Annotated in this window: 50 protein-coding genes and 1 pseudogene (1 of these 51 only partly in view); 31 read left to right on the plus strand and 20 right to left on the minus strand. The window is 73.6% G+C overall.

What is annotated here, in order from left to right:
• Nucleotides 1-566 precede the first annotated feature (566 nt).
• The 5 genes from QMF80_RS28570 (at nt 567) to QMF80_RS28590 (ending at nt 7,418) form a co-directional block, all read left to right on the plus strand.
• Nucleotides 567-1,784, plus strand: a complete 1,218-nt coding sequence (locus tag QMF80_RS28570; RefSeq protein ID WP_283458432.1) for a helix-turn-helix domain-containing protein — start codon at nt 567-569, stop codon at nt 1,782-1,784.
• 96 nt (nt 1,785-1,880) lie between these two features.
• Nucleotides 1,881-2,843, plus strand: coding sequence for an aromatase/cyclase (locus QMF80_RS28575; protein WP_283458434.1), 963 nt, complete (start codon nt 1,881-1,883; stop codon nt 2,841-2,843).
• A 70-nt stretch (nt 2,844-2,913) separates the two neighbouring features.
• Nucleotides 2,914-4,341, plus strand: a complete 1,428-nt coding sequence (locus QMF80_RS28580; RefSeq protein WP_283458436.1) for a hypothetical protein — start codon at nt 2,914-2,916, stop codon at nt 4,339-4,341.
• Nucleotides 4,338-5,243, plus strand: a complete 906-nt coding sequence (locus QMF80_RS28585) for a 4'-phosphopantetheinyl transferase family protein (protein WP_283458437.1) — start codon at nt 4,338-4,340, stop codon at nt 5,241-5,243. Before QMF80_RS28580 ends, QMF80_RS28585 begins: the two co-directional genes overlap by 4 nt.
• A 144-nt stretch (nt 5,244-5,387) precedes the next feature.
• Nucleotides 5,388-7,418, plus strand: coding sequence for a condensation domain-containing protein (locus QMF80_RS28590; protein WP_283458438.1), 2,031 nt, complete (start codon nt 5,388-5,390; stop codon nt 7,416-7,418).
• A gap of 53 nt (nt 7,419-7,471) precedes the next feature.
• On the opposite strand, the gene QMF80_RS28595 is transcribed toward QMF80_RS28590, so the two are convergent.
• From QMF80_RS28595 to QMF80_RS28615, 5 genes are all read right to left on the minus strand, one after another.
• Nucleotides 7,472-9,067 carry a class I adenylate-forming enzyme family protein gene (locus QMF80_RS28595; protein ID WP_283458439.1) on the minus strand — a complete coding sequence of 532 codons (1,596 nt, stop codon included), beginning with the start codon at nt 9,065-9,067 and terminating at the stop codon, nt 7,472-7,474.
• A 258-nt stretch (nt 9,068-9,325) separates the two neighbouring features.
• Nucleotides 9,326-10,147 (minus strand): AfsR/SARP family transcriptional regulator, encoded by an 822-nt coding sequence (locus QMF80_RS28600; RefSeq protein ID WP_283458440.1) that lies wholly within the window; start codon nt 10,145-10,147, stop codon nt 9,326-9,328.
• Nucleotides 10,148-10,459: 312 nt separating this feature from the next.
• Nucleotides 10,460-11,380, minus strand: coding sequence for a 4'-phosphopantetheinyl transferase family protein (locus QMF80_RS28605; RefSeq protein ID WP_283458441.1), 921 nt, complete (start codon nt 11,378-11,380; stop codon nt 10,460-10,462).
• A complete protein-coding gene (locus QMF80_RS28610) occupies nt 11,377-12,936 on the minus strand; it encodes a beta-ketoacyl [acyl carrier protein] synthase domain-containing protein (RefSeq protein WP_283458513.1) in 1,560 nt (519 codons plus the stop codon). The genes QMF80_RS28605 and QMF80_RS28610 overlap by 4 nt, the downstream gene beginning before the upstream one ends.
• 132 nt (nt 12,937-13,068) lie before the next feature.
• Complete coding sequence (locus QMF80_RS28615) at nt 13,069-13,818, minus strand: acyl carrier protein (RefSeq protein ID WP_283458442.1); 750 nt, start codon at nt 13,816-13,818, stop codon at nt 13,069-13,071.
• Nucleotides 13,819-13,999: 181 nt separating this feature from the next.
• On the opposite strand from QMF80_RS28615, the gene QMF80_RS28620 reads away from it, so the two are divergent.
• The gene (locus QMF80_RS28620; protein WP_283458443.1) at nt 14,000-14,128 is read left to right on the plus strand and encodes a hypothetical protein; all 129 of its coding nucleotides are present in this window, start codon (nt 14,000-14,002) and stop codon (nt 14,126-14,128) included.
• Nucleotides 14,129-14,242: 114 nt separating this feature from the next.
• On the opposite strand, the gene QMF80_RS28625 is transcribed toward QMF80_RS28620, so the two are convergent.
• On the minus strand, nt 14,243-14,716 hold the full coding sequence (locus tag QMF80_RS28625; RefSeq protein WP_283458444.1) for a DUF1772 domain-containing protein: 474 nt from the start codon (nt 14,714-14,716) through the stop codon (nt 14,243-14,245).
• A 149-nt stretch (nt 14,717-14,865) separates the two neighbouring features.
• Here QMF80_RS28625 and QMF80_RS28630 point away from each other — a divergent pair, with 149 nt between their 5' ends.
• Nucleotides 14,866-16,095 (plus strand): FAD-dependent monooxygenase, encoded by a 1,230-nt coding sequence (locus QMF80_RS28630; RefSeq protein ID WP_283458445.1) that lies wholly within the window; start codon nt 14,866-14,868, stop codon nt 16,093-16,095.
• A gap of 75 nt (nt 16,096-16,170) precedes the next feature.
• On the opposite strand, the gene QMF80_RS28635 is transcribed toward QMF80_RS28630, so the two are convergent.
• The gene (locus QMF80_RS28635) at nt 16,171-16,728 is read right to left on the minus strand and encodes a TetR/AcrR family transcriptional regulator (protein WP_283458446.1); all 558 of its coding nucleotides are present in this window, start codon (nt 16,726-16,728) and stop codon (nt 16,171-16,173) included.
• A 171-nt stretch (nt 16,729-16,899) separates the two neighbouring features.
• Here QMF80_RS28635 and fabD point away from each other — a divergent pair, with 171 nt between their 5' ends.
• The 21 genes from fabD to QMF80_RS28740 all read left to right on the plus strand — a co-directional run bounded on the left by fabD (nt 16,900) and on the right by QMF80_RS28740 (nt 38,884).
• Nucleotides 16,900-17,871 carry an ACP S-malonyltransferase gene (fabD, locus tag QMF80_RS28640; protein ID WP_283458447.1) on the plus strand — a complete coding sequence of 324 codons (972 nt, stop codon included), beginning with the start codon at nt 16,900-16,902 and terminating at the stop codon, nt 17,869-17,871.
• Between the two features lie 71 nt (nt 17,872-17,942).
• Nucleotides 17,943-18,368 (plus strand): acyl carrier protein, encoded by a 426-nt coding sequence (locus QMF80_RS28645; RefSeq protein WP_283458448.1) that lies wholly within the window; start codon nt 17,943-17,945, stop codon nt 18,366-18,368.
• Nucleotides 18,369-18,511: 143 nt separating this feature from the next.
• Nucleotides 18,512-19,279: an SDR family NAD(P)-dependent oxidoreductase gene (locus QMF80_RS28650; protein WP_283458449.1), complete on the plus strand. Its 768-nt coding sequence runs from the start codon at nt 18,512-18,514 to the stop codon at nt 19,277-19,279.
• Between the two features lie 40 nt (nt 19,280-19,319).
• Nucleotides 19,320-19,772 (plus strand): hotdog family protein, encoded by a 453-nt coding sequence (locus tag QMF80_RS28655; protein WP_283458451.1) that lies wholly within the window; start codon nt 19,320-19,322, stop codon nt 19,770-19,772.
• The gene (locus QMF80_RS28660; RefSeq protein ID WP_283458453.1) at nt 19,769-21,064 is read left to right on the plus strand and encodes a beta-ketoacyl-[acyl-carrier-protein] synthase family protein; all 1,296 of its coding nucleotides are present in this window, start codon (nt 19,769-19,771) and stop codon (nt 21,062-21,064) included. The genes QMF80_RS28655 and QMF80_RS28660 overlap by 4 nt, the downstream gene beginning before the upstream one ends.
• Nucleotides 21,061-21,510, plus strand: coding sequence for a 3-hydroxyacyl-ACP dehydratase FabZ family protein (locus tag QMF80_RS28665; RefSeq protein WP_283458454.1), 450 nt, complete (start codon nt 21,061-21,063; stop codon nt 21,508-21,510). Before QMF80_RS28660 ends, QMF80_RS28665 begins: the two co-directional genes overlap by 4 nt.
• A complete protein-coding gene (locus QMF80_RS28670; RefSeq protein WP_283458457.1) occupies nt 21,507-22,796 on the plus strand; it encodes a beta-ketoacyl-[acyl-carrier-protein] synthase family protein in 1,290 nt (429 codons plus the stop codon). Before QMF80_RS28665 ends, QMF80_RS28670 begins: the two co-directional genes overlap by 4 nt.
• Before the next feature lie 26 nt (nt 22,797-22,822).
• Entirely contained in the window at nt 22,823-25,186 is a 2,364-nt protein-coding gene (locus QMF80_RS28675) for a beta-ketoacyl-[acyl-carrier-protein] synthase family protein (protein WP_283458458.1), read from the plus strand.
• 2 nt (nt 25,187-25,188) lie between these two features.
• On the plus strand, nt 25,189-26,298 hold the full coding sequence (locus tag QMF80_RS28680; RefSeq protein WP_283458459.1) for a 3-oxoacyl-ACP synthase III family protein: 1,110 nt from the start codon (nt 25,189-25,191) through the stop codon (nt 26,296-26,298).
• 21 nt (nt 26,299-26,319) lie between these two features.
• Nucleotides 26,320-27,213, plus strand: coding sequence for an ester cyclase (locus tag QMF80_RS28685; protein WP_283458460.1), 894 nt, complete (start codon nt 26,320-26,322; stop codon nt 27,211-27,213).
• A gap of 122 nt (nt 27,214-27,335) precedes the next feature.
• Nucleotides 27,336-28,328, plus strand: a complete 993-nt coding sequence (locus QMF80_RS28690) for an aldo/keto reductase (protein WP_283458514.1) — start codon at nt 27,336-27,338, stop codon at nt 28,326-28,328.
• A 42-nt stretch (nt 28,329-28,370) separates the two neighbouring features.
• Nucleotides 28,371-29,588, plus strand: a complete 1,218-nt coding sequence (locus QMF80_RS28695; protein WP_283458462.1) for a phytoene desaturase family protein — start codon at nt 28,371-28,373, stop codon at nt 29,586-29,588.
• Nucleotides 29,589-29,603: 15 nt separating this feature from the next.
• Entirely contained in the window at nt 29,604-30,257 is a 654-nt protein-coding gene (locus tag QMF80_RS28700) for a thermostable hemolysin (RefSeq protein WP_283458464.1), read from the plus strand.
• Complete coding sequence (locus QMF80_RS28705; protein WP_283458466.1) at nt 30,247-31,872, plus strand: AMP-binding protein; 1,626 nt, start codon at nt 30,247-30,249, stop codon at nt 31,870-31,872. Before QMF80_RS28700 ends, QMF80_RS28705 begins: the two co-directional genes overlap by 11 nt.
• Nucleotides 31,869-32,780 carry a TauD/TfdA family dioxygenase gene (locus QMF80_RS28710; RefSeq protein ID WP_283458467.1) on the plus strand — a complete coding sequence of 304 codons (912 nt, stop codon included), beginning with the start codon at nt 31,869-31,871 and terminating at the stop codon, nt 32,778-32,780. The genes QMF80_RS28705 and QMF80_RS28710 overlap by 4 nt, the downstream gene beginning before the upstream one ends.
• Nucleotides 32,781-32,839: 59 nt before the next feature.
• Nucleotides 32,840-34,555 carry an MFS transporter gene (locus QMF80_RS28715; protein ID WP_283458469.1) on the plus strand — a complete coding sequence of 572 codons (1,716 nt, stop codon included), beginning with the start codon at nt 32,840-32,842 and terminating at the stop codon, nt 34,553-34,555.
• Nucleotides 34,556-34,627: 72 nt separating this feature from the next.
• Complete coding sequence (locus QMF80_RS28720; RefSeq protein WP_283458471.1) at nt 34,628-35,200, plus strand: cupin domain-containing protein; 573 nt, start codon at nt 34,628-34,630, stop codon at nt 35,198-35,200.
• Between the two features lie 120 nt (nt 35,201-35,320).
• Nucleotides 35,321-35,791, plus strand: coding sequence for an ester cyclase (locus tag QMF80_RS28725; RefSeq protein ID WP_283458472.1), 471 nt, complete (start codon nt 35,321-35,323; stop codon nt 35,789-35,791).
• Between the two features lie 189 nt (nt 35,792-35,980).
• Complete coding sequence (locus QMF80_RS28730; protein WP_283458474.1) at nt 35,981-37,486, plus strand: DHA2 family efflux MFS transporter permease subunit; 1,506 nt, start codon at nt 35,981-35,983, stop codon at nt 37,484-37,486.
• Nucleotides 37,487-37,637: 151 nt separating this feature from the next.
• Nucleotides 37,638-38,240: a dTDP-4-dehydrorhamnose 3,5-epimerase family protein gene (locus QMF80_RS28735; protein WP_283458476.1), complete on the plus strand. Its 603-nt coding sequence runs from the start codon at nt 37,638-37,640 to the stop codon at nt 38,238-38,240.
• The gene (locus tag QMF80_RS28740) at nt 38,237-38,884 is read left to right on the plus strand and encodes an NADPH-dependent F420 reductase (protein WP_283458478.1); all 648 of its coding nucleotides are present in this window, start codon (nt 38,237-38,239) and stop codon (nt 38,882-38,884) included. The genes QMF80_RS28735 and QMF80_RS28740 overlap by 4 nt, the downstream gene beginning before the upstream one ends.
• A gap of 88 nt (nt 38,885-38,972) precedes the next feature.
• On the opposite strand, the gene rfbD is transcribed toward QMF80_RS28740, so the two are convergent.
• The 3 genes from rfbD to QMF80_RS28755 are packed head-to-tail and all read right to left on the minus strand — an operon-like array spanning nt 38,973 to nt 41,913.
• On the minus strand, nt 38,973-39,854 hold the full coding sequence (gene rfbD, locus QMF80_RS28745; protein WP_283458480.1) for a dTDP-4-dehydrorhamnose reductase: 882 nt from the start codon (nt 39,852-39,854) through the stop codon (nt 38,973-38,975).
• Nucleotides 39,851-40,849 carry a dTDP-glucose 4,6-dehydratase gene (gene rfbB / locus QMF80_RS28750; RefSeq protein WP_283458481.1) on the minus strand — a complete coding sequence of 333 codons (999 nt, stop codon included), beginning with the start codon at nt 40,847-40,849 and terminating at the stop codon, nt 39,851-39,853. The genes rfbD and rfbB overlap by 4 nt, the downstream gene beginning before the upstream one ends.
• A complete protein-coding gene (locus QMF80_RS28755; RefSeq protein ID WP_283458483.1) occupies nt 40,846-41,913 on the minus strand; it encodes a glucose-1-phosphate thymidylyltransferase in 1,068 nt (355 codons plus the stop codon). The genes rfbB and QMF80_RS28755 overlap by 4 nt, the downstream gene beginning before the upstream one ends.
• A gap of 167 nt (nt 41,914-42,080) precedes the next feature.
• Between QMF80_RS28755 and QMF80_RS28760 the strand changes: the two genes are divergently transcribed.
• Nucleotides 42,081-42,500, plus strand: coding sequence for an ester cyclase (locus QMF80_RS28760; RefSeq protein ID WP_283458484.1), 420 nt, complete (start codon nt 42,081-42,083; stop codon nt 42,498-42,500).
• Between the two features lie 256 nt (nt 42,501-42,756).
• Here QMF80_RS28760 and QMF80_RS38425 read toward each other — a convergent pair.
• The 6 genes and pseudogenes from QMF80_RS38425 to QMF80_RS28790 all read right to left on the minus strand — a co-directional run.
• Nucleotides 42,757-43,470, minus strand: a pseudogene (locus tag QMF80_RS38425) (Gfo/Idh/MocA family protein); the annotation flags it as partial.
• Nucleotides 43,467-44,867: an NDP-hexose 2,3-dehydratase family protein gene (locus QMF80_RS28770; protein ID WP_283458486.1), complete on the minus strand. Its 1,401-nt coding sequence runs from the start codon at nt 44,865-44,867 to the stop codon at nt 43,467-43,469. The gene QMF80_RS28770 and the pseudogene QMF80_RS38425, both read right to left, overlap by 4 nt.
• Before the next feature lie 142 nt (nt 44,868-45,009).
• On the minus strand, nt 45,010-46,941 hold the full coding sequence (cydC, locus tag QMF80_RS28775) for a thiol reductant ABC exporter subunit CydC (protein WP_283458488.1): 1,932 nt from the start codon (nt 46,939-46,941) through the stop codon (nt 45,010-45,012).
• Entirely contained in the window at nt 46,938-48,704 is a 1,767-nt protein-coding gene (cydD, locus tag QMF80_RS28780; RefSeq protein WP_283458490.1) for a thiol reductant ABC exporter subunit CydD, read from the minus strand. The genes cydC and cydD overlap by 4 nt, the downstream gene beginning before the upstream one ends.
• A gap of 93 nt (nt 48,705-48,797) precedes the next feature.
• Nucleotides 48,798-49,838 (minus strand): cytochrome d ubiquinol oxidase subunit II, encoded by a 1,041-nt coding sequence (locus QMF80_RS28785; RefSeq protein ID WP_283458492.1) that lies wholly within the window; start codon nt 49,836-49,838, stop codon nt 48,798-48,800.
• Entirely contained in the window at nt 49,835-51,691 is a 1,857-nt protein-coding gene (locus QMF80_RS28790) for a cytochrome ubiquinol oxidase subunit I (protein WP_283458494.1), read from the minus strand. The genes QMF80_RS28785 and QMF80_RS28790 overlap by 4 nt, the downstream gene beginning before the upstream one ends.
• Nucleotides 51,692-51,772: 81 nt before the next feature.
• Here QMF80_RS28790 and QMF80_RS28795 point away from each other — a divergent pair, with 81 nt between their 5' ends.
• Entirely contained in the window at nt 51,773-52,945 is a 1,173-nt protein-coding gene (locus QMF80_RS28795) for a glycosyltransferase (protein ID WP_283458495.1), read from the plus strand.
• A gap of 232 nt (nt 52,946-53,177) precedes the next feature.
• Here QMF80_RS28795 and QMF80_RS28800 read toward each other — a convergent pair whose 3' ends face one another.
• On the minus strand, nt 53,178-54,827 hold the full coding sequence (locus tag QMF80_RS28800; RefSeq protein WP_283458496.1) for a condensation domain-containing protein: 1,650 nt from the start codon (nt 54,825-54,827) through the stop codon (nt 53,178-53,180).
• Between the two features lie 184 nt (nt 54,828-55,011).
• On the opposite strand from QMF80_RS28800, the gene QMF80_RS28805 reads away from it, so the two are divergent.
• Nucleotides 55,012-55,617, plus strand: coding sequence for a TetR/AcrR family transcriptional regulator (locus QMF80_RS28805; protein ID WP_283458497.1), 606 nt, complete (start codon nt 55,012-55,014; stop codon nt 55,615-55,617).
• Between the two features lie 36 nt (nt 55,618-55,653).
• Here the strand turns inward: QMF80_RS28805 and QMF80_RS28810 are convergent, their stop codons facing one another.
• From QMF80_RS28810 to QMF80_RS28820, 3 genes are all read right to left on the minus strand, one after another.
• Entirely contained in the window at nt 55,654-56,130 is a 477-nt protein-coding gene (locus tag QMF80_RS28810) for a DUF2871 domain-containing protein (protein ID WP_283458498.1), read from the minus strand.
• Between the two features lie 49 nt (nt 56,131-56,179).
• Nucleotides 56,180-56,620: a hypothetical protein gene (locus QMF80_RS28815; RefSeq protein ID WP_283458499.1), complete on the minus strand. Its 441-nt coding sequence runs from the start codon at nt 56,618-56,620 to the stop codon at nt 56,180-56,182.
• 88 nt (nt 56,621-56,708) lie between these two features.
• On the minus strand, nt 56,709-56,907 hold the final stretch of the coding sequence (locus QMF80_RS28820; RefSeq protein WP_283458500.1) for a non-ribosomal peptide synthetase. It continues 5,432 nt past the right edge of the window; only the last 199 of its 5,631 coding nucleotides appear in the window; the start codon falls outside the window, past its right edge; it ends in the stop codon at nt 56,709-56,711.

Consider the following 56,907-nt stretch of genomic DNA (forward strand, 5'->3'; position numbering starts at 1 on the left):
CTCGGGATGAGCGCCGGGTCGGATGGGGGCGGGGTCTTGGGATGAGGGCGGGGCTGGATGGGGTCGGGCCTCGGGATGAGCGCCGGGTCGGATGGGGGCGGGGTCTTGGGATGAGGGCGGGGCTGGATGGGGTCGGGGTCTTGGGGTTCGGGGGGGTGTTTTGGCCGGTCGGGGGTGGGGTGGGTCAGCGTTTGGGCCAGCCGATGTCCTCGTCCGACTGGACGTCCTGGGGCGGGTCTATGGGGTCGTCGCCGATGTGCGGGAAAGCAGCGGCCGGGCCGGCCGCTTGGCGTGCGCACACCGATGGCCTCATCATCGACCCCCAGGCGTCGGAGACAACAAGATCGGATGGGAAAAGGGCTGGTCCTGGCCGGGTGCGGGGCCGGGTTCTGGAGAGTCTGCCTCGATCCCCTGGAGGACCGCTCGAAGAGCGGACGACGTCCGCGTGAGACCCGCACGAGGAAAATCGCCCAACTCTGGCAAAGGTTTGCCCGCGTGTTGCCAGGCGTCCTACGCTCGGTGCGGTTCCCGGCGACTCTCCCGCCCCGCTCACCCCAGGGATGCTCATGCTGCGACAGCCCGCGTTCGGACACCGCCTCAAGAAGTTACGGATGGCCCGGGGCCTGTCCCAGACGGCGCTCGCCGGGGAGGGCATGTCCACCGGCTACCTCTCCCGCCTCGAGTCCGGCGCCCGCCAGCCCACCGAGCGGGCCGTGACCTACCTCGCCGGACGGCTCGGTCTGGAACCCGCCGACTTCGAGGAACCCGCGACCGGATCCCTGGCCCACGCGCTCACCCTCGCCGCGTCCACCGGTTCCAGCGACGCCATCGAGGAGCTGCGCCAGGCCCTGGCCGCCGAGGGCCACGAGAGTCCCGTACTGCGCTGGCAGGCGCTGTGGCTGCTCGCCCAGGCCGACCGCCTCCAGGGCGATCACGTCAGCGAACGCGACCGCCTGACCGCGCTCGTCGCGCTCGGCGACGAGGTCGGCGTCACCGAGCTGCGGGCGCGCGGCCTGACCCGGCTCGCCCGCTGCCTGCGCTCCCTCGGCGACATCACCCCCGCCCTCGACGCGGCCGTCGAGGCCCACCGCCTCGCGCTCGGCGAGAAACTCGGCGTGGAGGACCGGGCCACCGCGCTGCTGGCGCTCGTATCGGTACAGGCCGAGGCGGGCCGGATAGGCGAGGCCCGGGCGCACGCCGACGAGTTGACCGCGCTGGTGCAGGGACGTACGGACGCCTTGTGGGCGGAAGCCATGTGGACGGCCGCCGCCGTCCGGATGCGCCAGGGCGACCACCCCGGCGCGCAGGCCTGTCTTGAGGAGGCGCTCGAAGGGTTCAGCAGCCAGGAGGACCTGGTCCTGTGGCTGCGGCTGCGCCTCGCCGCCGCCCGGCTGCACCTCCAGCGACTGCCGGCCGACCCCGAGCAGGCCCAGCGCCGGGCCTCCGAGGCCGAGGCCGCGCTCGCCTTCGTCGGGACGCCCGCGCTGCGCCAGGAACTGACCGCGCTCAAGGCCGACCTCGCCTTCGCCACCTCCCGCTACGACGACGCGCGCGCCCTCCTCGGCGAACTGGCCGGTGACGCGCCGAGAATGACGTACCGCGACCAGGTCCGCCTGGAGATGCTGCGCCACCAGCTGCTGATCCTCAGCGGCGACCCGGCCGGGATCCAGGGGCTGCGCACCCTGGCCCAGCAGGCCCAGGAGGACGCCAACATCGACCTCGCCGCCGAGATCTGGCGGATGCTCGCCGACGCCCTGGCCGAGAGCGGCCGGTCGCCCGCCTGACGCCCGGGCGGAGCCGCCCGACGCCCGCGGGCTTGAGCGAAGTTCGAGCGGGGCCGTGCACCCTGGAGGGCACCCGTCGAGGCGAAAGGGGCATTCATGCCGTCGCAGCGTGTGCACGCGAGCGAGCGGACGGCGTGGGTGGCCGCCCCGGCCGGCGTGGTCTACGGGCTGCTCGCCGACGCCGTGCGCTGGCCCCTCCTGCTGCCCTCGCCCGTCCACGTCGAGCGGATGGACTTCGACGGCGTGCGCGAACGCCTGCGCCTGTGGGACGTGAGCGCCGACCGGGTCCGCTCCTTCCACGTGGGGCGCGTCCTGCGCCCGTACGACCGGTCCGTCGACTTCGAGCAGGAGGACACCGCCCGCCTGGGCGCGCCGGTGTCCGGCACCTGGACGGTCGAGCCGAAGGGCGACACGGAGTCGCTGGTGACCCTGACCCAGCGGCGCACCCTGGCGGGCCTGCCCGCCGCCGAGACCGAGCGCAGCCGCCGCGAGTGGCAGGACGAACTGGACGCGCAGCTCGCGCACCTCAAGGCGAGCGCCGAACGCTGGGACCGGATGGACCAGTTGCTGCTGTCCTTCGAGGACAGCGTGCACGTCCAGGGCTCCGCCGAGCTGGTCTACGACTTCCTCTACCGGATCGGTGACTGGAGCGAGTCCGTCCCGCACGTGGAGTGGTCCAGCGTCATCGAGGACGTGCCGGGCGTGCAGGTCGCGGTCGTGGACACCTGCGCCGAACCGGGCGGGGGCACGGTCAGCACCCGGTCGGTACGGCTGTGTTTCCCCTCGGCCGGGCGGATCGTCTACAAGGAGCTGGTGACCCCCGAGCTGATCGCCGCGCACAGCGGCGAATGGTCCCTGGTGCCGGACGAGGACGGGGTGCGGGTGGTCTGCGCGCAGCAGGTGATGCTGAGCGAGGAGGCCGTCGCACGGGTGTTGGGCGAGGGAACGAGCCTGGTCGAGGCCCGCCGGTACGTGCGGGCGTGGCTGGGGCGGGCGAGCGGCGAGGTGCTCGGCCTGGCCAAGTGGCACGCGCAGAGCGCCGTACGCAGGCTGCGGTGACCTACCGATGACGGACACCGCGAGGACTACCAGTACGACGAGGACTACCAGTACGACGGGGAGCGATTCGATGGTGTCCACACGGTCCGCCGGTCCGGTGCGGAAAGACGAACTCACCGTCGCGGAGGCCGGACCGCCCCGGCGGAGCCGGCACTTCGCGCTCGCGCACCCCTACGCCGCCCTCGCGCCCACCGTCGACGTGGCGCTGCGCGCGGTCCGGCTGGAGGCGCTGCTCTCCGACCCGTACGACGCGGCCAATCCGTACGGGTACGCCTGCCACGCGCCGGGAGCGGACCGTACGGGCACCGCGGCGCAGCGCACCTCCGTGGAGGCCGCCGTGCTCGGCGAGTTCGTGCCCGCCGCGCGGGGCGGCCGGTTCACCTCGGCCGACGACCTCGTGCGCGTGCTGCGCCCGCTGTTGCGCCGTGACCTGGCCCTTGGACACGCCCACGGCGCGCGGGCGCTGCTCGCCGCCCAGGAGCGGGCGGAGCCGGTGCCCGACCGGGTGGGGGAGTTCGCCGCGCTGCTCGGCCCGGCCGCGCTGATCGCCGCCGCCGGCACGGTGCTGCGCGGCGCGGTGCGCACGGTCGCCGAGCGGGGCCGCACCGATCCCGGGGTCCGGCAGTGGCGGGGCCCGCTGGCCGCCGCCTTCGCCGATCTGCTCGCCTGCGAGGCCCTGGTGGCGGTGGGCCTGCGGGCGACCGCCCTGCCGCAGGGGGGCGGGCGGGCGGTGCGCGCGGCCGTCGGCTACGCGGTCCCGATAGTGGTGGGCGGCGTACTGGACGAGCTGGACCTGGTCCTGACCGAATGCGGGCGCTCCGCCGACGGGCCCGAGCGGCGGATGCTGGCCAAGCTGGTCGCGGACCTGCCGGGGGCCGGGTGCGGGCCGGCCGACGTGGGGGCGTACCAGAGTGACCTGGTGCGTGAACTGCCCTCGCTGGCCCGTGCGTTCGAGCGGCGCTCGGACACCACGGGGGCCGTGCTGCTGCGGCTCGGCGACGCCATGCCCGCCCGGAGCGTGCCTCCGGCGCCGGAGGGCGACGACACCCTCGTGGGGGTGCTCACCGGCGCGGCCGCGCGGCTCTCCACCGCGGTCGCGGGCGGCGAGGCGGTGACGGCGGCGCTGGCCCGGGCCGCCGGTCGGCTGGTCAGCGAGCAGCGCGCGCTGCACGGGCCGTGCCTGGCCGCCGCGCACGCGGGACGCGCCGATCCGGCCGTACGGGCGCTGGCCGACCGCCAGTCGATGCTGCTGCTCGCGGCCGCCGTGCTGGGGGTCCAGGGCGCCGCCGCCGGGCGGGGCCTGTTCCTCGGCGGTGAACACTGGTCGCTGCTCGTGCTCACCCGGATCGCCGGGCGCCTCGGCATCGGGCCGGGCGGCCCGGGCGGCCCTGGCGGACCCGCCGACATCGAGGCGCGCCAGCGGGTGTGGGCCGAACTGGACGGCCGCGACCGGCTCGGCGTCGACTGCGACCTCTACGCGACCCGGGTGCTGTGGTGAACGCGCGGCAGGCGGGGGCCCTCGGCCCCGGGCCCGCGCCCCTGGCGGTGGCCGGACCCGACGGGCCGTGGGACGAGCTGGACGACCGGCTCGACGACCAGGGCCGGGCGGTGGTGTGGACGACCTGGGGCCAGTGGCTGACGGCCGCACTGCTCGACCCGGGGCTGCGGCCGCTGCTCGGGCCCGACTGGCCGCGCTACCGGCAAGGGCCCACCGCGGCCGGGCGGATGCGGTTCGCCGTGTCGCGGCTGGTCATGAAGTACACCGCGGCGAACGCCCTGAACGTCCCCGTGGACACCCTGGACCTGGGCTACCGGCCCGGCGGGCGGCCGGTGCTGCGCGGGCTCGGCGCCGAGCTGGAGGTGAGCCTCGCGCACACCGACGAGCTGATCGTGGTCGGGGTGAGCCGGACCGGCCCGATCGGGGTGGACGCGGAACCCGCGGGGCGGGAGATCTCCTTCGAGCTGCTGCGGGAGCACGTGTGCACCCCCGCCGAGGACGCGGCGCTGGCCGCGCTCCCGGCGGAGGAGCGCCGGGGCCGGCTGCTGCGGATGTGGACGCTGAAGGAGGCGTACACGAAGGCGCTCGGGCACGGGATGCGGCGGAGTTTCTCGGGCTTCGGGTTCGCGTTCGGGCCGGGCCCGGGCGGGGTCACCACGGCGCAGGGGGCGGCCCGGCTCGTGGCCGCCGACGCGCCGGACGGCGTACCGGCCGACGAGGGGGCCGGTGAGTGGAGCTTCGCCACGCACCTCGTCCAGGACCGCTATCTCGTCAGTGAGGCCCACCGGCGGGTACGGGTGCCGGAGACCGCCGTGATGGACGGCGGTTCGCGGAGCGCTGCAGCCCCACTTGAGGAAAGGGACCCGCGGCCGCTCGGGCTACTACGCTTTCTGGACCGGTAACCTCCGGCCGGGGCCAAGGGAAGGCGTACGCCGTGAAGGCAAGGGAACTCGCCGCAGCGCGGCCCGTACGGGCCGCGCACCATTCGTGCCCGCCGCCGATGCCGCGCCGTGTCCGGGCCTAGGGGGCCCGGGCCGGTTCTTGTCGTGGTGCGCGGGGCGGGGCGGCGGCGCCCGGCCGGGTCCGCGCTCGTACTCGGGCTCCGGGGGCTGCGCGACGACGCGGACGCCGAGCTGTTCGCGACGCGGATCGCCGGGCGCCACCGGCACCTCCGGTTCGCCCTGGAGTGCCACGGGGCGGGACGCCACACCCTGCGGCTGACCGCGGCCGACGCGGAACCGGGCGGCTCCGGCGAGGGCGCCGGGGCGGTGCTGGACGCCGAACTGCTCGCCGACCTGCTCGGCCCGCACCCCGGGGCGGGGGAACCGCTGACCCTCGCCGGATACCAGCGCGACCTGCTGTGGGAGGCGGTCACCCGCCAGGGCGGTCACGACCGGCATATCGAGCAGATCCACTGGAACTGGGCGGGTCCGCTGGAGCGGGCCCGTTTCGGCGCGGCCTGGCAGTCGGTGGCCGAGCGCGAGTCGGTGCTGCGGGCCGCCTTCGACTGGACGGCGCTGGCCCGGCTCGTCCTGCACCCCCGCGCCGACGTCGACATCGCGCACCGCACGCGCGCGCAGACCGGCTGGCCCGAACTCCTCGCGGCGGACCGGCTGCACAGCTTCGCCCTCGACCGGCCGCCGCTGCTGCGGCTCACCCTGCTGGAGGGGCGGCCCGGGGAGCCCGTACGGATCCTGCTGACCTACCACCGGGCCCTGCTCGACGAGCACGGGGTGCACCTGCTGCTGCGCGAGTTCTACCGCGCCTACCTGGCGGGCGGGGCACTGCCCGGCGGGGAGCGCCGCCCCGACCTGCGCGACCACGCCCGCTGGCTGGCCCGGCAGAGCGCCGAGGGGGCGCGGGAGCTGTGGACCCGGACCGGACCGCCGCGCCGCGCCGCGACCGCGGTGGGCCGCCGGGGCGCCGACACCCGCCAGAGCGGCTCGGGGCGGCTGCGCAGGCTGCTGGTCGAGCCCTACAGCTCCGGGCTGCGGTCCTGGGCGGCGGCGCGGGGGGCCGGGGAGAGCAGCGCCCTGCACGTGGCGTGGGCGCTGCTGCTCTACCGGGCGGCGGGGGCCGAGGGGCCGCTGCGGGTGAGCTTCGGGGTGCAGTTGGGCGCGCGGGACATCGCGCTGCCCGGGGCCGCGGGGATCCCCGGGGTGCTCGGGCACCCGTTACCGATGACCGTGCGGGTGGATCCGGCGGCGCCGCTCGCCGAGCTGCTCCAGCAGGTGCGGGACGCGCTGCTGGACCTGGCGGCGTACCCGTGGGTGTCCGGCGACCGGGTCCGGGCGTGGATCGGGCGCGGTGCCGACGAGCGGCTCACCGACAGCGTGGTGTCCTTCGACCACCGGCCGGAACTGCCGCCGGGGGTACGGGCGGAGCTCCTCGCGCAGGGGATCCTGGTCGACGAACCGCGGACGGCGAGCGCCGGGACCGGCCTGCCGATCACGCTGAACGCGCGGCACGAGAGCGGGGGGGCGCTGGCGCTCAGCGCCGTCTACGACCGGGCGAGCCTGGCCGACGAGGACGCGTCGGCGGCGCTCGGGCAGTGCGTGAGCCTGCTGCGGGAGCTGGCCCGGATGCCGGATCCGGGGACGACGGTGGGTCAGGCGCTGGCCCTGCTCGCGCACGCGCGGGCCCCCTCGATGGCCCCGCACCTGCCGCCGGCGCACCAGGTCGGCGTGCGCGTCCTGCGGGTGGGTGGGGCCTCGGCCGACGTGATCTGCCTGGTCGGCGTACCGGGGGTGGCGGCGGGGGCGTACGAGCTGTTCGCGCGGCGGCACCGGGGGCCGGAGACGGTGGTCGCGCTCCGGGTTCCCGGGCCGCCGGGGCCGCCGGACGCGGTGGCGGCGGTGCCGCCGGAGCTGGCCGGGCTGCTCGTTCCCGGGCGGCGGCTGCTGCTGTGCGGCTGCGGCCCGGGCGCGGGCGCGGCGCACGCGCTGGCGCGGGCCCTGGCCCGGGACCCGGGGCGGGACCAGGCGGTGACGCTGGTGATGACGGGCGTCGCGGACCCGGAGTCGACGGCCGCGGCCCTGGCGCAGGCCCTGTCCCCGGTCCCGGCCCCGAGCCTCTAGGCGGGCCGGGCCGGGCCGGGTTGGGGTCGGGGGCCGGGGCCGGGGCGTGGGGGTCAGGCGGTGGATTCGGCTGCCGACAGGGCGTGGAGGCGGGTGCGGACGCGGTGGCGGGCCGGGGTGCCCGCGGGAGTGCGGGGGATGGTGTCCAGGGCTTCGAGGCGGCGGATCCGTTCGCCGGGGGAGAGACGGGCGTTGGCCGCCTCCGCGATGGAGTCCAGGGTGTCGAGCAGGCCGAGCGGGCCGCGCCCGGGGACGCCGGGGCGCAGCACGATCCCGGCCCAGACCAGGGCCCCGCGCGCCGGGTCCGGCCAGTCGGCGACCACGCACTCCGCCACCCTGGGGTCCTCGCCGATGACCCGCTCGATCAGCGAAGGCGCGATCAGGACGTCGTCGCAGGTGAAGACGGACCCGAGCCGGTCGACGACGTACAGGCCGCCGTCCTCGTCGAGGTAGCCCACGTCACCGGTGGACAGCCAGCCGCCCGCTCCGCAGCCCACGGTCAGCTGCGGCCCCCGGATCTCCAGCTCGCCCGTCGACCACACCGCCACCGGCTGCCGCCCGGCGGGCGTGACCACCCGGCACTCGGTACCCGGCAGCGGTACGCCGACCGCGCCCAGGTCGGGCCGGGAGCCGGGCACTTGGTGGTGGGACAGGGTGCACAGTTCGCCCAGGCCGTACCCCTGGAGCACGGGCGCGCCCAGTACGTCGCGCAGCCGCCGCGCGGTGGCGGGCTCCAGCGGGGTGCCGCCGGACAGCACCGCGCGCAGCTGCGGGCCGGGCAGGTCGGGGTGGCCGGGTGCGAAACGCCGGTCGGCGGCCAGGCGGCCGAGCCTGCTCGCGAGCCCGTAGTAGTGACCCGCCCCCACCCGGCCCGCGAGCGCGATCCCGGCCCAGGGCGCCGGATCCTCGCACAGCACCTGCCAGGCGCCCGCGTGGACGGCCGCGTTGAGGTGGGCGGGGTGGTAGAGCGGCAGGTGGTTCACGGTGACCGAACCGGCGCCCAGGTCCTGGGCGATGGAGGTCTGCGCGGCGCTCGCGATGAGGTTGCGGTGGCTGAAACGCACCGCGCGCAGCCCGGTCCCGGTGGATCCGGGCGCGGCGAGGGCGTGCGGGGTGAACTGGATGCAGGCCACGGCGTCCACGTCGACCGGCGGCTCGGCCCGGAACGGGGTGTCCGCCACGCCCGCCAGCGCGGTGGACAGCGCCAGCGCCGAGCCCGGGGTCACCTCGCCGACGGCGTCCGTCACCACGATCACGCGCAGCCGCGGCAGCTGGTCCTCCAGCTTGACGAGGAGTTCGGCCAGCGCGGTGGGCACGAAGGCGATCTCGGCCCCGGCGGTGGTGAGGACCTCGTGCAGCGCGGCCGGCCCGGTCGACGGGTCGATCAGGGCCAGCAGATGGCCGCTGCGGACCGTTCCGTAGTAGACGGCGGGGAAGACGGCGTCCAGGCTCGCGGCCGCCGCGACCACCGCGCCGGGCCCGGACGCGATCCGCTGGACGCAGCGCGCGATCCGGTCGGCCTCCCGGTCGAGCGCGGCGAAGGTGAGCGTGGCCCGGCCGGTGGTGACGGCCGGTGCGTCGCCCCCGCGCGCCGCTGCCCGCCGGGGCAGGTCGTCGAGCGGGTTCTCCAAGTACCTCAGGATGGGCACGTGCGACCTCCTTGCTCCGAAGGCTCCGTGCGCCCCGAGCGTCCCGAAGGACGCTCCATGCGGCGGGCCGGTGATGACCCATCACTGTGCGCGCGGTGGCTGGAACGGAGCTGGAGAGGTCTTCGCGAGGTGCTGGAGGCCGCCCCGGGCGTCGTACGGAGGCACCGGACGGGCCGGTGTCCGTACGCTCCCGGGGTGGGCCGCCGGGCCGCCCGCTTGCCACTGGCCGGATCGGCCGGATCAGGCGGATCAGGCGGATCAGGCGGCGAAGAGGTCGAACGTCGAGGTGTGGCGGGGTCCCGCGAAGACGTCGAGCTGCGGGTCCACGGACAGCATCGCCTGGTGCAGGCGCTGGAGTTGCGGCGAGGGCTCCACGCCCAGGTCCTCGATCAGCCGCATGCGCAGCCTGCGGTACACCTCCAGTGCCGAGGCCTGACGGCCCGAGCGGTAGAGCGCCACCATCACCTGGGAGTGCAGTCCCTCGTGCTGGGGGTGGCGCGCGGTCAGTTCGGTCAGTTCGGCGATGAGCTCGGCGTGCCGTCCGAGGCGCAGGTCGGCGTCGATGCGGCGTTCCACCGTCACCAGCCTGCTCTCCTCCAGGCGCATCACCTCGATGTCGAGGATCGGCCCGACGCGTACGTCGACCAGGGCCGGTCCGCGCCACAGGTCCAGCGCGGCCTTGAAGCGGGCCGCCGAGACCAGGCTGTCGCCCGATTCGAAGGCGCTCTGGCCCTCGCGGACCAGGCGGTCGTAGTCGTGTACGTCGACGGACTCCTCCGGGATCTGCAGGAGGTAGCCGCCGTGCCGGGTGGCCAGTACCTCCTTGGCCCCGCCGGGCGCGTCGGGCCCCATCGCGGTGCCGAGACGTCTGCGTAACTGGAGGATGTACGTCTGCAGGGTGGTCAGCGCGCTCTGCGGCGGCTGGGTCCCCCAGATCTCCTCCATGAGAGTGGGGACCGGCATGACGCGCCCCGGATAGAGCGCGAGCAGCGACAGCACCTGCCGTGGTTTACCCGCGGTCGGAACGATGGATCCCCCGTTGACCTCGGCACTCAACGGACCCAGAACCTGAATCCTCACGGTCTCCTCCGTACTCGTCGAGTTCCTTGTCTTTCCCGTCCGGTAGGCAGAAATCCGCCCCCGCTCCAGGCACGCTAGCGGGGGCCACTGGTTTTTCTCAATTTCCTGTAGCGGTCCTTGAGCGCCTTTCCATGACGCTCAATCATTACGGTGTGATCCAGCCTTCTCGCAGGTCAGGGCGGGCTGGATATCGCTGTGCACACAGATCCGGACACACCGCGGGGGAAAATGATGATGGATATAGATCAACTATCCGGTACGCGAGAGCACCCGCGAATGTTTCCAAATTATCGGTAAAGGATTCGAGGGGTGTCACGCGAGAACGGACGCCGGGATTCCACCGACCGGCTTCGGCAGCGGAAAAGTCTGCGGGTCCGAACGGCTCCAGGGGAAGCCGTGGTTCAGTTGGATCACCGCGTCCTGGCCGGGGTCGGCGGGCACCGCGACGGCGACCAGCACCCCCGGGACCGGCTCCAGCTCGATGAACCACCACGGGCGGGCCGTGTCGTCCTCGGGCGGGACGAAGGCGTGCACCCCGCGCTCGTCGTCCATCGTGAACACGAAGCTGTCGAAGGGCAGTCCGAGACCCAGACCGCGGGCCTTGGAGTACGCCTCCTTGAGCGTCCACACGCGCAGCGCGCGGCGGTCGCGGTCGCGCCCCGGCGGCAGCGCGTCCACCCAGGCGCGCTCCTCGGGCGCGAAGGTGCGCACGATGGTGGTGATGGCCTGGTCGTCGCGGTCGTCCATCCGCTCCACGTCCACGCCGATGCGCTGCTGGCGCACGATGCCGAGCAGGTTGTAGCCGCCCGCGTGGGAGAGGTTGAAGTCCAGCTGGGCGCCGCCGCGCGGCATGGCGTCGGGGGAGGGCCGCAGGAACGGGCGTCCGCGCGCGGAGCGCCAGATGACCAGCTCGGCCTCGGACAGGCCCGCCTCCAGGGAGAGGGCGCGGCGCACCAGGGTGTGGGCGATGAGGTACTGGCTGCGGTCCCGCTCGAAGAGGAACTTCCCGGCGGTCTTGTGCTCGTGGGCGTCGAGCCAGTGCCCGGCCAGCAGGCCCGCGAGGGCCGGGTTCACGTCCTCGTTGGGGCACAGCCACAGGGTGACCGCCTCGGCGGTGGGGCCTTGGGCGGCGGCCGCCTCGACCAGCTGCTGGCGGTTGGTGCCCGTGCCCGTGGCCGGCCCCTTGCCGGTGCCGGTGGGCGTGCTGGTGGCCGTGACCGGGTCCGCGCTCACCCGAGGGCTCCGGGCTCGGAACGGGCGGGGCGCGGCGGGCTGTCGCACCACAGGGGGCGGGGGCGCGGGACGGTCGTCGGCAGTTCTACGACGGGACGCGGGCCGGGGACCGTTGGCGGTGCGGAGGCGGACGCGGACGCGGAGGCCGACGCGGGGGCCGACGCCGGGGCCGGGGCCGACCGGTCGGGGACGAGGACGTCCACCCCGGCCAGCCACAGGCGGGTCAGCTGTTCGAGCCGCCCGCCGCGCCAGAGGGCGTCGATGTAGGCGCGGGTCTCGTCGAGCGCGCCGAGCAGCAGGGGGTCGCGTTCGGCGGCGCGCAGGTCGGCGGTGCGGACGAGGGGGACGGGGGCTCCGGGTGGCGCGGTCGGGCGGGCCGGTGCCGCGAAGGCGGCCAGGGCGCTCGCGAGGGCGGGGACGTCGGAGGCGACGACCGCCAGGCGGCAGCTCATCGCGGCCCGGCCGGCACGGAGTTCGCCCGCCACCGCGTCCAGGTCGCAGGCCGCGCCCCGGGCCGCGCCGGCCGGTGCGGTCAGCCAGCGGGCCAGCCGGGCGGCGGTGGCGCTCAGGTGGGCGGGGGTGGGCGCGGAGAGCAGCACCAGGCGGGGACCGGGCGCCGGTTCGGCGCGGCCGTCGGGCTGGGGGGCACTCCGCGGGGCCTCTTCGAGGAGGACCGTCGCCTGGGGCGCACCCTCGTCGTGTACGCCGACCAGCGCGCGGCGGGGGGTTGGTGCGGCGGGCCAGGCGGTGGGCTGGGCCCGGCCGCCGCCGTCCGGGGCCGCCGGTGCGGGGAGCAGGGTGGCGTGGCGCAGCTGGAGCACGGCCCGGGTCAGCGCGGCCGCGCCGGTCGCGGGGCCCGCCCGGCCGACGGAGGCCGCCACGCTCCGGGCGTCCTCCGCCAGGGCCACGGCCGGGGCGGGGACCCGGGCGGCGGCCAGGGCGTGCTGGGTGAGGCGTTCGCGCAGCGGGGCGTGGGGGCCGCGGCCGGGGTGGCCGACGGCGCTGGAGAGGAGGACGGCGTGCACGTGGTCGCCGTCGGCCCGGGCGGCGGCCAGCGGCTTGAGCAGGACGGCCGCGACGCCCTCGCCGTCGCCGGGGCGGGCGGGGTCGAGGCGGAGTTCGGCGGTGCCGACGAGGGCGGCCGCGCACTCTCCCGCGCGCAGGGCGGCGAGGGCGTGGTGCAGGGCGGTGAGGAAGGAGGAGGGGCCGGTGTCGACGTTCTGGCTGGGGCCGCGCAGGTCCAGCAGCCGGGACAGCCGCCCGGCCGGGTCGCCCTGCGGGCCGCGGCCGCCGGTGAGCACGGCGTAGTCGCGAGAGGTGACGGCGAGGTAGACGCCGACGCTGCGGCCGGTCGCGTCGAGGCGGGCCCCGGCGTGCCCGGCGCTCTCCAGGGCCTGCCAGGCGCTGTGCAGCAGCAGCCGCTCCTGCGGGTCGAGCAGGGCGGCGGTGCGGTCGTCGAGGCCGAAGAGGTCGGGGTCGAAGCCGTCGATGTCGTCGAGGTAGTGGCCGTCGCCGGTCGCCTCCGGCGAGGATGCGCCGCCGACGTGCCCCGGGATCCCCCCGGCGGGGCGGGGATGGCCGTCAGTAAGGCCACCGCGCGGCGGCGCTCCAGGGTGCCGCTCTTGAACCGCGTCAGGATTTCCCGGTCTTCCATCTCCTGGCGTGCCTTTCGTCTCAGGCGGGGGGTGTCAGCGTGCGGCCAGCAGGGCGGCGGCTTCGTCGATGCTGAGTACGTCGTCCCGTACGGCGTCGAGCAGCGCTTCGAGGTCCAGCCCGGGGCCCTGGGTGACGGGACGGACCGGCGCGGCGGGCGGCGGGGTGGGGGCCGGGGCCGCCGCCGGGGCGCCCGTGACGCGGCCGGTGATGTACGCCGCCATCGCCGCGAGGTCGGGGTGCTCGTACAGCAGGGCGGTCTGCTCGGTCAGGTCCCAGGTCTGGTTGATGCCCGCGACGAACTCCGCGGCCAGGATCGAGTCCAGGCCCATACTGGTGAACGGCGTACCGGGGTCGATGTCCTCGGGCGCGCACCGCAGGATGCGCGCGAGCTGGGCCCGCAGGGCCGTGACGAGATCGCCGTGGTCGGCCGCCACCGTGACCGCGGCCGGGTGCCGCACGGGACGCAGCGGGGACCAGCTGGTCATCGGAGCCGCGGCGGAAGCCGCCGGGGCCGGGGCCGACGGAGCGTGCAGGCGGCTCGCGAGGTGCCGGGCCAGCGCCGCCGGAGTCGGGTGCTCGTACAGCGCGTCGGCCGGAAGCCGGATGCCGTAGCGGGCGCCGAGCGCGCCGAGGAACTGGGCGCCGAGCAGGGAGTCGAGCCCCATGAAGGTGAACGGGCGCTCGGCGTCCACCACATGCACCTCGACGCCGGTCATCCCCGCGAGCACCGCGGTGAGTTCGGCGAGTACATCGGCGGCCGGTGTGTGCGGGGCTGTGGTCATGATGGGCGTCTCCCCGTGTCGGATCCCGGTCCCACGGTACTTTTCCGGAATTTCCTGGAGGGGCCCTGGAATTCCGCTGGGGCGGGAGAAATGGGCCTTGACGCGGAGTGGCCGGGCTGGTGAATCTCAAGAAGGTATTCGAGGTATTCGTGACTGGTCCGCGTCTGAAGGAGACACCATCGTGGCGAGCAAGAAGAAGAACGTGACCGGTTCCGAGACGGACGTCCTGCCCGGCGCCGCCGTCGAGAGCACCGAGGGCATGGAGGACATCTCCGACGCGGACGTCCTCGGCAACATCGCACTCCAGTAGGACCCGGTCGGATCCAGCAGGACCAGCAAGGCCAGCAGGACCCCGTAGGACCCAGCAGTGACGGCGAAGGGGCCCCACCCGGCGGTGGGGCCCCTTCGCCGTCGCGCGCGGGCCTCAGGTGGTCGAGAGGACCACGCACATCGCGCCGAGGGCCACCGCCTGGAGCAGCACCCGTACGTTGATGACGCTGTCCCAGGTGCGCTGCAGGCCGCGCGCGTCGGGGGCGACCTTGCACTCCAGGGCCGCGCTGGTGAGGGCCTTGTTCACCGGCACGCTCACCTTGTTGTAGATGGCCAGCCAGATGACCAGGGCCACCGCCGCGACACCGGCGGCGACGGACGGTACGGGCTTGCCGTCGAAGCCCGCCACCGCGGCGGTGCCCACCGTGGAGACCAGGCCGAACACACCGGGGAAGACCATCCGGGCGTCCCCGAAGCGGTGGGTCTGGCCCATGACGCTGGTCAGGGTCGCGTCGTCCACGTGGGCGAGCGCGGGGCGCTGGACGAGTGCGCCGAAGACGTCGGTGCCGTAGACCACCGCGTTGGCCATGGTGGCTATCACGGCCAGCGTTTGCAGGAGGACTTCCATCACAACCACCTTCGTAGCGACGCTAGATGTTCTGCTGAGACTATCAAGTTCGATGCTTGGAATGCTAGCGTTGACAACTCCACTAGTACGCCAGGGAGTTCACGCCCGGTCCCGGACCGGCCCGGGCAGCCACGAGGAGAGCACACAAGATGGCCATAGGACATGCCCGTCGCATACTCATCGCCGGCGGAGGGATCGGCGGCCTCGCCGCGGCCCTCGCCCTCCAGCAGCGCGGCTTCGAACCCCTCGTCCTGGAGCGGGCCGAGGAACTGCGCGACGGCGGAGCCGGTCTGCACATCTGGACCAACGGGGTCCTCGCGCTGGACTACCTCGGCGTCGCCGAGCAGGTCCTGGAGATCGCCCCCGCGCAGGAGACCGCCCACTTCAGTACCTGGCGCGGCGAGGTGCTCGGCGCCTGGCCCGTGGGTGACTTCGTCGGCCGCTACGGCGCGCCCACCATCGCCGTCGAACGGTCCGTCCTGCACGGCATCCTGCGCGACGCCCTGGAGGGTGACGTCGTGCGCACCGGTGCCCACGTGGTCGGCTTCGACCAGGACCGCGAGGGGGTCACCGTCCGCTTCGCCGACGGCACCACCGAGCGCGGCGACCTGCTGATCGGCGCGGACGGGATCCACGGAGCCGTCCGGGACGCCATGTTCGGCCCCGCGCAGAACCGCTACAGCGGCTACATCGCCTGGCGCGGCCGGGCCCAGATGGAGCACGCCGACATCCCCCCGGGCACCTTCAACGCCATGTTCGGCCCGGGCACCCGCTTCACCTACTACGACGTCGCCCCCGGCCTCGTCCACTGGATGAGCGTGGCCAACGGCGCCCCCGGCGGGCGCGACCTGCCCGGTGTGCGGGACATGCTGCTGCGCCGCCACGCGGGCTGGGGCGGGCCGGTCGCCGACATCCTCAAGGCCACTCCGCAGGAGTGGATCCTGCGCGGCGACGTCGAGGGCCGCAAGCCCGAACGTCAGTGGGGCCAGGGCCGGGTCACCCTCCTAGGGGACGCCGCCCACCCCATCACCTTCAACATCGGACAGGGCGCCTGCCAGGCCCTGGAGGACGCCCTCGTGCTGGCCGAGCACCTCGCCGGAGCGGGCAGCGACCCGGTCTCGGCGCTGCGCCGCTACGAGAGCGAGCGGCGCGAACGTACCGCTCCGCTCCAGAACATCGCCTGGCGGATCGGCCAGATGGGCTCCGTCCGCAACCCGCTGCTGATCAAGGCGCGGGAGGCGTTCATGCGCAAGAACTGGAACACCAAGGCCTTCGCCGCCGCCGAGAAGGGCCAGGTCGCCTACGGATCCCGCTGGGCCAAGCAGACCGGCAAGCACCGCCGCCCCGCCCCGGCTCCCGCCCCGGCCGCCGCTGAGTAGTCGGCCAGGCGTACGACGTACGAGGGTGTACGACGTAGCACGCACCCGGGCCCGGGTGGGCGGCCGCGCGCCGCGTCACCCGGGCAGGGCGCCCTCCAGGGGCAGTCGCGTCCACATCGGGTGCCCCGCCGGGAAGCCCATGCAGACCAGTACGTTGACCAGCATCCCGTAGGCCATGAAGGTGGTCGGGCCGCCCGTGTCCGGGCCCAGCGCCCGCTCGACCGTCGCCCACACCGCCAGCCACTCCGCCCGCACCGCCTCCCCGAAAGCGGGGTCGCCCGCCGCCTCGGCGGCCGCCACCGCGACGTACACCTGCATCTGCATCCGCAGCCGCTCCGGCTCCTTGACGATGACCCGGGTGTAGGCGTGCGACATCGCGCGCAGCGCCTCCTCGCCGCTCAGGCCCGCCGCGGCCGAGGCCAACAGGGCGCCGGTGTCGGCGACGCAGCGGGTCGCCACCGCGAGGAAGAGCGCCCGCTTCCCGGGGAACAGCCGGAACAGGTAGGGCTGGGACACCCCCGCCCGCCGGGCGATGCTCTCGGTCGAGGTGCCGTCGTAGCCTCCCCGGGCGAATTCCGGCAGCGCCGCCCGGATAACGCTCGTACGCCGCTCCTGTGCGCTCATCCTCACCATGTCCGCCAGTTTGTGGCGGCGTACTTTTCCCGTCAATGGCGGCTCCCTCGGCGGCAGTCGAGGCAAATTCGAGGAATGCGCCAGAACGCAGTGCCAGATTCACAGAGTCGAAAACCGGTCGCCGACGGCTCGATGACCTATCGGCCACAAGTCAGTGAGGTAGGAACGGGGATGATCGACAACCTATTCACGATGTTTCCCGGACAGGGCTCGCAGCGCGCGGGCATGGCGGGACATCTCCTTCGCGAACACCCCCGCACGGCCGGACGCGTCCTGGCCCGGGCAGAGGAGGCCACGGGGCTTGCGCTGACCGAGCTGTGCACCACGGCACCCGAGGAAGCACTCGCGCCCACCGAGATCGCCCAGCCCGCCATCGTCGCCACCAGCCTCGCCGCGTACGAGGTCCTGCGCGCCGGTACCGGCTTCGTACCGGGCGCGGTCGCCGGGCACAGCCTCGGCGAGTACACGGCGCTGATCGCCGCCGGGGTGCTGGACGCCGACGACGCGCTGCGCCTGGTGCGGATCCGGGGCCAGCTCATGGCCGGTGTCTCGCGGAAGGTCTCCGGAGCGATGACCGCGCTGATGGGGCTCGACCCCGCGCGCATCGAGGAGATCTGCGCGGCCGCCACCACGCTCGGGGTGGTCGAGGTGGCCAACTACAACGAGGCGGGCCAGACGGTGATCTCCGGGCAGAGCGCGGCGGTCGCCGAGGCGGCCCGGCTCGCCCTGGAGGCGGGCGCCGACCGCGCCGTGCAGCTCAAGGTCTCCGCCCCTTTCCACTGTTCCCTGATGAGCGCCATCGAGGACGAGTTCGCCGCCGCGCTGGAACGGGTCACCTTCCACGCGCCCCGGGTGCCCGTCATCAGCTCGGTGACCGCCACCGTCGTACGCGACGGGGCGCACGCCCGTGACCTGCTGCGCCGTCAGCTGGCCGGACCCGTGCGCTGGGTCGGCGTCCTGCGGACGGCGTCCACGCTCGGCGTGGGCGGCTATCTGGAGGCCGGCCCCGGCCGGGTGCTCAGCGGCTTCGCGGGGCGCGTCGCGCCCGACGCGGTGGTCCGCAGCACCAACGACGCGCGCCGCGTCGCCACCCTGATCCGCGACCTGAGTCCGGAGCCCGCCACCGCGGCGGCCGCTGCCTGAACCTCCGGCCCGACCCGCTCCTCCCGACGTCCCTTCCCGCTCTTGACCACCCTCTTGAAAGGCAGCCCACGGTGCCCGAAACCCTTGCCACCACTTCGACCGACTACCTCTCCGCGGTCCAGGCCGCCATCGCCGACGCGCTCGGCATCGACGAGGCCGAGGCCGTGCCCGAGGCGACCCTGCTGGGACAGCTGGGCGCCGAGTCGATCGACCTGCTCGACATCCTCTTCCGCGTGGAGCGCGCCACCAAGGTGAAGATCACCGTGGCCGACATCGCCAACCTGCTCCAGGGCGGCATCCCGGACGAGGAGTTCGGCGACGAGAACGAGGTCGTCAACGACACCGGCCTCACCCACCTGGAGAAGGTCCTGCCCCAGTTCAACCGCAGCCAGCTCAGCGAACCGCTGACGGCCGAGGGCGTACTGGGCCTGTTCACCGTCCAGAACCTGACCGACCTGCTGACCGAGCGCGCCCACGCGGCGGCCGCCGCCGCCTGACCGGTCCGACCGGCCCGGCCGGTCCGACCGGACGACGGATCCCCGCCGGGGGACTCCGGGCCAACGGCGCCCCGGAGTCCCCCGGCGCTCCCTCACCTCCAGACCACCAGGCCGCCCGCCTCGGCAGAAACGGGAAGAGACAGATGAAGCTGAAGGACCGCAAAGCCCTGGTCACCGGTGCCTCGCGCGGCATCGGGCGGGCCATCGCCCTGGCCCTGGCCGAACAGGGGGCGGCCGTCGCGGTCAACTACCGCTCGCGCCGTGAGGACGCCCTGGCGGTGGTCAAGGAGATCGAGGCGGCGGGCGGCCGGGCCGTGGCGATCGGCGCCGACGTCGCCGACCCCGCGGAGGCGGCCCGGCTGGTCGCCGAGGCCACCGGCGAGCTGGGCGGCCTGGACATCCTGGTCAACAACGCGGGCATCAGCGACGACGGGCTGATCTACCAGTCGGCCCCGGACGCCTGGTGGAACGTCATGAAGGTCAACTTCGGCGGCGCCTACCACTGCACGCACGCCGTCAGCGAGCACTTCATGACGACGGGCAACGCCACCATCGTCAACATCTCCTCCGCCATGGGCGAGACCGGCTGGATCGGCCAGTCCAACTACTCCGCCTCCAAGGGCGCGCTGAACTCCTTCACCCGCGCCGCCGCCATCGAGTTCGCCCGCTTCGGCGTGCGGGTCAACGCGGTCCTGGCGGGCTTCACCCCGACCGAACTGGTGGACGAGGTGATGCAGAAGGACGGAGGCAAGTCGATCAAGCGGCAGATCCCGCTCCGCCGCTTCGCCACCGTCGAGGAGGTCGCCGCGGCCGCCGTGTTCCTGGCGGGCCCCGACTCCGGCTACACCACCGGCGAACTGCTCCGCGTCGACGGCGGGTTCGCCGCCCAGCTCGGCATCGGCCGTCCGTGACGGACCGCGAGGACCGAAAGGACCGGAAGAAGAGACGACGATGCGATTCCATCTGATCGACAGGATCGAATCCTGGACTCCCCGCGAGCACATCACCGCTCGCAAGGTCACCTCCGTCGACGAGGACTACTGGCAGGACACCGACGGCGGCCCCGCGCTGCCCTTCGGGCTCGCCCTGGAAGCCCTGTGCCAGTCGGCCACCTGGCTGATCATGCTCAGCACCGACCACACGCTGCGCGCCGCGCTGCTCGCCGTGGGCGACGCCACCGCGACCCGCGCGGTACGGCCCGGTGAGGTGCTCCGCATGGAGGCAAGGATCGAATCGATGACCGACGAGGCCGCGATCCTCGACGGCACGGTCACCGTGGACGGCGAGACCGTCCTGGAAGCGAGCGGCATTCTGTGCGCGCTCATCGACGCCGAGCGGCTCGACGACCCGGCGAACACGGCGCGCATGGCGCGACAGCTACAGGGCGGAGGGCCGGTGGGATGAGCGATACGAACCAGATCAAGCGTGTGGCCATCACGGGAATCGGGGCGGTCACCCCCCTCGGCAACGACGCCGGGACCACCTGGGAAGGCCTGGCCACCGGGCGCAGCGGCGTCGGCGCGCTGACCACCTTCGACGCCACCGGCTTCCCGGTACGCATCGCCGCCGAGGTCAAGGACTTCGACGCGGCCAAGGCGATCCCGGCGCACGTGGGCCGCAAGCACCTCTCGCGGGTCGGCCAGTTCGGCGTCGCCGCCGCCTGGGAGGCGGTCCGCGACGCGGGCATCGACCAGGTCTCCGAAGAGGTGTACCCGGCCGACGAGCGCGGGGTCGCCATGGGCGCCAGCGTCGGCCGACCCGAACTCCAGGCCCTGCTCGACATCGGTCACCTGCGGGCCACCAGTGGGCAGCCGGACGCCTTCATCTGCCAGCCCCCGGCCGTCACCCTGACCGACGACCAGAACGTCCCGCTCGCGGCGATGGCCCGGATGGTCGGCGGCACCGGCCCGATGATGGGCATCAGCACCGCCTGCGCCGGATCCGGGCACGCCATCGGGGAGGCGTACCGCGCCATCCAGGAGGGCGACGCCAAGATGATGGTGGCGGGCGGCTACGACTCGCTGACCACCTGGCTCGACCTGCTCGGCTTCAGCCTGCTGGGCGCGCTCACCGACCGCTACAACGACGACCCGACGCACGCCTCGCGGCCCTTCGCCGCGGACCGCTCCGGCTTCGTCATCGGCGAGGGGGCCGTCGCCGTGATCCTGGAGGACATGGACAGCGCCCGCGAGCGCGGCGCCACCGTCCTCGCCGAGGTCCTCGGCTACGGCTCCAGCCTCAACGCCTGGCGGATCACCGACTCCCCGCCCGACGGCTCCGGAGCCATCCAGGCGATGGAGGGCGCCCTCGCCGAATCGGGCCTGGGCACCGGCGGGATCGACTACGTCGTCGCCCACGGCACCAGCACCCACGGCAACGACCAGTCCGAGACGGTCGCCATCAAGAAGGTGTTCGGCGCCGACGCGCAGAAGATCGTGGTCAGCGCCCCCAAGTCGATGTCCGGCCACCTGACCTCGGCCAGCCTGGGCCTGGGCGTCCTCGCCGCGGTCAACGCGATGCGGCACTCCCTGGTGCCGCCCACCGTGAACCTGGACGAGCCCGACCGCGGCCTCGACCTGGACTACGTACCGCACACCGCGCGCCCGATGCCGGTCAACGCGGCCCTGATCAACGCCTTCGCCTTCGGCGGCAGCAACACCGCCATCGTCATCGGCGCCCCGCGGGAGGACGCGTGAGCACCTCGCTCTCCACCCCCTCGCTCTCCACCCCTTCGCCCGGCGCCGTCGTCCCCGCCGTCCAGGGCTTCGACCGGATCGAGGAACTCGTTCCGGGCGAACGGGGCGTCGGCGTCCGCAACGTCCCCGCCACGCTGCCCGCCTTCGACCACCACTTCCCGCGCCACCCGATCCTGCCGGGCGTCCTGCTCCTGGAATCCATGGCCACCCTGGGCAAGGCGGTGGCCGGGAGCGAACGCGGCTGGCGGCTGGCGGGCGTACGCGGGGTCCGTTTCAAGCACTTCGTCGGACCCGGCGACCAGGTGCGGATCACCGTCGAGGTGATCGGCCGCACCGAGCACAGCACCGATGTCAGGGCCACCGCCGAGGTCGAGGGCCGTGTGGTCGCCGCCGCTCGCGTCCTCACCCTCGTGAGCGCCGAGAAGCCCTGGGAGGGCACAGCATGAGCGACAACAGGCGGCGCGTGATGGTGACCGGCATCGGCCTGATGACCGCGATCGGCCAGGGCGCCGCACAGACCTGGGAGGCCCTGCTGGAGGGCCGCAGCGGCATCGGCCCGCTGCGCGCCTACGACCCGGCCCCGCTGCGCACCGGCATCGGCGCCGAGATCCCCGACTTCCAGCCCACCGAATGGGCCAGCCGCCGCACCCTGCGGATGCTGTGCCGCGGCGACCAGCTCGCCCTGGCCGGTGCCACCCTGGCGCTGCGGGACGCGGGCCTCGACGGCGAGAAGGACCTCGGCCACCGGGCCGGCCTCTTCCTGGGCAGCAACAAGGAAATGCCGCGCATGGACGAACTCATCGCCCAGCTCCAGGCCATCCGTGCCGAGGACGGCACCCCCGACCTCCACAAGCTGGGCCAGGAAGCCTCCTCGGTCGTCGCCCCCCTCTTCTTCGTCGAGGGGCTCCAGCCCGCCGCCGGGTTCCACATCTCCGAGAAGTACGGGATCCGCGGCGCCAACGCCTACTTCGCCGGGACCGCCGACTCCGGCGCCATGGCCGTCGGACGCGCGATGCGCACCGTACGCCGCGGCGAGGCCGACATCGTGGTCGCGGGCGGCTACGACGACGCCACCGGCTGGTGGGCCATGTCCAAGATGGACGGCCTCGGCGTCCTCACCACCCGCCCCGAACTCGGCGACGCGGCCTTCCGGCCCTTCGACCGCGACCGCTCCGGCTCCGTCTTCGGCGAGGGCGCCGCCCTGCTCGTCCTGGAGGAGCGCGAACACGCGCTCGCCCGGGGCGCCCACTGCTACGCCGAGGTCACCGGCTTCGGCGCTGGCAACGACTGCGTACGACCGCCCAGCCCGCAGGCCCGCGCACGCGGCCTGACCCGGGCCATCGGCCGCGCCCTCACCGACGCGGACGGCTACTTCCCCGACGGCAGCTACATCGCCGCGCACGGCTGCGCCACCGTCCAGGGCGACGCCAGCGAGACCATCGCCCTGCACGACGCGCTCGGTACCTCGGCCAAGGCGGCCCAGATCAGCAGCGTCAAGCCGCAGACCGGGCACCTGGTCGGCGGCGCCGGGGCGCTGAACGCGGCCGTGGCCGCACTGGCCCTTGACTCGGGGATCATCCCCGCGACCCGGAACCTGGACAATCCCGCCGCCGAGTGTGACCTGGACTTCGTCCCGCTCACCCCGCGCGACACCCGGCCCGACAGCGCACTCGCCCTCGCCCGCGGCCTGGAAGGCCAGGCGGTGGCGGTGGCGCTGAGGCGGGTCTCATGACACGCACACCCGAAAGGAGCGCGGACATGACGGACGACGTGTACGACCACACCACCCCGCCGGACGGCACGGGCCGGACCCGGACCGTGGTGATCTGCGGCGTCGGCGCTATGACCGCCCAGGGCGACGGCGCCGAGGCCCTCTGGGAGGGCATCCGCACCGGCCACACGGCCATCGGCCCGGTCCGCGGCATGTCGATGGAGGGCTACGACACCGAGCTCGGCGGCGAGGTCTCCACCGACCGCCGCCCCGCCTACGACTACCTGGCCGCCTTCGGCGGTCAGGTCCGTGAACCCGCCGCCGACTTCGCGCTGCTCGCGGCGGAGGAGGCCATGGCACAGGCGGGGCTCTCCGGGCTGCCCGCCGACCGCTGGGGCGTCGCCTTCGGCTCCTGCAACGGCGGCCTGCGCAGCGCCGAACTGCTCGCCCGAAGAGCGGCCGACGGCGCCGCCCCCGAGGACGACGGACGGCACTACCTGCTGGTCCCGCCGCAGGCCATAGCCGAGGCGCTCAGCGGCGCCTTCGGCCTCAAGGGTCCCTCCCTGTCGGTGAACACGGCCTGCGCCTCCGGCGCCCACGCCATCGCGCACGCCACCGAGGCGATCAGCGCGGGCCGCGCCGACGCCATGCTGGTCGGCGGCTCCGACGCCTTCACCGAGACCGCGTTCGCCGGTTTCACCAGCCTGCAGTCCCTGTCCACCAAGCCCGCCGCGCCCTACTCCAGGGACCGTGACGGCCTCTCCCTCGGTGAGGGCGCGGGCATGCTCGTCCTCGCCGAGGAGTCCGTGGCGCGCGCGGCCGGCGCCCCGATCCTCGCCGAGGTGCTGGGCTACGGGCTCTCCGCCGACGGCTACCACGCCACCGCCCCGCACCCCAAGGGCGAGGGCGCGGCCCGCGCGATCCGCGGCGCCCTGGAGTCGGCGGGCATCGCCCCCGAGGACGTCGCCTACATCAACGGGCACGGCACCGGCACCCCGAAGAACGACTCCGCCGAGTCCAACGCGGTCCGCGCCGCCTTCGGCGAGGCCGCCGAGAAGACCGCGCTCAGCAGCTCCAAGTCGATGATCGGGCACCTGCTCGGCGCGGCCGGAGCCGTCGAGGCGATCGTCACCGTCAAGGCGCTGGTCGAGCAGATCGCCCCGCCCACCGCCAACTTCACCGGGGTCGACCCCAAGTGCGGTCTGGACGCGGTGCCCGACGCCGGGCGCTCGCTGGCCATGAACGCCGCGCTGTCCAACAACTTCGCCTTCGCCGGGGCCAACGCCTGCGTCGCCTTCGGCTGGCCGTCCGGCCACCGCTTCACCGTTCCGGCCCCGCCCGCCGCCGAGAAGGTCGTGATCACCGGCTTCGCCGCGATCACCTCGGCCGGTGACGGCGCGGACGCGCTGTGGCAGGCGTGGAGCGCGGGCCGCCCGCTGGGCGTGGACGAGGACGGACTGAGCGTCGCCCGGGCCGAGTTCGACCCGCACGCGCACATCGAACCCCGGGTCGCCCGCCGGATGGACCGGCTCGGCCAGCTCGCCGTGGCCTCCTGCAAGGGAGCCCTGGAGCACGCGGGGCTGACCGCCGACGAGCGCGTCGGGGTGGTCCTGGGCACCGGGCTCGGCCCGATGCGCAGCATCGAGGAGTTCCTGCTCCCGGTGCTGGGCGGCTGCCCCTCCCACGGCAGCCCGGCCGTCTTCCCCAATACGGTCTTCAACGCGGCGGCGGGCCAGGTCGCCATGAACGTCGGCGCCAAGGGCCCGACCTCCACCGTGACCACCGGGCACGCGGCCGGGGCCTCCGCCCTGACCGTGGCCCACGACCTGCTGCTCCAGCACCGCGCCGACGCGGTGCTGTGCCCGGCGGTCGAGGACCTCTCGCCGGGCGTCCTGGACGCCTACCGCCAGTTGCCGCTGTTCGCCGGATCCGGGTACACCCTGGCCGAGGCGGGCATCGCGCTGGTGCTGGAGCGGGAGTCCACCGCCCGGGCCCGCGGCGCGAAGGTGCTGGCCGAGTTCGCCGGACACGGCACCGCCTCGGACGCCCAGGGCATCGGCCGCTGGGACGCCGAGGGCGAGGGTGTGGAGCGGGCGATGCGCGAGGCGCTGGCCCACGCCGGGGTGGAGCCCGGCGAGCTGGCCGGGATCTGGGCCAACGCGGCCGGACTCGACCGGGCCGACCGCCCCGAGAGCCTGGCCACCGCCCGGCTGGCCGAGGCGGCCGAGCTGCCCGTGCACAGCCCCAAGCGGATCCTGGGCGAGCCGGTCGGCGCGGGCGCGCAGCTGGCGGCCCTGCTCGCCGTCACCGGCTGGGACAACGGCCTGGACAGCGGGCCGGTGCTCATCAACAGCTCCTCACTCGGCGGCACCCACATCAGCCTCGTCCTGCGTCCCGCAACGGAGAACTGACCATGGCAGCCAGTACCGACCGCCACGTATCGATCCTCGCCACCGGCGCCCACCTGCCCGGCGAACCCCTCGACAACGACGCCCTGGCCAAGGTCTGCGGACCGCTGCCCGACGACGTCCTGGAGGGCATCCAGGTCGAGCGCAGACACTGGCTGATCGACCCGGCCACCGGCGCCCACACCACCTCCACCTCCGCCATGGCCACCGCGGCCGCCCGCCAGGCCCTGGAGCGGGCGGGCATGGAGGCGTCCGAGGTCGAGCTGATCGTGATGTCCACGGCCAGCCCCGACTACCTGCTGCCGGTCGCGGCGACCTACGTCCAGGAGCAGCTCGGCCTGGAGAGCTGCGCCGTCATCGAGGTCCGCGCGGGCTGCGTGGGCGCCGTACAGGCCCTGGACATCGCCCGCCGCCAGCTCGCCGACGGCACCTACAGGACCGCCCTGGTCATCGGCTCGGAGGCGGTGTCCCCGCTGCTCGCGCCGATCTTCCTCGGCAAGGACCCGTACAAGGTCCGGATGCGCGACCGGCTCACCGTCTACACCTTCGGCGACGGCGCCGGGGCGATGGTGCTGCGGGCCGGTGAGGAGGGCTCCGCGCACGAGGGCAGCCGCCAGGTCTTCGCCACGCGGTCCATGGGCGGGGCGCGCAAGCCCGGCATGCTGATCACCGGCGGCGGGACCGACGCACCCCTGGCCGAACAGCAGCAGCGCAAGCGGCTGATGGACATCAGCCTGGACATCCCCGGCACCGCGAAGTTCGGGCCGCGGGTCTTCGTCGAGGGCATCCACGACATGCTGCGCCGCTCGGGCCTCGCGCTCGCCGACATCAACGCGTGCGTGCTGCCCGAGGGCAACGCCGAGTACTTCGCCAGCGAGTACGGCACCGCCGGGCTCTCCGCGGCGGACCAGGCGACCCTGAGCAAGAACATCGTGGAGAACCTCACCGATGTCGGCGCCACCGGATCCGCCGCGGTGCCGCTCGCCCTGGACGCGGGCTGGACCGACGGCCGGATCCAGCCGGGGGACACCGTCCTGCTGCTCGCGATCGAGGCCAGCCGCTACCTGTACGCCGGGCTCACCCTGACCTGGGACGCCCCGACTCCCGCCAAGTGACGACGTAAGGATGGACGGAACGTGTCGATACAAGAGACGGAGCGCACCGCGGTGAGTACCGGAGTGAGCGTCGGGGAGAGCGTCGAGGAGCGGAACAAGAAGACCATCCGCTCGGTCTTCGACACCTTCGTCAACCGGGGCGACTTCTCCATCGTCGACCGGATCTACAGCCCCGACATGATCGACCACCAGCCGCTGCCGGGCGCCCCGGAGGGTCTGGAGGGGGTCCGCTACACCATCGCCGGTCTGCGCGAGGGCTTCCCGGACCTGCACGTGACCATCGAGGACATGAGCGCCGCCGGGGACCACGTGGTCATCCACAACACCTGGCGCGGCACGCACACCGGCGAGTTCCTGGGCATGGCCCCCACCGGCCAGTTCATCGAGTTCGCGGGCGTGGTGGTGTGGCGGCTGCTGGAGAACGGGCTGATCGCCGAGCGCTGGGGCATCGGCGTGGAGTCCAACATGCTCTCGGTGCTGGGCATGCGGCGCCTGGCCCCGGCCTCGCGCGGGGCCGCCAAGGCGGCGGCCCGGCGGACGGTGAAGCCCGCGACCGTGGTGCTGGAGCTGCCCTCGGAGCGGGCGGCGCGCTGGAAGGACGTACAGGCCGAGCTGTCGGGCGAGCGCCTGCGCGAGTACGAGGCCTCCAGGCGGCGGGCGGGCATCCTCCAGGAGTCCTTCGCGGTGCAGGAACTGGGCGGCCGGGAGGTCGTGGTGCTCCAACTGGAGGCGCGCGATCCGGCCGGGGCCGCGAAGCGGCTGCGGGAGTCCGGGAACGCCTTCGACGTGTGGCTGCGCGGGGCGGCGGGCGAGGTCTTCGGGACCGATCCGTACGCGGCGCTGGCCGAGGGCCGGGCGGCCGACCAGGGGCACGGCTGGTCGTCGGTGACCACCGAACTGGTGGCGGGCGGCTGAGGACACGACGCTTCGTCAGGTCCAGTGTCTAGCTTAGGTATTGACTCTTTCATTGCTAGTTCTATAGGGCTATCAATGCTAGAGTTTCTAGGGACGAAAACAAACCGGGGAAGGCGTGGATGATGCGGCAACGAAAGCTCGGCAGCCAGGGGCTGGCGGTGTCCGAGCAGGGGCTCGGATGCATGGGCATGACCTTCGCCTACGGTCCCGCCGACGGCCAGGAGGCCCTGCGCACGGCCCACCGGGCCCTCGAACTCGGGGTGAACCTCCTCGACACCGCCGACTTCTACGGCCCGCACTCCAACGAGGAGTTCGTCGCCAAGGTCATCGCGGACCGCCGGGACCAGGTCATCGTCTCCTCCAAGGTCGGCAACGAGGTCAGCCCCGACGGGCAGATCACCGGCAAGCTCAACGGCCGCCCCGAGTACATCCGTTCCACCGTCGAGGGCAGCCTGCGCAGGCTCGGCACCGACCGGCTCGACCTCTACTACCTGCACCGGGTCGACCCCGACGTGCCCGTGGAGGAGAGCTTCGGCGCCCTGGCCGACCTGGTCGCCGCCGGAAAGGTCGGCTACCTCGGCATCTCCGAGGCCTCCGCCGCCACCATCCGGCGCGCCCACGCCGTCCACCCGCTGAGCGCCGTACAGACCGAGTACTCGCTGGCCACCCGCGACGTCGAGGCGAACGGGGTCCTCGACACCGTCCGTGAACTCGGCATCGGCTTCGTCGGCTACAGCCCCCTCGGCCGCGGCCTGCTCACCGGGCGCATCCGCAATCTCGACGGGCTCGCCGAGCACGACTTCCGCCGGGTCGCCCCGCGCTTCCAGAAGGAGAACCTCGACGCCAACCTGCACGTCGTCGAGCAGCTGGAAGTCCTCGCCGCCGTCAAGGGCATCACCACCGGCCAGCTCGCGCTCGCCTGGGTGCTCGCCCAGGGCGAGGACGTCGTGGCCATCCCCGGCACCAAGCGGGTCACGTACCTCGAGGAGAACATCGCCGCCTCCGCCGTCGTCCTCGACGCCGACGACCTCGCGGCTCTCGATCAGATCGCCCCCCACGGCAGCCTGGTGGGAGACCGCTATCCCGCAGGCGCCATGGCCACGCTCGACGGCTGAGAAACGGCCCGCGAATCCCAAAGGTGAGTGAGTGCGATAACCATGGCGAACATCACGATCATCGGCGGCGGGCTCGCCGGTCTGACCGCGGCGATATCCGCCGCCGAGCAGGGCGCCCGCGTCACCGTCCACGAGGCGCACGCCCACCTGGGCGGCCGCTCCCGCTCCGCCACCGGGCCCTACGTCACCAATGACGGACCCCACACCTTCTTCGACAACGGCCCCTGCTGGAACTGGCTGCTCCAGCGCGGCCTGGCCGGGAACTACGTCCGCCTGTCCTTCCACGAGTGGACCCGGATGCGGTTCCGCCACCAGGGCAAGCTGCGGATGACCCTGCCCGGCGGCTACATGAAGATGACCTGGATGCACCGGGACATCGAGGTCCCCATCGACCGCTCCTTCCAGGACTGGGCCAGCGAGCGCTTCGAGCAGCAGACCGTCAACGAAGCCCTCGGCTTCCTCGGCCCGATCCTCTTCGACGGGGACCCCGGCCGCCTCTCCGCCGCCTTCGTGTGGGAACGCCTGCTGCGCGTCGGCACCCCCCGCTTCCCGCTCCCCAGCCGGTACTTCATCGGCGGCTGGGGCACCGTCATCGACCGCATGGAACGCCGGGCCAAGGCCCACGGCGTGGTCATCGAGACCAACTCCCGGCTGACCGAACTGCCCACCGACGGCCCGGTCATCGTCGCCACCTCGCTCGCCGCCTCCCGCGGCCTGCTCGGCGACCCCACCCTCGACTGGCCCAGCGGCACCGCCGCCCTCCTCGACATGGCCGTCACCCACTCCAAGAAGGACGGCAACGTCTCCTTCGACATGGACGAGGGCGGCTTCACCTCGCAGTACTCCGACCACGACCCCTCCCTCGCGCCCGAAGGACAGGCCCTCTTCCAAGGCCAGATGCCGCTGCGCCCCGGCGAGTCCAAGGCCGAGGCCCTGGTCCGCCTGGAGAAGCTCTTCGACCTCACCACCCCCGGCTGGCAGGACCGCGTCCAGTGGCGCCGCGAGGGAGTCTCCCGCGGCCGCACCGGCGCCCTCGACCTGCCCGGCCTGAGCTGGCGCGACCGCCCCGCCATCGACCGCGGCGACGGGGTCTACCTCATCGGCGACGCCGTCGCCGCCCCCGGCATCCTCGCCGAGACCTCCATCAACAGCGCCCTGCACGCGGCGGAACTCGCCGTCCGGGCCCAGCCCGTGGCGCGCCGCTCGTCCGGCGCCCAGGCGGTGAGCAGGTCCGTCCTCTCGGCCCACTCGACCCTGTAAGGGGGCGCACCACACATGAGAATCACGCTGTCCGAGCGCGGTACCCCGGACTGGCAGGTCGCCAGGGAGATGGCCCGCGAGGTGTTCGCCAAGCAGTACCAGGCGACCATCAACCCCGACCCCGACGGGTTCCTCGCCTTCTTCGAAGAGGACGAGAACGGGCAGGAACAGGTCCTCGCCTGCGCGGGCCTCTCCTTCCCCGAGGACGAGCCGATCATGCTGGAGCGCTACCTCGACGCCCCCATCGAAGACGTCATCGCGGGCGAGGTCGGCGACCCGGTCGGCCGCCACCAGGTGCTGCAGATCGGCAACATCGCCTCCGTCCGCGCCTCGGCGGGCGGCGAGATCATCAAGTCCATCCCGCTGGTCATGGCGTGCCTCGGCCGCCCGTACGCGGTGATGACCATGACCGGACGGCTCGCCGAACTCATGCAGCGCCTCGGCTGCATCTTCCACCCCCTCGCCGACGCCTCGCCCGACCGGCTGGAGCCGGAGGAACTGGCCTCCTGGGGCTCGTACTACGACACCCGGCCCATGGTCGGCTACGCCAAGGCGGTCGACCAGAGCACCCTGCTGCTCGCCGCGATCGGCCGCTACTGCTTCGAATCCGTCGACATGCGGCTGCTCAGCAACCGCCCGCAGGCGAAGGTGCTGACCCGTGCCGCATGACACCCAGCCCGTCTCCCTCGCGCAGGGCCTGCTCGACCAGGCCGACAGCGACGCCGTCATGGTCCGCGTCCTGTCCGGCGAGGGCGGTACGGGCACCACCTGGAGCTACCGCGAGATCATCGGCGCGGCCCTGGTCCTCGCCGGACACCTGGAGCGCTGGGCCGCCGACAACGGCCGCCCGGCCCGGGTCGGGCTGCTCGCCGAGAACTCCCCCGAATGGGTGGTCGCCGACCTCGCCGCCCTCTTCGCCTCCGCCGTCGAAGTCCCGGTGCCCACCGCCTTCGCCGCCGAACAGGCCGCCTCCCTCCTCGACACCGCCGACCTCTGCTACGTCGACGACGGCGGCACCCGCGCCCTGGCCCGCTGGGCCGCCGACGGCGGACCCGCCGACCACGGATCCACGGTGCTCCCCGACACCTGCCCGGTCACCGCCCTCGACATCAAGGCACTGCTCGCCGACATCCCGGCGGGCGGCGCCCCCCGGCCCCGGGTCCCCGCCGAGGACGCCGTCGTCAAGGTCATCCACACCTCCGGGACCACCTCCGCGCCCAAGGGCGTCCAGATCCGCCGCCACGGCCTGGACGCGCTGCTCACCTCGCTGCGGGCCCGCACCGAAACCGCCGTCTTCGAGCGCTACCTCTCGATCGTCCCGCTGAGCCTGCTCATCGAACAGGTCGCCGGGCTCTACATGCCCTTCCTGGCCGGCGGCTCCGTCTCCTTCCTGCCGCCCGGCACCGCACTGGTCGGCACCGCCGCCGACGCCGCGCCCCGGATGCTCAGCCTGCTGCGCCAGGCCCGGCCCACCGCGCTCGTCGTACCGCCCACCGTCGCCGGACTCTTCCTCGCGCTCAGCGACCAGAACCCCGGCGAGAGCGTCCCCGAGCGGCGCCGCCGGATCTTCGGCCACGAGGGCTCCGTCTTCATCGCGTGTGGCGGCGCGCCCGTCCCCGCGGAGATCCTGGAACGCCTCGACGCGTACGGGGTCACCGTCCACGAGGGCTACGGGCTCAGCGAGAACTCCTCGGTGGTCTCCTGGAACTTCCCCGGCCAGGTCCGCTTCGGCACCGTCGGCCGCCCCCTGGACCACGTACAGGCCGAACTCGCCGAGGACGGCGAACTCCTCATCCGCAGCACCTCCCTGTTCGCCGGATACACCCGCGAGGACCCCTCCAGCGTGGTCGTCGACGAGCAGGGCAGGCTGCACACCGGAGACCTCGCCGAGATCGACGAGGACGGCTACCTGAGGATCACCGGCCGCAAGAAGAGCATGGTGATCACCTCCAGCGGCCGCAACGTGTCACCCGAATGGGTGGAAGCGCGCTACCGCGAACTCGGCTTCATCCGCGAGGCCGCCATCGTCGCCGACGGACTCGACGAGGTGCACGGCCTCTTCGTCGTCGAGGCGGGCCTCGACCAGGACGACACCCGCGCGCGCATCGACGCCTTCGGCAAGGAACGCCTCTCCGGCATCGAACGCGCCGCCGTCGTCCACCTCATGTCCGAGGACGACCCCGACTACGCCACCTGCTTCACCGTCACCGGGCGCCCGCGCCGTGACGTCATCCGCGCCCACGTGCTGCGCCACGACAAGGACACGACCAAGGAGAAGGCATGAGCACCGCAGTGAAGACCACTCCCTACGGCACCGGCAGCGGCCTGCTGGTGGAACCCGTCGAGGGCGGCAGCCTCGCGGACATCGACCCCAAGATCCTGCGCGACCTGCTCGCCGAGGCGGGGTTCCTCCTGCTGCGCGGCTTCACCCCCTCCGACATGGCCTCCTTCACCGCGCTGGTGCAGTCCACGTCCACCTCCACCACCCTCGACCCGGCCCGCGACTTCTACTCGGAGGTCGCACAGAAGGTCGACGCGGGATTCGCCGAGGTCGGACTGCACACCGAGAACGGCAACAGCCCCTTCCGGGCCCACGTCGCCTGGTTCTTCTGCGAGAAGGCCGCCTCCTCCGGCTCCCAGACCACCGTCTGCGACGGCTACCGCGTCTGGGACGCCCTCAGCCCCGAGGCCCGCGAGGCCTTCGGCGCGCAGGACATCGTCTACAGCCGCTACGTCGGCGAGCAGCAGTGGCGCGCCATGGCCCACCACCTGCTCGGCAAGACCAAGCCCGCGCAAGACATCGAGGTCGGTGAACTCCTGGCGCTGGCAAGCCAGTTGCCGGGCACCGAGATAGCGGCCGAGGAGGACGGCGGGATCCGCTACGCTTTCCGCACCCCCGCCGCCGGGACCACGATCTTCGGCGAGCGGCGCTCGTTCGCGAACAGCATCCTCGGCCCCTCCTTCAACTACGAGAAGCCGACGATCACCTTCGCCGACGGGACCGAGCTGTCCGAGCAGCTGCTGGCCGAAGTCGAGTCGGTGACGGCTCGGATCACCGAGAACCTCGAATGGCAGGACGGCGACGCCGCTGTCATCGACAACACCCGGGTCATGCACGGCCGCCGCGCCATCACCGACCCGAACCGGACCATCTACAACGCCCTGAGCTACATCGAGGCACCCGCCGCCTGACCGGACTGCGCCGCTCCCGGCCGCGCGGCCGGGAGCGGCGGCCCACCCGAGAGGGAGCCATGAACACCGAGAAGAACGCACCCCGTATCCAGGACCAGGCCGCGGCCGGGTCCTCCGAGGGAGCGGGAGACGACACCCCGCCCGACCCACGACGATGGCGCCTGCTCGTCTTCGTCGGCCTCGCCCAGTTCATGGTGCTCCTCGACACCACCGTGGTGAACCTCGCGCTGCCCGCCATCCAGTCCGACCTGAAGGCGACCGCGACCGGCATCGAGTGGGTGCTGACCTCCTACATCCTGTGCTTCGGCGGCCTGATGCTGCTCGGCGGGCGCACCGCCGACCGCTGGGGGAGGCGCCGTACGTTCCTGCTCGGCGCGGTCCTGTTCACCGCGGCCTCCTTACTCTGCGGCCTGGCCGACGGCACCGGCCTGCTCATCGCCGCGCGCGCCCTCCAGGGGTGTGGCGCGGCCTTCCTGTCCCCGGCCGCGATGTCCCTGGTCACCACCAGCTTCCCCAAGGGCAAGGAGCGCACCACCGCGCTCGCCATCTGGGCCGCGCTGGCCGGGCTCGGCGGCACCCTCGGCGTCATCGCGGGCGGCCTGATCACCGACAGCCTCAACTGGCGCTGGATCTTCTACGTCAACATCCCGTTCGGGGTCGTCGCCGTGATCGGCGTGCTGATCCTCGCGAGCGGCCGCACCGAGACCAGGAGCCGGTCCACGCCCGACATCCTGGGCGCCGTCGCCGTCACCGGCGGCCTGGCCTCCCTCGTGTACGCCATCGTCAACATCCAGGACAAGGGCTGGAGTTCGGTCCCGTTCGTCCTGGTCCCGGCTGTCGCCGCGGTGGCCCTGCTGGTCGCCTTCATCGTGGTCGAGCGCAAGGTCGCCGACCCGCTCATGCCACTTCAGCTCTTCGCCACCCGCTCCCTGGTCACCGCGGGCGTCGGCAGGATCCTGACCAGCGGGGTCCAGGCCTCCGTGCTCTTCCTGAGCAGCTACTACCTCCAGCGCAGCCTCGGCTATTCCACCCTCAAGTCGGGCTTCGCCTTCCTGCCCCTCGGCGTGATCGCCATCCTGATCACCGCCCCGGCCACCCGGATCATGCACAAGTCCGGCCCCCGGCCCGTCTACCTCTTCGGCGCCATCGGCTCCGTCATCGGGCTGATCCTGCTCACCCGCGCCCCGCACGACGGGAACTACCTCCTCGACGTCCTGCCCGCGCTGCTGATCCTCGGCGCCTCCATGCAGTGCTGCGGCATCCCCGTCAACGTGCACGGGGTCTCCGACATCCCGCAGGAGCAGCAGGGCATCGCCTCCGGAGTGCTGGTCGCCGCCTTCCAGGTCGGCGCCTCGCTCGGGGTGGCGACCGTGGCCACCAGCGCGATGACCCGCACCACCGGGGAACTCGCCGACGGGCGGCTCCCGGCGATCGCCTGGGTCGACGGACTCCACCTCGGTTTCTGGATCGCGGTGGGCATCGGCGTACTCAACCTGCTCAACGCCTTCTTCGGGCTCCCCGGCCGTCGCCGGACCGACCCTCTTGAAGCCGGAGCCGGAGCCGGAGCCGGAGCCGGAGCCGGAGCCGGAGCCGGAGCCGGAGCCGGAGCGGGAGCCGGTGCCGGAGCGGCAGCCGGTGCCGGTGCCGGTGCCGGTGCCGAAGCCGGATCCGGTGCGGGAGCCGGAGCCGCGCCCACAGCCGCGCCCACGCCCACGGCCGCGCCCACGCCCACAGCCACGGCCGGCGCCGGCGCGCCGCGCACGACCACCGTCTGACCCCTGCCCGCCCACCCCTCGACCGCCCACGTCGCTCTGACCACCCCCCCGGACACCAAGGAGAGGCATCCGATGGCACGCCCCGGAGACACCCTGCAGCTCGGACAGGACAAGCTCACCTTCCTCACCACCGCGGCCCAGACGAACGGGGCGTACGTGGAGGTCGAAGTGGAGTACGCGCCGACCGTGCTGAAGCCGCCCGTCCACTACCACCCCCGGCAGACCGAGGTCATGCAGGTCCACGGCGGCCGCATCATCCTCCAGGTGGACGGGGTCGAGCACGAGCACACCGAGGGCAGCGAGTTCTACATCCCGCCGGGCGTCCACCACTCCATGTGGAACCCGGGCCCCGAGACCACCCGGATGACCTGGCGCACCACCCCCGCCTACCAGACCGAGCGGGTCTTCGAGACCCTGTGGGGCCTGGCCAACGAGGGCCGGCTCAGCGCGGACGGCCCCAAGCTCCAGATGCCGCTGCTCGCGCTCGGCTTCCGCGACGAGTACCGGGTGATCACCGGGCGCCCCTTCGCCCTGGACATGGCGCTGTGCACCCTGCTCGCGCCGGTCGGCCTGGCCTGCGGGTACCGGCCGTACTACAAGCCGCCGCAGAGCCGGCGCACCGAGCCGGTGGCGGCCAACGCCTGAGCCCGGCCGCCGGGCACGCGTCCGACCGACCGGCCCGTCCGGTCTCGCGTTCGAGTGGTACGCGAGGTCGCGGCCCTAGCGTCTGCGACATCAAGCCGGTCGACGCGTGGAGGAACGGTCATGGCCACCGAACAGCACGAATTCACCCTGCCCGGCGCGGATCTCCCGCAGCCCGACGAGGACCTGCGCAAGCGCCGCGAAGCGGTCGTCCTCGCCCACACGGTCGCGGAGATCGCCTGGGACATCGACGGCGTGCTGGCCACCTTCCCGCGTGGCGGCATCTACCGCATCCAGGCCTTCGAAGAGGGCCCGCTGATCGGTGAAGAGGCCATCAAGAAGGGCTACTTCGCCGACCTCAAGGCGGCGTTCCCCGACCTGGAGCACGACCTGCACCACGTGCACCACACCCCCACCGCCGTGATCCTGGAGGCCCAGGCCCGCGGCGTGCAGCAGGCGGACTACCGGGGCATACCCAACCTCGGCAAGTCCATCGACGCCCCCGTCGCCGTGTTCTTCCACTTCGACGGCGACGTCCTGGTCGACGAGACGCTGTACTTCGACATGGCCACCTTCCAGCGCCAGCTCGCCTGACCGCTGCGCACGCGCGAACCCGAGCCACCCTCCCTCCGGGGAGGGTGGCTCCGTGCTGTCCGTGGGTCCACCACGAATCGAGGAGGGCTTGAGTCCGGTTCCGTAGCGTCGTGAGCGCCGACAACGGCCTGTGTCACGGATGAGTTGTGAGCATCTCCTACTGACATTGCCTCCAGAAAGGATGCTCGGATGAGCACCGTCAACCCCCCAGCCTCGGCCGGTGGAGCAAAGGGGGTGGTCTTCTGGGCCATCCTCACCACGAGCCTCGCCTCCTTCATGGCAGGGCTGGACAACCTCGTGATCATTACGGCGCTGCCCACCATCCGGGAGAAACTCGGCGGCAGCCTGACCGATCTCGAATGGACGGTCAACGCCTACACGCTGTCCTTCGCGGTCCTGATGATGTTCGGCGCCGCACTGGGCGACCGCTTCGGCAGGCGCCGCATGTTCGTCCTCGGCCTGCTGCTCTTCACGGGTGCCTCGGCCGCCGCGGCGCTCGCGCCCGGCATCAATGAACTCATCGCGTTCCGGGCCATCCAGGGCGCGGGCGCGGCGATCATCATGCCGCTGTCGGTGACCCTGCTGACCGCCGCCGTCCCCGCGGAGAAGCGCGGTACGGCCCTCGGTATCTGGGGCGCGGTCAACGGCCTGTCGATCGCGGCGGGCCCGCTCGTCGGCGGTGCGATCGTCGAGCACATCTCCTGGCAGTGGATCTTCTGGCTCAACGTGCCCATCGGCCTGGCCCTGGCCCCGATCTCCTGGCGCAAGCTCGCCGAGAGCAAGGTGGCCAACTCCCGGCTCGACGCCGTCGGCACCGTCTTGGCCAGCATCGGTCTGTTCGGCATCGTCCTCGGCCTGATCAAGGGCCACGGCGACGGCTGGACCTCCCCGGTCGTCCTCGGCTCCCTGATCGGCGGCGTGGTCGTGATGGCCGTCTTCGTGTTCTGGGAGAGCAAGACGGCACACCCGATGGTCCCGATGCGCCTCTTCAAGATCCGGGCGTTCACCGCGATCAACCTGGCCGGCACCCTGATGTCGGTCGGGATGTTCGGCGCCATCTTCCTGATGACCCAGTTCCTCCAGACCATCCAGGGCTACAGCGCGATGGAGGCCGGAGTACGGCTGCTCGCCTGGACCGCCATGCCCATGGTCGTCGCCCCCATCGGCGGCATGGTCTCCGACAAGATCGGCGGCAAGCCCGTCGTCACCCTCGGCCTCGCGATGATGACCGGCGGCATGGTCTATTGGGCCTTCATCCTCGAACCGGGCGTCTCCTACGTCGCCCAGCTGCCCTCCCTCATGATCTGCGGCGCCGGTATGGCCCTGTTCTACGCACCGCTGATGAACCTGACCATGGGCTCCGTCAAGGAGGAGGAGCAGGGCATCGCCTCCGGTGTCACGGCCGCCACCCGTGAGGTCGGCGCCGCGCTCGGTGTGGCCCTGCTGGCCTCGATCTTCAGCGCCAACGGCGGCTACGCCACCCCGCAGAACTTCGTCGACGGACTGGTCCCGGCCATGTGGGTCGGTGCCATCGCGGTGGCCCTGGCCACCCTGTCCATGCTGATCGCCCCCGGCCGCGGCAAGGGCCTCCAGCCCGAACCCGGCGCGGTGGCCGAGCGGTCCGCCCCGGCGGCGTCGTCCGCGGCCGCGCCCGCGGCCACGGCGGACAAGCCCGCCCCGGCCCCGGTACGCTGACCGGATCCCGCAAGCCGTTGGCCCCCGCGTTCCGTACGCGGGGGCCAACGGCGTACGTACCCGCTCCAGCGGGGTTCGAGCGGGGCGGCAGCCGCCGCCCCGACAATCGGACGGCCCGCTGTTCACGCCTTCGACAACGAACCGAGGAAGCATGGCAATTGAGGAGATGAAGGTCCGGGACGCCTTCCGGATCACGCCGTCGCAGCTGACCGACAACCGTGGCCGCTTCTTCGAGGCCTGGCGGATCGGCGAACTCACCGAACTGAGCGGCCAGCCCTTCACCGTCAAGCAGGTCAACTTCTCGGTCTCGTCGCGGGGCACCCTGCGCGGCATCCACGGCACCACCCTGCCCCCGGGCCAGGCCAAGCTGGTCACCTGCGTGCGCGGCGCCGCCCTCGACGTGGTCGTCGACCTGCGCGTCGGCTCCCCGACCTTCGGCATGTTCGACACCACCGTCCAGGAGGCCGACTCCGGGATCGGGGTCTACCTCGCCGACGGGCTCGGGCACGCCTTCCTCGCGCTCACCGAGGACACCTGCATGAACTACCTCTGCTCCGAGGAGTACGTCCCGGGCACCATGGTCGACATCCAGGCCCTGGACCCCGCCATCGGCATCCCCTGGAACACCACGGAGCCGCTCGTCCGCTCCGAGAAGGACGCCGCCGCGCCCACCCTGTCCGAGGCCGTGGCGCTGGGGCTGCTCCCGACGTACGAGCAGGCCGTCGCGTCGTACGGCCCCGGCCACCGCCCGTGACGGAGGTCGCCGTACTGGGCTCCGGAGCCGTCGGCACCAGCCTCGCCACGGGGCTGGCCGCGGCGGGCCACCGGGTCGTGACCGGCTCCACCCGGCCGGACCGCCCCCGCCCCGCCGACGACCCGGCGCGCGCGGCGGGCGTCCGCTTCACCGGGCACGCCGAGGCCGTCGAGAACGCCGGGATCGTCTTCAACACCACCCCCGGCGAGGTCTCGGTCGCCCTGCTCCGGGGCCTCGAACCCGCCCTGCGCGGGCGCGTCCTGGTCGACGTCTCCAACGCCGCCGAACGCAGCCCCGAGGGCTTCCCCGTCGCGCCCCTGTACCCGCACAGCAGCCTCGCCGAGGAGATCCAGCGGGTGCTGCCGGGGACCCGGGTGGTCAAGGCCCTCAACACCATGGACCACTCCGTGATGACCGACCCGCGGATCCTGCCCGCCCCCGCCACCGCCTTCCTCTCCGGCGACGACCTGCGGGCCAAGGAGGAACTGGCGGCGCTGCTCGGCGACCTGGGCTGGCCGAAGGAGTGGATCCTCGACCTCGGCGGGCTCTACACCGCGCGGGCCCTGGAGTGGACCGTGCTGATGCTGGGCCCCTTCATCACCCGGCACGGCTTCGTCCCGTTCGGGCTGGCGATCGCGCACTGAACCGAGCGAGGGCACGCGCGAGCGGCGGCCGGGGGAACCCTCCCCCGGCCGCCGCTCCCGTCGTACGTCCGCCGCGGCCCAGGACGCCCTACGTGGGGGTCAGCACCCGGGCGCCGGTCAGGGCGGGCATCGCCGCGGCCAGCGCCTCGCGCCAGTCCCGGATCACCTCGATGCCGGCCGCCTCCCAGCGCCCGCGCTCCAGCACGCTGTACGCCGGGCGCCGCGCGCCCGGCGCGGGGCCGACGAGGGGCCGGACCCGTCCGGGATCCGCGCCCAGCAGCCGGAACACCTCGCGCGCCAGCTCCAGGCGCGTGCAGTCGCCGCCGCTGGTGGCGTGGTAGATCCCCGGGGCCGCGCCGAGCCGGGCCGCCCGGCCGAGCGCCACGAGGCGGTCGGCGACGTCCACGGTCCAGGTGGGCTGACCCCGCTGGTCCTCGACGACGTCGACGAACTCCCGCTCCCGCTCCAGCCTGATCATCGCGGCGACGAAGTTGTCGCCGCCCTCGCCGTACAGCCAGGCCGTCCGCACCACGTACCCGGTCCACGGCAGCAGCCGCAGCACGGCCCGCTCGCCCTCCAGTTTGGTGCGCCCGTAGGCGGTGCGCGGCGCGGGCGGCGCGTCCTCCGGGTACGGCACGCGGGCCTCGCCGGAGAACACGTAGTCCGTGGACACGTGTAACAGCAGCGCCCCGAACTCCCCGCAGGCGCTGGCCAGATGGAGCGGCGCCGCGCCGTTGACGTGCCGGGCCCGCGACTCGTCGGTCTCGGCGCCGTCCACGTCCGTGTAGGCCGCCGCGTTGACCACGACCACCGGGCGGTGCGCGGCGACCGCCGAACGCACCGCCCGCCGGTCGCGCACGTCGAGTTCCGCGCGGCCCAGGCACACGGCGGGCTGGCCCGCCGACTCCAGGGCCGCCCGCAGGTCCCGGGCCAGCAGCCCGTCCGCGCCGGTGACCAGCCAGCGGCTCACAGGGCGGCCTTCCGCTTCAGCGGCTCCCACCACGCCCGGTTGTCGCGGTACCACGCGAAGGTCTCCGCGAGGCCCTGCGCGAAGTCCTTGCGGGGCCGGTAGCCCAGCTCGGTGGAGATCTTCGCGCAGTCCACCGAGTAGCGCAGGTCGTGGCCGAGCCGGTCGGCGACGTGCTCCACCCGGTCCCAGCCCGCGCCCGCCAGGTCCAGCAGCAGGGTGGTCAGCTCCTTGTTGCTCAGCTCGGTGCCACCGCCGATGTTGTACACCTCGCCCGCGCGGCCGCCCGTACGCACCAGCTCCAGGCCCTGCACGTGGTCGTCGATGTGCAGCCAGTCGCGGACGTTGAGGCCCTCGCCGTAGAGCGGTACGCGCTGCCCGTCCAGGAGGTTGGTGACGAACAGCGGGATGACCTTCTCGGGGAAGTGGTGGTGCCCGTAGTTGTTCGAGCAGCGGGTCACCCGCACGTCCAGGCCGTGCGTGCGGTGGTAGGACAGCGCCACCAGGTCGGAGGAGGCCTTCGAGGCGGCGTACGGCGAGTTCGGCTTCAGCGGATCGGTCTCCGGCCACGACCCCTCGGCGACCGACCCGTACACCTCGTCCGTGGACACGTGCAGGAAGGGCACGGGCCCGCCGGGGCGGCGCAGGGCGGCGTCCAGCAGGGTCTGCGTACCGAGCACGTTGGTGGTGATGAACTCGGCCGCGCCGAGGATCGAGCGGTCCACGTGCGACTCGGCGGCGAAGTGCACCACCTGGTCGTGCGCGGCCACCAGCTCGGCGACGAGGGCGACGTCGCAGATGTCACCCTTGACGAACCCGAAGCCGGGGTGCTCGCGCACCGGGTCGAGGTTGGCGGGGTTGCCCGCGTAGGTGAGCTTGTCGAGCACGGTGACCGCCACGTCCCCCGGGCCCTGGGGGCCCAGGAGCGTACGGACGTAGTGCGAACCGATGAACCCCGCCCCGCCGGTGACGAGGATGCGTGTGACGTCAGTGGTCATGAGGAGATCTGCACCTTGCTGTGGTCGCCGAGGATGAGACGGTGGGCCGCGGGCACCCGGGGGGCGGGGGTCACCTCGACGTTGCGTCCGATGATCGAGGCTTCCACACGGCTGGCGCCGCGTACGGAGGAGCCGTCCAGGATGATGGAGAACTCGATCTCGCTGTCGGTGATCGTGCAGTCGCGGGAGATCGACGTGAACGGCCCGATGTACGAACCGGTGATCACGCTGCCCGCGCCGATCACGGCGGGGCCGACGATGCGCGACTCCGTGACCTGGGCTCCCTCGTCGATCTGCACCCGTCCGATGATCTCGCTCGCGGCGTCGACCAGCCCCTCGATGCGCGGCTCGGCGCGCTCCAGGACGGACCGGTTGACCTCCAGCATGTCGTTGACGTTCCCGGTGTCCTTCCAGTAACCGGAGATCGTCGTGGACCGTACGTCGAAGTCCGCGTCGATCAGCCACTGCAGGGCGTGGGTGATCTCCAGCTCGCCGCGCCAGGAGGGCTTGATGGCGCGTACGGCCTCGTGGACGGCGGGGGTGAAGAGGTAGACGCCGACGAGCGCGAGGTCGCTCTTGGGGACCTCGGGCTTCTCCTCCAGGCCCACCACCCGGCCGTCGGGGCCCAGCTCGGCCACGCCGAAGGACTTCGGGTCGGAGACCTGGGTGAGCAGGATCTGCGCGGTGGGACGGTCGGCGCGGAAGGAGTCGACGAGATCGGAGATCCCGCCGACGATGAAGTTGTCGCCGAGGTACATGACGAAGTCGTCGTCGGCGAGGAACTCGCGGGCGATCACGACGGCGTGGGCGAGGCCCAGCGGCGCGGTCTGCGGGATGTAGGTGACCTCGATGCCGAACTTGGAGCCGTCGCCGACGGCTTCGCGGATCTCGTCGGCGGTGTCCCCGACGACGATCCCGACCTCGGTGATGCCCGCGTCCGCGATCGCTTCCAGGCCGTAGAAGAGCACCGGCTTGTTCGCCACGGGCACGAGCTGCTTGGCGGATGTGTGGGTGAGGGGGCGCAGGCGGGTTCCGGCCCCGCCGGAGAGTACGAGAGCCTTCATGGCACCCGAGGCTAGAACCAGTCACTCGAGCCGGGGTGGGGGTTCGCCTTGAGCGGGGTCGCGGGGGGCCCGCCCACAGGGTTTCTCCAGGGCGGCTCCAGCGCGGATGCGGATCGTCGGTGTGCAGCGATCGGCGACGCGAGCCGTACAGAGAGGCAGACACACCCATGTCGGAGAACCACCGGGATCTCGTCCAGCGCTTCGTGGACATGATCAACAGCCACGACGTGAGCACGATGGCGGAGCACACCGCCGCGGACCACATCGACCACAACCCGATCGTCGCGGACGGCATCGAGGCCAACACGGCCTTCTTCCAGCAGATCTTCGACGCCTTCCCGGACGTCAAGGTCGTCGCCCACGACCTGATCGTCGACGGCGACCGCGTGGCGGGCCGCTTCGAGTACTCGGGCACCCACCAGGGCCCCTTCTTCGGCATACCGGCCACGGGCCGCACGCTGAGCTTCCAGTCGATCGACATCTGGCGCGTGGAGAACGGCCTCCTGGCCGAACACTGGGACCAGCTGGACGTGGCGGGCATGTTCCACCAGCTGGGCGCGGACTTCTACGCCCTCCAGGGGCAGTAGCGGACCCGGCGGATGCGGGACGGCCCGCCGCGGTGGTGGCGATCGTGTCCATCAGGCGGGCGTGCGTGAGGATCGATTCCGCGTGCGGGGTGAAGTCCCGCGCGTCGAGGATCGCCTCCGCGAAGGTGCCCGCGATGTTCGTGAAGTGGTGGTCCGGGGACAGGGGGATCTCCCGGGCGCCGTCCGCGCGTTCCACGCGCAGCAGCGGGGTGAAGTCGTCCGGGGTGCTGAAGGCGCGTTCCAGGCGGAGGCGGCCCTCGCTGCCCCACAGGCCGTAGCCGCTCAGGTACGCGTGCTCCACGCCGTACGTGAGGTGGGCGGCCGCGCCGGAGGGGGCGACCAGCAGGGCGCTGCCCGCGGGCTCGGGGCCGTACGGGCTGGCCGGGCGGACCTGCGCGCCCGCCACCCGCAGGTCCGGGCCCAGGAAGAGCTGCGCCGCGCGCACCGGGTACGCCGCCACCTCCGGCAGGGTGCTCGCGCGGGCCCCGCCCGGGCGCAGCGGGATGCCGAACTCCGAGGTGAAGAGCTGCACCTCGCCGATCAGACCGTCCGCCACCAGCTGCCGCACCCGCGCGTGCTGCGAGTGGTGCAGGAACATGAAGGACTCCATGAGGAGGAGGCCGCGGTCCCGGGCCGCGGCCACCGCCTTCTCGGCGTCCGGGAGGCTGGTCGCGAACGGCTTCTCGCACAGCACGTGCTTGCCCGCCGCCAGCGCCCGCAGGGTCCACTCGACGTGCATCTCGGGCGGCAGCGGGATGTACACCGCGTCCACGTCGGAGCGTTCGAGGACCTTCTCGTAGCCCGCCAGCGGGGTGCCGCCGAACTTCGCCGTGAACTGCGCGGCCTTCCCGAGGGTGCGGCTGGCGATCGCGGTGATCTCGACGAGCGGCTGGCGCAGCATCGAGGGGAGCATGCGGCGGTCCGCGATGTCGGCGCAGCCCAGGACGCCGACGCGGACGCGCGCGCTCACAGGGCGTACGCCCCGCCCAGCGCCCAGGCCGCCCGCAGGCTGGTCAGGAGCGTACGGGCCTCGATGTTCAGGTAGTTGCTGTGCTTGAGGAGCCCGGCCAGCTGGCCCGCCGTCACCCACAGGAAGTCCTCCGGTACGTCGATGGGGAACTCGTCCCCGACCTCCACCAGCACGTAGCGGTTGCCCGCGTGGTGGAAGCGGCCGCCCTCCTCGGACTGCACCGTGTCGTACAGCAGCCGGGACTTCGGCGCGGCGAGCACCATGTCCAGGTAGCGCGGCTGCCGCTCCACCGGCAGGGTCAGCGCCCGGCCCGGCTGGCACTGCACGGTCGGGCCCAGCTCGGCCACGTCCAGGACGCCCGCCTCCGAGCGGGCCTGCGCCAGCAGGTGCGGGACCCCGCCGATCCGGCGGACCACGAAGCCGGCGAGCCCCTGCTCGGCGGGGGCGAGCAGCGGCTGCGTCCAGCGCGTGACCTCGCGGTTGGCGGCGGCGACGGAGGCCGCGATGACGGTGAAGTGGTGGCCGCTCTCGTGCCCGATCTCGTAGTCGGTGCGCCGCCAGCCCTTCACGGCGGTCAGCGGGACGGTGCTCTGCACCAGCTCCCGGGTGGCCTTGATCTCGGTGAGCCGGGACAGGATGTGCTCCGTCGAGTGCAGGGCGGGGCCCTCGTCGGCGAAGGTGGGGATCAGGGACAGCACGGTGCGCGCGTCCATGTTGATCACATTGGACTCGTAGAGCAGCTGGTGTATCTGGCCGAGGGTCAGCCAGATGAAGTCCTCGTGCTCGGGCACGTCGCCCAGCGCCTCGACCACCATGTTCCGGTTCCGCTTGCGCAGGAACCACGAACCCTGCTCGGACTGGAGGGAGTCGAACAGCACCCGCGAGCCGACCCGGGGCGGCTTGAAGTAGTCGATGTAGTGCACGGGCGCGCCCTTGTGCACACCGGTGTAGTTGCTGCGGGTCGCCTGCACGGTGGGGGAGAGCTGCACCGTGTCGAGGTTGCCGGGTTCCATTTTCGCCTGCATCAGGCAGTGCAGGACCCCGTTGAACTCCTTGACGACGATCCCCAGGATGCCGACTTCCGGCTGGTTGATGATCGGCTGCGACCAGGAGGCGGCGTGCCCGTTCCAGTCGGCGCGGACCTGGAGGCCCTCGACGGAGAAGAACCGGCCGCTGTCGTGCACGAGGTTGCCCGTGGAGTCGGCGAAGCGCCAGCCGACGAGTTCGGAGAAGGGGATGCGCTGGACGTCGTAGCGGTTCGTGCGCCGCTGCTCGGCGAACCAGTCGTGGAAGACCGGGTTGGGCGTCACCGAGCTGTCGAGGGCCTGGGCCGACAGGGTGAACCGCCGCCCGAGGCTCGTGACGACGCCCGGGGGCACTGCCTGGGTGATGGTCATCGGTGGGCTCCTTTGCCTTGTCCCGCACGCCCAGGGGCGGCCGGTCGCACCACGACGATGGGGGAGGACGATCGGCTGTGGCTGGAGAGGGCCTTGAGGTGGGTCGTACGGTGGCTCAAGTGGCGGTGGTGGCGCGGACGGTTCATCGGGGGGCGCCCGCGAAGTCGTCGTACGCGGCCTGCTCCCGGCGGGTCTCGCGGGCGGTCTCGCGGGCGTCCCGGACGGCCTCGGCGTCCTCGGCGGCCCGCTCCGCGCGGTGGCGCTCGCGGTAGTGGCCCGGCGCGGCGAGGAGTTCGGCGTGGGTGCCGCGCTGGATCACCCGGCCCTCGTCGAGGACGACGACCTCGTCCACCGCGTCCAGGCCGATCGTGCGGTGGCTGATCAGGAGCACGGCCTGGTCGGGGCGGCCGTCCAGGGCCGCCGCGAGGACCGCGTCGGCGTCCCGGGGGGCCAGGGACTCGGTGGGCTCGTCGAGGACCAGTACGGCCGGATCCGCCAGGAGGGCGGCGGCCAGGCCGAGTCGGCGCCGCTCGCCGCCGGAGAACGCGGCCGCGTCCTCGGCGACCTCCGCGTCGAGGCCGCCGGGCAGGGTACGCACCCAGTCCGCGGCCCCGGCCCGGGCGAGGGCGGCCCAGAGCCGGGCCTCGTCCGCGCCGGGGCGGGCCAGCAGCAGGTGCTCGCGGACGGTCCCGGCGAAGACGTGGTGGTACTGGGTCAGCCCGGCGGCCAGCCGTGGGCGCAGCGCGCCCTCGGGCAGGTCGGCGAGGGGTACGCCGTCCAGCGCGACCCGGCCCGCGGTGGGCTCCAGCAGCCCCCGGGCCAGCCCGGCGACGGTGCTCTTGCCGGAGCCGCTGGGCCCGACCAGCGCCACCTTGCGGCCGGGGGCGAGCACGAGCCCGAACCCCTCCAGGACGGGGCGCCCGCCCCCGGGATGCGTGACGCCGACGTCGGTGAACTCCAGCCCGGCGGGCCCTGCGGCGGCCCCTGCGGCGGGCCCCTGCGCCGGCGCAGGGAGGGAGGGGGAGGAGGGGGAGGAGGGCAGGCGGTGGAGGTCGCGCAGGCGGCCCAGGGAGGAGGTGAGGCGGGTCAGGTGCTCGGAGGCCGTGCGGACGGGGGTGGCGAGGTCGAGGGTGGCCAGGGCGGTGAGGGTCAGCACCGCCGCGGTCACCGGGCCGGTGCCGCGCACGGCGAGGACCGCCACCGCGGTCGTGGTGAGGAGCTGGACCAGTACCGCCGCCGCGGTGAAGGCGCCCGCGGCCCGGGCCCGGACGCGCTCGTGGCGGGCCACCGCCCGGGAGGCGGCGTGCTCGCGCTCGCGCACCCAGCCACTCGCTCCGCACAGGGCGAGGTCCTCCGCCCCCTCGACCACGTCCACGGTCCGCGCGGCCAGTTCTGCGCGGGCCGCCGACAGCCGGGCCGCGCCGCGCCGCCCGGCGACCGCGGCCAGGGCGGGCAGCGCCACGCAGGCCAGCAGCAGACCCGCGCCCAGCGCCCACCCGGCGGTGGGCAGCGTCAGCGCGGCCCACACCGTGACCCCGCCGCCGACCAGCAGCGCGGTCAGCAACGGCAGTGCCACCCGCAGCAGGGCGTCCTGGACGGCGTCGACGTCGGCCACGAGCCGGTTGAGCAGCTCGCCGCGGCTGAACGCCCGCAGCCCGTACGGAGCGTGCGGGGCCAGCAGCGTGAGCAGCCGCCCCCGCACCCGCTCCATGACGCGCAGTGTCGCGTCGTGCCCCCAGAGCCGCTCGGCGTACCGCAGCGCGCCCCGGCCCAGCGCGAACGCGCGCACCGCGACCACGGCGACCATCAGGGCGCCGAGCGGCGGCTGCTGGGAGGCCCGGCAGATCAGCCAGGCCGCGCTCGCGGTCAGCGCGATGGCGCAGGCCTCCCCGAGCGCGGCCGCCACCGCGGCGCCGACCAGCCGCCCGAGGTCGGCCCGGGTGAGCGCGGAGGCCGTGAGCGAGGAGGCCACGGGGGAGGAGGCCGTGAGCGAGGAGGCCACGGGGGAGGAGGCCGTGGGCGAGGACGCCCGGCCCCTGACGGAGTCCCTGCGGGAAGCCACGGGGGAGCTCATGGGCGGATCTCCTCGGAGACGGGTGCGGAGCGAAGCCGGTGGGGCCGGCCGCCGGGCGCGCCGCGAGGCGGGCCCCCGTCCTGGGCCTCGTACGGGTCCGACGGCGCGGCGGCGGTCGGGAGGTGCAGGGTCGTGTCCGTGTGTTCCACCACCGCCGGGCGGTGGGTGGCCACCAGGAGCGTGGCGTGGCCCGCCACCGCCGACAGGGCGCGCAGGACGTGGTCCTCCGTGCCGCCGTCCAGGCGGGCCGTCGGCTCGTCCAGCAGCAGCAGCGAGGGCCGTCGCAGCAGGGCGCGGGCCAGCGCGAGGCGTTGGCGCTCCCCGCCGGAGAGGCCCGCGCCGCCCTCGCCGACGCGGGTGGCCGGGCCGTCCGGCAGGCGGCGTACGAACTCCGCGGCGCCCGCCGCCTCCAGTGCGTGCCACACCTCGTCCGTGCCCGCGTCCGGCCGGCCCAGCCGGACGTTGTCCGCGACCGACAGCGCGAACAGGTGCGGCTGCTGCGGCACCATCGCGATCCGGTCCGCCCACGCCGACCGGTGCGCGGCCGCCGTCACCGAGACGCCGCCCACCCGCAGGTCCCCGGCCAGCGGCGGCAGCAGCCCGGCGACCGTCCGCAGCAGGGTGGTCTTGCCGGCGCCGCTGGGCCCCGTCACCGCGTAGCTGCGCCCGGGTTCGAAGCGCCAGGACAGCTCCACCAGGGCGGGCGCGCCCGGCACGTGACCGGCCGTCAGCCGGTCCAGTACGAGCGGGAAGCGGGCCGGGTCCGGCAGCACCGGGCGTACGCCGTCCCGTTGGAGCGCCCGCACGGCCGGCGCGGGCGCGCCCCCGTCGAGGAGGGCGCGGACCCGGGCCAGGACCGTACGGCCCTCCTGGGCCGCGTGGAAGCGCCCGGCCAGCAGCCGCAGCGGCCGGTACGCCTCCGGGGCCAGCAGCAGTACGGCCAGCCCCGTCGACAGCGGCATCGAACCGTCCAGCAGCCGGAAGCCCACCGGGACCGCGATCACCGCGACCGACAGGCTGGTCAGGGTGTCCATGACGAAGGTGGACAGGAAGGCCACGCGCAGGGTCCGCACCGTGGCCCGCCGGTGTTCGGCGGCCCGTTCGCGCACGCTCTCGGCGGCCCGGCCCTCCTGCCCGAACACCCGGAGGGTGGCGAGGCCGCCGAGCGCCTGGAGGAAGTACCCGCCGAGCCGCAGCAGTACCGCCCACTGGGCCTCCGTACGGGCCTTGGTGTGCATCCCGACCAGCGCCAGCAGCAGCGGCACCAGCGGCAGGGTGACCAGGACGATCAGGCCGGACACCCAGTCGGCCGCCCAGAGGGTGGCGGTGACGGCGAGCGGCAGGACGAGCACCTGCGGGAGCAGCGCGAGCGAGCCCGCGATGTGGTCGTCGAGGGCGTCCATGCCCCGGCCGAGCAGCGCGACGACCGAGGCGGGCCGCGGGCCCCCGCCGCGGACGCCCGCTGCGGTGACGGCCGCGGTGAGTTCGGCCCGCAGTTCCTCCTTGTAGCGGGCGGCGGCCGCGCCCGCCGAGGCGCGGTCCCACCAGGCGTGCGCGGCCCGCCCGGCGATCACGGCCGCGAGCAGCGGCGCGGGTACGGCGTGCAGCGCGGCCCCCGGCCCCCGCTCGACGGCGGCCGCGAGCACGGCGGCGAGGCACACGCACTGCACGAGGGTCAGGACGGCTTCCGCCACCGCGCCGAGCGCGCGCCGGACCAGGAACCGCCGGAGCAGTGGCGAACTCCGTACGAGGGCGAGGTCCATGGGTCGCTGTCCTGACTCTCGGGGAACCGCGGGTGTCCCAGGTGGTCCGTGTCTCGGGCCGTCTCGGGCCGTCGCAGGCCGCCTAGGGCCGTCTCAGGAGAAGGCGGGTGCGTCGAGGACCTCGGGCGCCGGGGCGGCGGTCCGCGCCGGGGCCCACAGGACCAGCCACATGTAGACCTGCGCCGCGATCACGATCAGCAGCACCGGCCCGGACGTCCAGATGACCGCCGCCAACGCCGTCTGGTCGGTGGCCAGTTGGTCGGTGGTCGGAGCGGGTACGCCCGCGACGGTGGAGGTCAGCAGGGCCGGGTACTTGCCCGCGAAGACCGACCCGGCCGCCGTGACCACGGCGGCCGTACTGGCCCAGGGCGCGAGCCGGGCCCGCCCGCCGCCGACCAGCGCCCGGGTGAGCAGGAGCGAGGCGAGGGCGAGTACGACGGCCAGCGCGGCCAGTACCGGATGGCGCAGCGCCGCTCCGTCGAAGGTCCCGCCGATCCAGCCGACGACGGCGGTCAGGGCGAGCAGCACGGCCGCCGCGGTCGCCGAGGCGGCGGCCAGCGCGGCCCCGCGCCGGGCCGGTTCCCCGGTCAGCCGGGCGGCCACGAAGGCGCTGCCGTGCGCGGCGAGCAGCGCGACCATGGTCAGGCCGCCCAGCAGGGTGAACGCGTCCAGGGCCGCCACGCCCCGCACGTGACCGTCCGAGCCGAGGCGGACCCCGGCGGCGGTGACGGCGAGGAAGCAGCCCCAGCCGAAGGCGGCGGCGGCGCCGGCCGCACAGATCAGCAGGTCGAAGCCGCGGCGTACGCGGGCGCCGGGGTGGCGGCCGCGGAGCTGGATGCCCGCGTTGAGCGCGAGTGCCCCGGCGAAGGCGATGAGGGCATAGGGGTACGCGCCGTCGACCAGCGCGCCGCGCAGGCCGGGCAGGGTCCCGGCGAGGGCGCCGACGGAGACCAGGAGCCAGGCCTCGTTGCCGAGCAGCAGCGGCCCGACCGCCCCGAGCACGGCCCGCCGCCCGGGGGCGTCGGAACCGGTCCGGGGGAGGGTGAGCCCGACGCCGTAGTCGATCCCGGCGAGGACGAGGTAGCCGGTGAACAGGGCGATGAACGCCACGAGGGCGACGGTCGGGTAGCTCATGACGGGTGCGCTCCTTCCCGGGAGGACCGGGCCGCGGGCTGCTTCGTACGGGGGTCCGCGCGGGGGTCGCGGGGCGCGGCCAGGGTGCTGCCGAGCGAGGCCGCAGCGGGTGCGGTGGTGGAGGGGGCGCCGGTGCCGGTTCCGAACCCGAACCCGGTGTCGGTGTCGGTGCCGGCTCCCGGGTCGGCCCCGGTGACCGGTCCGCGCATGGCGGCCCGGACCAGCAGCCACCAGTCCAGGGTGAGCAGGCCGATGACGAGGACGAAGAGGACGAGGAGGGAGGCGGTGAGCCTGCCGGTGCCGAGACCGGGGGTCATGGCCTGGCGGGTGGTCAGGATGCCGGTGATGACGAACGGCTGGCGACCGACCTCGCGGACGACCCAGCCGCAGAGGTTGGCGATGAAGGGCAGCGCCATCGCGAACGGCAGCAGCCGCTGGAGCACCGCGGACCGCATGACGGGGTCGTTTGACCCCCGCCGGGGGCCCTGGCCGGGCGGGGCGCTGGTCGGGCCGTGGCCGGGACCCCGGGTCCACTGGCCGGGCCGGCCCTGGGCCTCGGTCCACCGGCCGGGCCGGGTCTGGCCCGTGGGGGCCGGCTGTCCGGGCCACGGGCCCTGGCCCTGGCCCTGGCCCTGGCCCGGCGCCGCGGGTTGCGGCTGGTGCCCCTGGCCGGGGTGGCCCGGCTGGGGGTGGAGGCCCTCGCCCGGGGCCCATGGCCCCGGGTGCACACGACGGCCCTGGGCGCGGGCCGGATGCCCGGACCGCGGCCGCGGCTGGGCCTGCGGCCACTGGCCGGACTGGCCGGACTGGCCGGACTGGCCGGACTGGCCGGGTTGAGCCTGGGCCCACGGCCCGGACTGGCCGGGCTGCGGCTGCGGCTGCGCCCACTGGCCCGGGTGGGGCGGGCGGGCGGGGGTGCTCGGGTCGCGGAGGGAGATCAGGGCCCAGATGCCCAGGATCAGCAGCACCCCGCCGATCACCATCATCAGGGTGAGGGCGCTCAGTACCGCCCCGGACGCCGGCGCCTCCAGCGGGCCGAACCGCTTCGCCAGCTCCTGGAGCTGCCGCGTCACCTCGGCCTGGTCGCCGTCCAGCACCGCGCCCTTGAGCGGCTGGTCCTTCTTCGTGTTGCCGAGCTGGACCATCCCGCTGAGGACGACCAGCGCGGCGCCCCAGGTCCCGGAGTGCGCCCCCGTCTTCGCGGAGTGGCGCACGAACGCCCGGTCCGCCCGCCCGCGCCGGTGCAGCAGCAGGCTGATGCCGAGCACGAAGAAGCCACCGACCGCGAGCGCGCCGCCGGTGATGTGGAAGATGGCGATCCAGGAGTTGGCGTTCGAGAACAGCGCGCCGAAGCTGGTGAGTTCGAGGTGCCCGTCGCGCAGCGTGTAGGCGACCGGGTTCTGCATGAACCCGTTGGCCAGCAGCGCCCACACCGCCGAGGTGTAGGCGGCGGCGGCCACGATCCAGATGCAGGCGAGGTGGACGTACTTCGGCAGCCGGTCGAAGCCGAAGATCCACAGCGCGAGGAAGGTCGACTCGGCGAAGAAGGAGACCACCGTCTCCACGGCGAGCGGCGCCCCGAAGACGCTGGCCGCCGTGGACTCCAGCCCGGTCCAGTTGGCGCTGAGCTGGAACTCCATGGCCAGGCCCGTGGCGATGCCCACCGCGTAGTTGATGACGTAGAGGGTGCCCCAGTAGGTGGTCATCCGCTTGAACGCGGGATCCCCCGTGCGCACCCAGCGGGTGTGGGTGACGGCGACGAGGGCGACGAGCCCGAGGGTGAGCGCCACGAGGAGGTAGTGGGTGGCGACGGTGAGACCGAACTGAAGGCGCGCCAGGTCCTGGGGGGCCATTCCGGTCACCTCGATTCTTCTGTTGCTAGAATTTCTAGCAACACTAGACAATCGTGGTCGGCGCCCCTAGGGTTGGGCCTCATGAGAATCCTCTTTGCCAGCGTGGGCAACTTCGGGCACATATTTCCCTTGCTTCCCTTGGCGAGGGCGGCGCGAGCAGCCGGCCACGAGGTCGCGTTCGCAACGGGTGAGCAGTTCCACCAGACCCTCAGCGAGGCTGGTTTCGAGCCGGTGACGGCAGGCCGGTCCGTGCCCGAGGCATTCATCGAAGCAGCGGGCGGTCGAGCCTTCCTCGAGGCCCACGGCGGCGAGGTCGGCGCCCAGGACGTACCGCCGGAGGTTCTCGCGAACCTGCACATCAAGGTGTTCGGCTCGGTGCTGCCGCGCTGGGTCGCCGCCGACCTCGCACCGGTCCTCGAGCGCCTGCGCCCCGACCTCGTCGTCCACGAAGTGCTCAACCCGGGCGCCGGGTTCGCCGCCCGGCTGGCGGGCGTACCGGCCCTCGCGCACGGCGTCGGCCTGCTCTCGCAGGACCACGAGGCCGAGCGGCTCCAGCAGGAGATCCTCGCCACCGCCGCCGACCTCGGCGTCACCGTGCCCGCCGGGCAGGCCCTGACCCTCGGCAACACCTACATCGACATCTGCCCGCCCTCCCTCCAGGACCGGGCCTTCATCGAGTCCGGCCAGGCGCGCATCGAGCAGCGGCCCGTCGCCTTCGTCGAGCCGGGCGAACTGCCCGCGGGCCTCGGCGAGTCGGGCAAGCCCTTCATCTACCTCACCCTCGGCACCGCGCTCGGCAGCGCCGAGAACCTGCGCACCGTCATCGACGGCCTCGCGCCCCTCGGCGTACCGGTCCTGGTCGCCACCGGCTTCCGGGTGCAGATCTCCGACCTCGGCGAGCTGCCGGAGCACGTGATCGCCGCGCCGTGGCTGCCGCAGTCCGCGGTCCTCGCGCACGCCGCGCTCGTCGTCCAGCACGGCGGCAGCGGGACCACCCTGGCCACCCTCGAAGCGGGCCTGCCGCAGCTGATCGTGCCGCAGGGCGCCGACGGTCCCGCCAACGGCGTGGCCGTACGCGACGCGGGCGCGGGCGAGGTCGTCTTCGAGCTCACCGCCGCGGCGGTGACCGAGAACGCCCGCAAGATCCTGGACGACCCGGCCTACCGCGAGGCGGCCCGCAAGATCGCCGCCGAGATCGCCGCGATGCCCGACCCGGCCGAACTGGCGGCACGGCTCACCGAGTTCGCTGCCTGACCGGTCCGACCGCACGGTCGTACGGTCGTACGCCGCCGGGGACGGACCCCGGCGGCCGTACACCGCCCCCGCACTCCCGGGCGCCGGCCCCCCTCCGGCGGCCCGGGGCCCGTGCCCGTCGTACCGGTGCGGCCGGACCCGGCCCGCCGGCACGACGGGCCCCCAGACATCCGGTGCGCGCGTTCCATTCCCCCGTGCCGCGCGCGCACCGGAGATGCTCGTGAGGACCAGCTCAGGCGGAGACGGCCACGGAGGCCGGGACCCGCGGCAGTGCGGCCCCCGCCGACGGCGCGGTGGCCGCGAGCAGGTCCTCCACCGGATCCGTCTCGGCCGCCTCCGTCAGCGCCACCAGCGCGGCCCGCAGCTCGCGCGCCAGCTCCACGGCCCGCTCGCGGTCCAGCACGGAGGAGGCGAAGTCCAGCGCCAGCAGCGCGTCCCCGCCCCCGCCCCAGCGCAGCACCGTCAGCGCCGCGTCCGCCGTGGCCCCGCCCAGGTGCCCGTGGTGGAACCGGGCGCTCAGCGGGCCCGCCGTGGTGCGTTCGGGCAGCAGCCCGTCGTGGTCCGCGAAGGTCACCTGGGCCAGGGGCGGCCGGGACCGGTCCCCGCGCACCCCCAGTTCGCGTGCGAGGGACTCCGTATCGAGGGCGGAGCAGGCGAGGGCCTCGCCGAACGCGCAGGCGATCCCGCGCAGGAAGTAGTCCACGCCGCCCTCCAGCTCGCAGCACACCGGTACGGTCGCCGAGCCCGGCGCGACCGTGCGCAGCCGCGCGGCCGCCCCGTCGCCCGCGCCGTGCCGGGGCAGTTCGGCGCCCACCAGCAGCCACTCGTGCCCGGACCGCCGCCCCACGGCGAGCGCCCAGGCCGCGAGCAGCACCAGCGAATGCGGTACGCCCGCCCGCGCGGCCGTCGCACCGACCGCGTCCCGCAGCTCCGGATCCACCGCGAGCGTCAGCCGCTCGCCCCGGAAATCGAAGACGGCGGGCCGCCGTCCGGGTCCGGCCAGGTCCACGACGGCCGGGAACTCCCGCAGCCGCTCCACGCGTTCGGCGAGCAGGTCCGCCCGTACGGCGGGCGGGTCGGACGGGTCCAGTGGCACCGGCGCCCGGACGGCGGGCTGCCGCCGGGCCGCCGCGCGGGCGTAGTCCCCGAGCAGCTCCCGCCAGACCAGCGCCGCAGACCAGGCGTCCGCCACCGCGTCGTGGCACAGGAACGACAGCAGGTGCCGGTCCGCCGCGAGCCGGGTCAGGGCGAAGACGAGCGGCGGCCGGTCGGGATGCCCGATCAGCCGCTCCACCTCGGCCGCGAGCCGCGCGTGCACGGCGTCCACGACCTCCTCCGGCGCGCCCGCGGGCGGTTCCGGCAGGGTGATCAGGGGGAGCGCGTACCCGTCGAGCACCCGTCGTACGGGCCCCCGGGCCGAGGACGGGAACGCCGTCCGCAGCCCTTCGTGCCGCGCGCCCACCGCGCCGAGCGCGGTGCGCAGCGCGCCGAGGTCGAGCGGTCCGCGGAGTTCGGCGCTCAGCACCCGGTGCACCGCGCCGGGGCCGACGTAGGGCTGAGCGGTGAGCGGCGCCCACTGTCCCGGCAGGAGCGGGAGTTCGGACGTGGGCACGGACCCGGGTCCGGGCGCGGGAGCGGGCGCGGACGGCACGGCCCGGGCCAGTACGTCCGCCAGCGGCGCGGCGCCCAGCAGTTGGGCCGCGTCGAGCGAGAGCCCGAGCAGTTCGTCGGCGCGGGCCTGGAGCCGCATGGCCTCACCGAGGCCACCGCCCAGGGCGAGGAAGGGCGAACCCGTGGCCCCGGCCGGCAGCGTGCGCCGGTCGTGGCGCAGGACGTCCGCGGCGAGGTCGAGCAGCTCCTCCAGGGGAGTCGGGGTCTGCATGGGGTGGCCCTCTCTGTGGGCGGACTTACCCCGATGCTGCCGACCATGCCTCGAAGGCCGCTAGACGATGAGGTCACAGCGGTGCGCGCGGCCCCGACGGGCGCCCTGGAACCGGTCTGCTGTCAAAGGCAGGAACGCTATCACTGATCGCTGGATTTTCGCCGAAAGTGCTACCGTTGGGGCCATGACTCCCCGAGAGCGACGCCTTCGTGAGCAGGGCCAGCGCCGCCAGTTGATCCTCAGCTCGGCCCGCGAGATGGCCGAGGCCGAAGGCTGGGACTTCGTCACCACCCGGCGCCTCGCGGAGCGCATCGAGTACAGCCAGCCGGTGCTCTACCAGCACTTCAAGAACAAGGACGCGATCGTGCACGCGGTGGCCCTGGAGGGCTTCGGTGAACTCGCGGGCGCCCTGCACGCGGCCCGCGCGCGCCACGCCGACGGGGACCCGCTGGAGGCGCTGGACGCGGTCGCGCGGGCCTACCTCGCCTTCGCCGCCAAGGGGCCGGTCCTCTACCAGGCGATGCTCACCCTGGACCCGGGGGTCGCGGCCGCGCCCGAGGACGGGCACGTGGCCCCGCGGCCGGTGCTCGACGCGCTCGCGGAGATCCGCCTGGCCGTGGAGCCGGTGGCGGACGGCCGCGATCCGGAGCTGCTGACCGAGGTCCTGTGGAGCACCTGGCACGGCCTGGCCACCCTCACCTGGGGACGGCGGCTGCGCCCGGACCTGACGGAGGAGCGCCTCGCCGCCCTGACCGGGATCCTCACCGGCCCGGCGGCCCGCCTCGGCTGAGGGACGTACGCGGGCCCCGGCCGGAAGGGGACGGCGTCAGCCGACCTCGGCGCGCTCGGCTTCCCCGTCGGGGCTGCCCGCGGTCGCGGCCTGAGCGGCCTGCGCGTCCACATGTGCCTTCACGCGCTTGCCCAGCAGCGTGAACAGCAGGATCAGACCGACCGTCAGGATGATGTGCCCCAGGCCGCCGACCAGAGAGAACAGTTCCGGTACCTTGTGCCCGAGCACGGTCTGGGTGCCCCGGTAGGTCATGCTCGCGCAGGTGATGGCGATACCGGCGTTGTAGAACCAGAAGAAATAGTCGTAGTGCTTCGTCCCCGACAGCGAGAACACCTTGTCGAGACCGAGGACGATCAGCAGGCCCAGCATGCCGAGCGCCAGCAGGTGGGTGTGGACCACCGCGAGCTGGGTGTCACCCGTGAAGTCGTAGGCCTTGGTGAGTTCCCGGTAGTACAGGCCGGAGATCACTCCGACGATCATGTAGACGTGTGCCGCATGGAACGTCTTCCGCATGCCTGTGCCCCGCTCCCCTGATGATCACATCGCTCCCCGACGGGATCATTCAAGCACTCGGCGCAAGCCTCTTCGCGGGATTGCCCAGATCGCTCAAGTCCCTTTCCAGCGGGGCTCGACCGTCTCTCCACCAGGGCCGCGGCGCCGCCGCCGCGACCGGGGCGAGCTGACCGGGAGCCCGCTCCGGCAGGTCCACCAGCGCGCCGAACCAGCGCGCCAGCTCCGCCGACTCCGTGTCCCCGCCGCAGACCGACCTCGGGCGCGGCAGCCCCTTGGTGCCCTTGACCCAGCGCAGGTACCGGGCGGCCTCGTCCATCGGCGAGGCCGCGGAGTCCAGGGTGAAGGTCGCCACCCCCGCGGTGCGCCGTACGTACGCCCGGCTCAGCGGCATCGAGTCGGTGCGCAGCAGGATGACCTCGGGCCCGCCGCGCGCCAGGAGGCTCTCGGCGAAGGCGGTGCGGGGGCTTTCGGCGAGCAGGATCGCGTTCATCAAAATCTCCTCGGGTCGCGGTCTTGTCGGTCGTGGTCTCGCGGGGGTGGGTCAGGAGGGCGGGGGCAGCACCCGCCCGGGCCGGTCGTCAGCCCGAGCCCGGGTCGGCCAGTCCGTTGGAGTCGCTCAGGCCGCCCCGCTCGCCGATGCCGAAGGCGGGTTCGCCCAGGTGCTCCAGGCACAGCTCGTACACGTCCTCCGCGTGGGTCTGGTGCCAGCCCTGCGGTACGGGAGCACCCGCGGGCCACAGCGCGCGGTGCCCCGCGGTGTCCCCGAGGACGACGAAG

Origin of the sequence: Streptomyces sp. G-G2 (assembly GCF_030063135.1) — a bacterium.
In the GTDB taxonomy this organism is placed as follows: Bacteria; Actinomycetota; Actinomycetes; order Streptomycetales; family Streptomycetaceae; genus Streptomyces.

Excerpts from the sequence above, each read along its gene's own strand:
- QMF80_RS28570 (WP_283458432.1), top strand. The coding sequence starts at position 567 with ATGCTGCGACAGCCCGCGTTCGGACACCGCCTCAAGAAGTTACGGATG.
- QMF80_RS28575 (WP_283458434.1), top strand. The coding sequence starts at position 1,881 with ATGCCGTCGCAGCGTGTGCACGCGAGCGAGCGGACGGCGTGGGTGGCC.
- QMF80_RS28580 (WP_283458436.1), top strand. The coding sequence starts at position 2,914 with ATGGTGTCCACACGGTCCGCCGGTCCGGTGCGGAAAGACGAACTCACC.
- QMF80_RS28615 (WP_283458442.1), bottom strand. The coding sequence starts at position 13,818 with ATGACCACAGCCCCGCACACACCGGCCGCCGATGTACTCGCCGAACTC.
- QMF80_RS28625 (WP_283458444.1), bottom strand. The coding sequence starts at position 14,716 with ATGGAAGTCCTCCTGCAAACGCTGGCCGTGATAGCCACCATGGCCAAC.
- QMF80_RS28630 (WP_283458445.1), top strand. The coding sequence starts at position 14,866 with ATGGCCATAGGACATGCCCGTCGCATACTCATCGCCGGCGGAGGGATC.
- QMF80_RS28635 (WP_283458446.1), bottom strand. The coding sequence starts at position 16,728 with ATGGTGAGGATGAGCGCACAGGAGCGGCGTACGAGCGTTATCCGGGCG.
- fabD (WP_283458447.1), top strand. The coding sequence starts at position 16,900 with ATGATCGACAACCTATTCACGATGTTTCCCGGACAGGGCTCGCAGCGC.
- QMF80_RS28650 (WP_283458449.1), top strand. The coding sequence starts at position 18,512 with ATGAAGCTGAAGGACCGCAAAGCCCTGGTCACCGGTGCCTCGCGCGGC.
- QMF80_RS28655 (WP_283458451.1), top strand. The coding sequence starts at position 19,320 with ATGCGATTCCATCTGATCGACAGGATCGAATCCTGGACTCCCCGCGAG.
- QMF80_RS28660 (WP_283458453.1), top strand. The coding sequence starts at position 19,769 with ATGAGCGATACGAACCAGATCAAGCGTGTGGCCATCACGGGAATCGGG.
- QMF80_RS28670 (WP_283458457.1), top strand. The coding sequence starts at position 21,507 with ATGAGCGACAACAGGCGGCGCGTGATGGTGACCGGCATCGGCCTGATG.
- QMF80_RS28675 (WP_283458458.1), top strand. The coding sequence starts at position 22,823 with ATGACGGACGACGTGTACGACCACACCACCCCGCCGGACGGCACGGGC.
- QMF80_RS28680 (WP_283458459.1), top strand. The coding sequence starts at position 25,189 with ATGGCAGCCAGTACCGACCGCCACGTATCGATCCTCGCCACCGGCGCC.
- QMF80_RS28690 (WP_283458514.1), top strand. The coding sequence starts at position 27,336 with ATGCGGCAACGAAAGCTCGGCAGCCAGGGGCTGGCGGTGTCCGAGCAG.
- QMF80_RS28695 (WP_283458462.1), top strand. The coding sequence starts at position 28,371 with ATGGCGAACATCACGATCATCGGCGGCGGGCTCGCCGGTCTGACCGCG.
- QMF80_RS28700 (WP_283458464.1), top strand. The coding sequence starts at position 29,604 with ATGAGAATCACGCTGTCCGAGCGCGGTACCCCGGACTGGCAGGTCGCC.
- QMF80_RS28710 (WP_283458467.1), top strand. The coding sequence starts at position 31,869 with ATGAGCACCGCAGTGAAGACCACTCCCTACGGCACCGGCAGCGGCCTG.
- QMF80_RS28715 (WP_283458469.1), top strand. The coding sequence starts at position 32,840 with ATGAACACCGAGAAGAACGCACCCCGTATCCAGGACCAGGCCGCGGCC.
- QMF80_RS28720 (WP_283458471.1), top strand. The coding sequence starts at position 34,628 with ATGGCACGCCCCGGAGACACCCTGCAGCTCGGACAGGACAAGCTCACC.
- QMF80_RS28725 (WP_283458472.1), top strand. The coding sequence starts at position 35,321 with ATGGCCACCGAACAGCACGAATTCACCCTGCCCGGCGCGGATCTCCCG.
- QMF80_RS28730 (WP_283458474.1), top strand. The coding sequence starts at position 35,981 with ATGAGCACCGTCAACCCCCCAGCCTCGGCCGGTGGAGCAAAGGGGGTG.
- QMF80_RS28735 (WP_283458476.1), top strand. The coding sequence starts at position 37,638 with ATGGCAATTGAGGAGATGAAGGTCCGGGACGCCTTCCGGATCACGCCG.
- rfbB (WP_283458481.1), bottom strand. The coding sequence starts at position 40,849 with ATGACCACTGACGTCACACGCATCCTCGTCACCGGCGGGGCGGGGTTC.
- QMF80_RS28755 (WP_283458483.1), bottom strand. The coding sequence starts at position 41,913 with ATGAAGGCTCTCGTACTCTCCGGCGGGGCCGGAACCCGCCTGCGCCCC.
- QMF80_RS28760 (WP_283458484.1), top strand. The coding sequence starts at position 42,081 with ATGTCGGAGAACCACCGGGATCTCGTCCAGCGCTTCGTGGACATGATC.
- QMF80_RS28770 (WP_283458486.1), bottom strand. The coding sequence starts at position 44,867 with ATGACCATCACCCAGGCAGTGCCCCCGGGCGTCGTCACGAGCCTCGGG.
- cydC (WP_283458488.1), bottom strand. The coding sequence starts at position 46,941 with ATGAGCTCCCCCGTGGCTTCCCGCAGGGACTCCGTCAGGGGCCGGGCG.
- cydD (WP_283458490.1), bottom strand. The coding sequence starts at position 48,704 with ATGGACCTCGCCCTCGTACGGAGTTCGCCACTGCTCCGGCGGTTCCTG.
- QMF80_RS28785 (WP_283458492.1), bottom strand. The coding sequence starts at position 49,838 with ATGAGCTACCCGACCGTCGCCCTCGTGGCGTTCATCGCCCTGTTCACC.
- QMF80_RS28790 (WP_283458494.1), bottom strand. The coding sequence starts at position 51,691 with ATGGCCCCCCAGGACCTGGCGCGCCTTCAGTTCGGTCTCACCGTCGCC.
- QMF80_RS28795 (WP_283458495.1), top strand. The coding sequence starts at position 51,773 with ATGAGAATCCTCTTTGCCAGCGTGGGCAACTTCGGGCACATATTTCCC.
- QMF80_RS28800 (WP_283458496.1), bottom strand. The coding sequence starts at position 54,827 with ATGCAGACCCCGACTCCCCTGGAGGAGCTGCTCGACCTCGCCGCGGAC.
- QMF80_RS28805 (WP_283458497.1), top strand. The coding sequence starts at position 55,012 with ATGACTCCCCGAGAGCGACGCCTTCGTGAGCAGGGCCAGCGCCGCCAG.
- QMF80_RS28810 (WP_283458498.1), bottom strand. The coding sequence starts at position 56,130 with ATGCGGAAGACGTTCCATGCGGCACACGTCTACATGATCGTCGGAGTG.
- QMF80_RS28815 (WP_283458499.1), bottom strand. The coding sequence starts at position 56,620 with ATGAACGCGATCCTGCTCGCCGAAAGCCCCCGCACCGCCTTCGCCGAG.